At 68.4% G+C, this 56,127-nt stretch carries 52 protein-coding genes, 1 tRNA gene and 1 pseudogene (2 of these 54 cut by a window edge); 38 read left to right on the plus strand and 16 right to left on the minus strand.

The window, feature by feature from the left end; all coding sequences use genetic code 11:
- From MRBLWH11_RS08540 to MRBLWH11_RS08550, 3 genes are all read left to right on the plus strand, one after another.
- Window positions 1-316: the 3' portion of an amino-acid N-acetyltransferase gene (locus MRBLWH11_RS08540; protein WP_116635461.1), read on the plus strand. Its footprint begins 185 nt before the window's first position; 316 of the gene's 501 nt are visible here — the last part of the coding sequence; its start codon lies off the left edge, out of view; it ends in the stop codon at window positions 314-316.
- Window positions 317-479: 163 nt separating this feature from the next.
- On the plus strand, window positions 480-3,458 hold the full coding sequence (locus tag MRBLWH11_RS08545) for a DUF5107 domain-containing protein (protein ID WP_341947541.1): 2,979 nt from the start codon (window positions 480-482) through the stop codon (window positions 3,456-3,458).
- Window positions 3,455-4,387 carry an aldose 1-epimerase family protein gene (locus MRBLWH11_RS08550; protein WP_341947543.1) on the plus strand — a complete coding sequence of 311 codons (933 nt, stop codon included), beginning with the start codon at window positions 3,455-3,457 and terminating at the stop codon, window positions 4,385-4,387. The genes MRBLWH11_RS08545 and MRBLWH11_RS08550 overlap by 4 nt, the downstream gene beginning before the upstream one ends.
- A gap of 4 nt (window positions 4,388-4,391) precedes the next feature.
- Here MRBLWH11_RS08550 and MRBLWH11_RS08555 read toward each other — a convergent pair whose 3' ends face one another.
- Window positions 4,392-5,282: an AraC family transcriptional regulator gene (locus MRBLWH11_RS08555; protein ID WP_341947544.1), complete on the minus strand. Its 891-nt coding sequence runs from the start codon at window positions 5,280-5,282 to the stop codon at window positions 4,392-4,394.
- 246 nt (window positions 5,283-5,528) lie between these two features.
- On the opposite strand from MRBLWH11_RS08555, the gene MRBLWH11_RS08560 reads away from it, so the two are divergent.
- The 7 genes from MRBLWH11_RS08560 (at window position 5,529) to MRBLWH11_RS08590 (ending at window position 12,348) form a co-directional block, all read left to right on the plus strand.
- The gene (locus tag MRBLWH11_RS08560; RefSeq protein ID WP_116635465.1) at window positions 5,529-6,566 is read left to right on the plus strand and encodes a substrate-binding domain-containing protein; all 1,038 of its coding nucleotides are present in this window, start codon (window positions 5,529-5,531) and stop codon (window positions 6,564-6,566) included.
- 83 nt (window positions 6,567-6,649) lie between these two features.
- On the plus strand, window positions 6,650-8,149 hold the full coding sequence (locus tag MRBLWH11_RS08565) for a sugar ABC transporter ATP-binding protein (RefSeq protein ID WP_116635466.1): 1,500 nt from the start codon (window positions 6,650-6,652) through the stop codon (window positions 8,147-8,149).
- Window positions 8,146-9,183, plus strand: a complete 1,038-nt coding sequence (locus tag MRBLWH11_RS08570) for an ABC transporter permease (RefSeq protein WP_341947545.1) — start codon at window positions 8,146-8,148, stop codon at window positions 9,181-9,183. The genes MRBLWH11_RS08565 and MRBLWH11_RS08570 overlap by 4 nt, the downstream gene beginning before the upstream one ends.
- Before the next feature lie 53 nt (window positions 9,184-9,236).
- Window positions 9,237-9,881 carry a hypothetical protein gene (locus MRBLWH11_RS08575; protein WP_341947546.1) on the plus strand — a complete coding sequence of 215 codons (645 nt, stop codon included), beginning with the start codon at window positions 9,237-9,239 and terminating at the stop codon, window positions 9,879-9,881.
- Window positions 9,882-9,975: 94 nt separating this feature from the next.
- A complete protein-coding gene (locus MRBLWH11_RS08580; protein WP_116635469.1) occupies window positions 9,976-10,308 on the plus strand; it encodes a YciI family protein in 333 nt (110 codons plus the stop codon).
- A 4-nt stretch (window positions 10,309-10,312) separates the two neighbouring features.
- Window positions 10,313-11,617 (plus strand): sigma-70 family RNA polymerase sigma factor, encoded by a 1,305-nt coding sequence (locus MRBLWH11_RS08585; RefSeq protein ID WP_341947547.1) that lies wholly within the window; start codon window positions 10,313-10,315, stop codon window positions 11,615-11,617.
- Between the two features lie 320 nt (window positions 11,618-11,937).
- Window positions 11,938-12,348, plus strand: a complete 411-nt coding sequence (locus MRBLWH11_RS08590; RefSeq protein WP_116635471.1) for a dehydrogenase — start codon at window positions 11,938-11,940, stop codon at window positions 12,346-12,348.
- Window positions 12,349-12,567: 219 nt separating this feature from the next.
- Here MRBLWH11_RS08590 and radA read toward each other — a convergent pair whose 3' ends face one another.
- Complete coding sequence (gene radA, locus MRBLWH11_RS08595; RefSeq protein WP_116635472.1) at window positions 12,568-13,932, minus strand: DNA repair protein RadA; 1,365 nt, start codon at window positions 13,930-13,932, stop codon at window positions 12,568-12,570.
- 101 nt (window positions 13,933-14,033) lie between these two features.
- Between radA and MRBLWH11_RS08600 the strand changes: the two genes are divergently transcribed.
- Genes MRBLWH11_RS08600 through cydC form a run of 5 tightly spaced genes read left to right on the plus strand, consistent with a single transcriptional unit; the run spans window position 14,034 to window position 20,567 of the window.
- The gene (locus tag MRBLWH11_RS08600; RefSeq protein ID WP_341947548.1) at window positions 14,034-14,723 is read left to right on the plus strand and encodes a helix-turn-helix domain-containing protein; all 690 of its coding nucleotides are present in this window, start codon (window positions 14,034-14,036) and stop codon (window positions 14,721-14,723) included.
- Window positions 14,710-16,125: a cytochrome ubiquinol oxidase subunit I gene (locus MRBLWH11_RS08605; RefSeq protein ID WP_116635474.1), complete on the plus strand. Its 1,416-nt coding sequence runs from the start codon at window positions 14,710-14,712 to the stop codon at window positions 16,123-16,125. Before MRBLWH11_RS08600 ends, MRBLWH11_RS08605 begins: the two co-directional genes overlap by 14 nt.
- Window positions 16,126-16,139: 14 nt before the next feature.
- Entirely contained in the window at window positions 16,140-17,168 is a 1,029-nt protein-coding gene (gene cydB, locus MRBLWH11_RS08610; RefSeq protein WP_116635475.1) for a cytochrome d ubiquinol oxidase subunit II, read from the plus strand.
- 55 nt (window positions 17,169-17,223) lie between these two features.
- Window positions 17,224-18,903 (plus strand): thiol reductant ABC exporter subunit CydD, encoded by a 1,680-nt coding sequence (cydD, locus tag MRBLWH11_RS08615; protein WP_341947549.1) that lies wholly within the window; start codon window positions 17,224-17,226, stop codon window positions 18,901-18,903.
- Window positions 18,900-20,567, plus strand: coding sequence for a thiol reductant ABC exporter subunit CydC (cydC, locus tag MRBLWH11_RS08620; RefSeq protein WP_341947550.1), 1,668 nt, complete (start codon window positions 18,900-18,902; stop codon window positions 20,565-20,567). Before cydD ends, cydC begins: the two co-directional genes overlap by 4 nt.
- Window positions 20,568-20,580: 13 nt before the next feature.
- On the opposite strand, the gene MRBLWH11_RS08625 is transcribed toward cydC, so the two are convergent.
- Together MRBLWH11_RS08625 and MRBLWH11_RS08630 are read right to left on the minus strand one after the other, a co-directional pair.
- On the minus strand, window positions 20,581-21,357 hold the full coding sequence (locus tag MRBLWH11_RS08625) for a hypothetical protein (protein WP_341947551.1): 777 nt from the start codon (window positions 21,355-21,357) through the stop codon (window positions 20,581-20,583).
- A 99-nt stretch (window positions 21,358-21,456) separates the two neighbouring features.
- The gene (locus tag MRBLWH11_RS08630) at window positions 21,457-22,218 is read right to left on the minus strand and encodes a DeoR/GlpR family DNA-binding transcription regulator (RefSeq protein ID WP_341947552.1); all 762 of its coding nucleotides are present in this window, start codon (window positions 22,216-22,218) and stop codon (window positions 21,457-21,459) included.
- A gap of 152 nt (window positions 22,219-22,370) precedes the next feature.
- On the opposite strand from MRBLWH11_RS08630, the gene MRBLWH11_RS08635 reads away from it, so the two are divergent.
- From MRBLWH11_RS08635 to MRBLWH11_RS08670, 8 genes are all read left to right on the plus strand, one after another.
- Window positions 22,371-23,411, plus strand: a complete 1,041-nt coding sequence (locus MRBLWH11_RS08635) for an SIS domain-containing protein (RefSeq protein WP_341947553.1) — start codon at window positions 22,371-22,373, stop codon at window positions 23,409-23,411.
- A gap of 2 nt (window positions 23,412-23,413) precedes the next feature.
- Complete coding sequence (locus MRBLWH11_RS08640) at window positions 23,414-24,934, plus strand: GMC family oxidoreductase (protein ID WP_341947554.1); 1,521 nt, start codon at window positions 23,414-23,416, stop codon at window positions 24,932-24,934.
- A 54-nt stretch (window positions 24,935-24,988) separates the two neighbouring features.
- On the plus strand, window positions 24,989-26,398 hold the full coding sequence (locus MRBLWH11_RS08645) for an extracellular solute-binding protein (RefSeq protein ID WP_341947555.1): 1,410 nt from the start codon (window positions 24,989-24,991) through the stop codon (window positions 26,396-26,398).
- Window positions 26,395-27,348 (plus strand): sugar ABC transporter permease, encoded by a 954-nt coding sequence (locus MRBLWH11_RS08650; protein ID WP_341947556.1) that lies wholly within the window; start codon window positions 26,395-26,397, stop codon window positions 27,346-27,348. Before MRBLWH11_RS08645 ends, MRBLWH11_RS08650 begins: the two co-directional genes overlap by 4 nt.
- The gene (locus MRBLWH11_RS08655) at window positions 27,338-28,150 is read left to right on the plus strand and encodes a carbohydrate ABC transporter permease (RefSeq protein ID WP_341947557.1); all 813 of its coding nucleotides are present in this window, start codon (window positions 27,338-27,340) and stop codon (window positions 28,148-28,150) included. The genes MRBLWH11_RS08650 and MRBLWH11_RS08655 overlap by 11 nt, the downstream gene beginning before the upstream one ends.
- The gene (locus MRBLWH11_RS08660; protein WP_341947558.1) at window positions 28,147-28,986 is read left to right on the plus strand and encodes an ROK family protein; all 840 of its coding nucleotides are present in this window, start codon (window positions 28,147-28,149) and stop codon (window positions 28,984-28,986) included. The genes MRBLWH11_RS08655 and MRBLWH11_RS08660 overlap by 4 nt, the downstream gene beginning before the upstream one ends.
- A gap of 39 nt (window positions 28,987-29,025) precedes the next feature.
- Window positions 29,026-30,072, plus strand: coding sequence for a hypothetical protein (locus MRBLWH11_RS08665; protein ID WP_341947559.1), 1,047 nt, complete (start codon window positions 29,026-29,028; stop codon window positions 30,070-30,072).
- Between the two features lie 57 nt (window positions 30,073-30,129).
- Window positions 30,130-30,220: transfer RNA gene (locus tag MRBLWH11_RS08670), tRNA-Ser, on the plus strand.
- A gap of 434 nt (window positions 30,221-30,654) precedes the next feature.
- Here MRBLWH11_RS08670 and MRBLWH11_RS08675 read toward each other — a convergent pair.
- The 3 genes from MRBLWH11_RS08675 to MRBLWH11_RS08685 are packed head-to-tail and all read right to left on the minus strand — an operon-like array spanning window position 30,655 to window position 33,888.
- Window positions 30,655-30,936, minus strand: a complete 282-nt coding sequence (locus MRBLWH11_RS08675; protein ID WP_341947560.1) for a hypothetical protein — start codon at window positions 30,934-30,936, stop codon at window positions 30,655-30,657.
- Window positions 30,937-30,973: 37 nt separating this feature from the next.
- Window positions 30,974-32,797, minus strand: a complete 1,824-nt coding sequence (locus MRBLWH11_RS08680) for an AAA family ATPase (protein ID WP_341947561.1) — start codon at window positions 32,795-32,797, stop codon at window positions 30,974-30,976.
- Entirely contained in the window at window positions 32,794-33,888 is a 1,095-nt protein-coding gene (locus MRBLWH11_RS08685) for an ROK family transcriptional regulator (protein WP_341947562.1), read from the minus strand. The genes MRBLWH11_RS08680 and MRBLWH11_RS08685 overlap by 4 nt, the downstream gene beginning before the upstream one ends.
- Window positions 33,889-34,043: 155 nt before the next feature.
- Here MRBLWH11_RS08685 and MRBLWH11_RS08690 point away from each other — a divergent pair, with 155 nt between their 5' ends.
- The 4 genes from MRBLWH11_RS08690 (at window position 34,044) to MRBLWH11_RS08705 (ending at window position 38,839) form a co-directional block, all read left to right on the plus strand.
- Entirely contained in the window at window positions 34,044-35,345 is a 1,302-nt protein-coding gene (locus MRBLWH11_RS08690; protein WP_341947563.1) for a YbiU family protein, read from the plus strand.
- Window positions 35,346-35,587: 242 nt separating this feature from the next.
- The gene (locus tag MRBLWH11_RS08695) at window positions 35,588-36,877 is read left to right on the plus strand and encodes an ABC transporter substrate-binding protein (RefSeq protein ID WP_341947564.1); all 1,290 of its coding nucleotides are present in this window, start codon (window positions 35,588-35,590) and stop codon (window positions 36,875-36,877) included.
- A 122-nt stretch (window positions 36,878-36,999) separates the two neighbouring features.
- Entirely contained in the window at window positions 37,000-37,932 is a 933-nt protein-coding gene (locus MRBLWH11_RS08700; protein WP_341947565.1) for a sugar ABC transporter permease, read from the plus strand.
- Window position 37,933: 1 nt separating this feature from the next.
- The gene (locus MRBLWH11_RS08705; protein ID WP_341947566.1) at window positions 37,934-38,839 is read left to right on the plus strand and encodes a carbohydrate ABC transporter permease; all 906 of its coding nucleotides are present in this window, start codon (window positions 37,934-37,936) and stop codon (window positions 38,837-38,839) included.
- 70 nt (window positions 38,840-38,909) lie between these two features.
- Here the strand turns inward: MRBLWH11_RS08705 and MRBLWH11_RS08710 are convergent, their stop codons facing one another.
- Window positions 38,910-39,560, minus strand: a complete 651-nt coding sequence (locus MRBLWH11_RS08710) for a substrate-binding domain-containing protein (RefSeq protein WP_341947567.1) — start codon at window positions 39,558-39,560, stop codon at window positions 38,910-38,912.
- 34 nt (window positions 39,561-39,594) lie between these two features.
- Between MRBLWH11_RS08710 and MRBLWH11_RS08715 the strand changes: the two genes are divergently transcribed.
- On the plus strand, window positions 39,595-40,017 hold the full coding sequence (locus MRBLWH11_RS08715; protein ID WP_341947568.1) for a hypothetical protein: 423 nt from the start codon (window positions 39,595-39,597) through the stop codon (window positions 40,015-40,017).
- Window positions 40,018-40,025: 8 nt separating this feature from the next.
- Here the strand turns inward: MRBLWH11_RS08715 and MRBLWH11_RS08720 are convergent, their stop codons facing one another.
- Both MRBLWH11_RS08720 and MRBLWH11_RS08725 read right to left on the minus strand, forming a co-directional pair.
- Window positions 40,026-40,382 carry a UTRA domain-containing protein gene (locus MRBLWH11_RS08720; RefSeq protein ID WP_341947569.1) on the minus strand — a complete coding sequence of 119 codons (357 nt, stop codon included), beginning with the start codon at window positions 40,380-40,382 and terminating at the stop codon, window positions 40,026-40,028.
- A gap of 88 nt (window positions 40,383-40,470) precedes the next feature.
- Window positions 40,471-40,947, minus strand: a pseudogene (locus MRBLWH11_RS08725) (LysE family translocator); the annotation flags it as partial.
- 124 nt (window positions 40,948-41,071) lie between these two features.
- Here MRBLWH11_RS08725 and MRBLWH11_RS08730 point away from each other — a divergent pair.
- Genes MRBLWH11_RS08730 through MRBLWH11_RS08745 form a run of 4 tightly spaced genes read left to right on the plus strand, consistent with a single transcriptional unit; the run spans window position 41,072 to window position 45,134 of the window.
- Window positions 41,072-41,545, plus strand: coding sequence for an Lrp/AsnC family transcriptional regulator (locus MRBLWH11_RS08730; protein ID WP_341947570.1), 474 nt, complete (start codon window positions 41,072-41,074; stop codon window positions 41,543-41,545).
- A 60-nt stretch (window positions 41,546-41,605) separates the two neighbouring features.
- Window positions 41,606-42,340: a response regulator transcription factor gene (locus tag MRBLWH11_RS08735; protein ID WP_341947572.1), complete on the plus strand. Its 735-nt coding sequence runs from the start codon at window positions 41,606-41,608 to the stop codon at window positions 42,338-42,340.
- Window positions 42,337-43,806, plus strand: a complete 1,470-nt coding sequence (locus MRBLWH11_RS08740) for a HAMP domain-containing sensor histidine kinase (RefSeq protein ID WP_341947573.1) — start codon at window positions 42,337-42,339, stop codon at window positions 43,804-43,806. The genes MRBLWH11_RS08735 and MRBLWH11_RS08740 overlap by 4 nt, the downstream gene beginning before the upstream one ends.
- Window positions 43,807-43,862: 56 nt before the next feature.
- The gene (locus MRBLWH11_RS08745) at window positions 43,863-45,134 is read left to right on the plus strand and encodes a DUF3500 domain-containing protein (protein WP_341947574.1); all 1,272 of its coding nucleotides are present in this window, start codon (window positions 43,863-43,865) and stop codon (window positions 45,132-45,134) included.
- A gap of 707 nt (window positions 45,135-45,841) precedes the next feature.
- On the opposite strand, the gene MRBLWH11_RS08750 is transcribed toward MRBLWH11_RS08745, so the two are convergent.
- The gene (locus tag MRBLWH11_RS08750; protein WP_116635484.1) at window positions 45,842-46,783 is read right to left on the minus strand and encodes a LysR family transcriptional regulator; all 942 of its coding nucleotides are present in this window, start codon (window positions 46,781-46,783) and stop codon (window positions 45,842-45,844) included.
- 122 nt (window positions 46,784-46,905) lie between these two features.
- Between MRBLWH11_RS08750 and MRBLWH11_RS08755 the strand changes: the two genes are divergently transcribed.
- From MRBLWH11_RS08755 to MRBLWH11_RS08765, 3 genes are all read left to right on the plus strand, one after another.
- Window positions 46,906-47,898, plus strand: a complete 993-nt coding sequence (locus MRBLWH11_RS08755) for a DUF1852 domain-containing protein (protein ID WP_341947575.1) — start codon at window positions 46,906-46,908, stop codon at window positions 47,896-47,898.
- A gap of 20 nt (window positions 47,899-47,918) precedes the next feature.
- Entirely contained in the window at window positions 47,919-48,953 is a 1,035-nt protein-coding gene (locus tag MRBLWH11_RS08760; RefSeq protein ID WP_341947577.1) for a methionine synthase, read from the plus strand.
- Window positions 48,954-49,050: 97 nt separating this feature from the next.
- Window positions 49,051-49,416 carry a hypothetical protein gene (locus tag MRBLWH11_RS08765; RefSeq protein WP_116635487.1) on the plus strand — a complete coding sequence of 122 codons (366 nt, stop codon included), beginning with the start codon at window positions 49,051-49,053 and terminating at the stop codon, window positions 49,414-49,416.
- Between the two features lie 6 nt (window positions 49,417-49,422).
- On the opposite strand, the gene MRBLWH11_RS08770 is transcribed toward MRBLWH11_RS08765, so the two are convergent.
- Window positions 49,423-49,728: an NIPSNAP family protein gene (locus MRBLWH11_RS08770; RefSeq protein ID WP_116635488.1), complete on the minus strand. Its 306-nt coding sequence runs from the start codon at window positions 49,726-49,728 to the stop codon at window positions 49,423-49,425.
- 67 nt (window positions 49,729-49,795) lie between these two features.
- Here MRBLWH11_RS08770 and MRBLWH11_RS08775 point away from each other — a divergent pair, with 67 nt between their 5' ends.
- A complete protein-coding gene (locus MRBLWH11_RS08775; RefSeq protein ID WP_341947580.1) occupies window positions 49,796-50,782 on the plus strand; it encodes an aldo/keto reductase in 987 nt (328 codons plus the stop codon).
- A gap of 21 nt (window positions 50,783-50,803) precedes the next feature.
- Here the strand turns inward: MRBLWH11_RS08775 and MRBLWH11_RS08780 are convergent, their stop codons facing one another.
- Entirely contained in the window at window positions 50,804-51,136 is a 333-nt protein-coding gene (locus MRBLWH11_RS08780; RefSeq protein WP_116635490.1) for an ATP-dependent DNA ligase, read from the minus strand.
- Between the two features lie 58 nt (window positions 51,137-51,194).
- Window positions 51,195-51,911, minus strand: coding sequence for a TetR/AcrR family transcriptional regulator C-terminal domain-containing protein (locus MRBLWH11_RS08785; protein ID WP_341947582.1), 717 nt, complete (start codon window positions 51,909-51,911; stop codon window positions 51,195-51,197).
- A gap of 101 nt (window positions 51,912-52,012) precedes the next feature.
- Between MRBLWH11_RS08785 and MRBLWH11_RS08790 the strand changes: the two genes are divergently transcribed.
- Both MRBLWH11_RS08790 and MRBLWH11_RS08795 read left to right on the plus strand, forming a co-directional pair.
- The gene (locus MRBLWH11_RS08790; protein WP_116635492.1) at window positions 52,013-52,339 is read left to right on the plus strand and encodes a hypothetical protein; all 327 of its coding nucleotides are present in this window, start codon (window positions 52,013-52,015) and stop codon (window positions 52,337-52,339) included.
- A 91-nt stretch (window positions 52,340-52,430) separates the two neighbouring features.
- Entirely contained in the window at window positions 52,431-53,747 is a 1,317-nt protein-coding gene (locus MRBLWH11_RS08795; protein ID WP_341947583.1) for an MFS transporter, read from the plus strand.
- Here the strand turns inward: MRBLWH11_RS08795 and MRBLWH11_RS08800 are convergent.
- On the minus strand, window positions 53,641-54,210 hold the full coding sequence (locus MRBLWH11_RS08800; RefSeq protein ID WP_341947584.1) for a MarR family transcriptional regulator: 570 nt from the start codon (window positions 54,208-54,210) through the stop codon (window positions 53,641-53,643). The two genes, MRBLWH11_RS08795 and MRBLWH11_RS08800, sit on opposite strands and share 107 nt — an antisense overlap.
- Window positions 54,211-54,239: 29 nt before the next feature.
- Window positions 54,240-56,127, minus strand: partial view of a glycosyl hydrolase gene (locus MRBLWH11_RS08805; RefSeq protein WP_341947585.1) — the 3' portion only. Its footprint extends 1,061 nt past the window's final position; only the last 1,888 of its 2,949 coding nucleotides appear in the window; the start codon falls outside the window, past its right edge — the gene reads right to left on this strand; it ends in the stop codon at window positions 54,240-54,242.

Below are 56,127 nucleotides of genomic sequence, written 5' to 3' on the forward strand. Positions count from 1 at the left end.
GATCTGGGAGGACCTCGGCGAGGTGCGCACGCTCCTCGTACGCGAGGACTGGCTGCACCACGGCGTCGGCCGCGGGATCGTCGACCGCCTCGAGGAGACCGCCCGCGCGCTCGGCCTCTCGCGACTGTTCTGCCTCACCTTCGAGGTCTCGTTCTTCGGACGCCGCGGCTACACCCCGATCGGCGAGCAGGTCGTCGACCCCGACGTGTACTCGCAGCTGCTGCGCAGCGGTGACGCGGGTGTCGAGGAGTTCCTCGACCTCGCGCACGTGAAGCCGAACACGCTCGGCAACACGCGCATGCTCAAGGTGCTCTGACCGACGGAGTCGCCGGACCGGACGGTCCATCGAATCGTCCATGTTCTTCCCCGTTCACGCCATGGGGCTCCGTGCGGGCCGACGATAGCTTCGTCGCAGGACCACGCGTCCTGTCGTCGGCTGCAGTGTGTCGTCGGCACGCATCTGCACGGAGGTTCAACGGATGAACAACGATCGCGTCGACGTCGGATCGACCATGGGCGTCGACGCGGAGCGTCGGCAGAACGAGCGGATCGTCCTGCCCGAAGCTGCCGGGTCTCTGCGTGCCGCCCTCGATCGCGGCGATGCGATCGCCTGGAGCGAGCCGCTGAGCATCCTCACGTACGAGGCCGCGGAGCCGAGCATCCACCCGATGTACCTCGACCACCGGGTCTACCAGGGATCGAGCGGCACGGTGTATCCGATCCCGTTCACCGAGCAGATCGCCGATGAGGGCGTGGTCCGCGAATGGCAGGCCGTCCATCTCGAGAACGAATACGTGCGGCTCGTGGTCCTCCCCGAGCTCGGAGGGCGCATCCACATCGGATACGACAAGACCACCGGCTACGACTTCTTCTACCGCAACAACGTCATCAAGCCGGCGCTCGTCGGACTCGCAGGCCCGTGGATCAGCGGCGGGGTCGAGTTCAACTGGCCGCAGCATCACCGTCCGGGAACGTACCTTCCCGTCGAGACGACGATCGAGAACGACGACGACGGCTCGGTCACGGTGTGGTGCCACGACCACGACCCGTTCACCCGGATGTCGGCGCAGCACGGCATCCGGCTGCGCCCGGGCAGCTCGGTCGTCGAACTGGTGGTGCGGCTGCACAACCGCACCAGCGAGCGGCAGTCGTTCCTCTGGTGGGCGAACGTCGCCGCCCGCGTGCACGACGACTACCAATCCTTCTTCCCCGAAGACGTCCGCTATGTCGCGGACCACGCTCGTCGGGCGCTCACCGCGTTCCCGGAGGCGGATCGGCCCTACTACGGCGTCGACTACCCGGCGCTCGCGGCGGAGCACGAAGGCGCCGATCGCATCGACTTCTACCGGAACATCCCGGTGCCGACGTCGTACATGATCGTCGACTCCCAGCAGGACTTCTTCGGCGGCTACGACCACCTCGCCGGGGCAGGGTTCGTGCATTGGGCCGAGCGTCGGCTCGCGCCGGGCAAGAAGCAGTGGACGTGGGGCGATGCGCCGTTCGGCCACGCCTGGGACGACCAGCTCACCGACGGCGACGGTCCGTACGTCGAGCTGATGGCGGGGGTCTACACCGACAACCAGCCGGACTTCTCCTGGCTGCTGCCCGGCGAGACCAAGGTGTTCTCGCAGTACTGGTATCCGATCCCCGCGATCGGCGCGGCGCACCAGGCGACGACGGATGCCGCCGTGCACGTCGAGCGCGGGGAGCGGGTGTCGGCGAGCTTCGCGGTCACGAGCCGCCGCGACGGTGTGACGCTGCGGATCCTCGACGGGGGTGCCGTCGTCGCGAGCACCGCGGCCGACCTGGTCCCCGGGGTGCCGGTGACGCTCGAGTCGGATGTCGCACCGTCGGATGCGATCACCGCCGAGCTCCTCGATTCCGACGGCGGTCTTCTCGTGCGGTGGACGCCGACGGATGCCGCGGACGAAGAGCCGTGGGTCGCCGACGAGCCGCCGCTGCCGGACGAGATCGACAGCGTCGAGGAGCTCTACCTCACGGGCCTCCACCTGCAGCAGAACCGCCATCCCACCCGCTCCCCGATGCCGTACTGGCGGGCGGCGCTCGCGCGCGACGCCGGTGACGCGCGGACGAACCTCGCGCTCGCGGATCGCGCGTACCGTTCCGGGCGCTTCGACAGCGCGCTCACGCATGCGCAGACGGCGATCACCCGCCTGACGCGGCGCAACGCGAACCCGACCGATACCGAGGCGTACTACCTCGCGGGACTCGTCCTCGCCCGTCTCGGCCGTGAGGACGAGGCGCAGCAGATGTTCGGCAAGGCCGGGTGGGACGGGGCCTGGGCGGCGGCATCCGGTGTCGAGCTCGTCCGGTCGCTGCTGCGCACCGGTCAGCAGCGCGCCGCATTGCGGGTGCTCGACACGCTCGACGGCGTCGCCGGGCACGACACGCGCCGCGCCGCCCTCCGCGCGATCATTCTGCGGGCACGCGGCGACGAAGCGGGGAGCGCCGCCGTCGCACGGGCAGCGCTCGTCGCCGACCCGCTCGACGCGACGCTGCGCGTGCTCGCCGGTGAGGAGGTCGACGCGGAAGCCGGACTGCTGCTCGATGTCGCTCTCGATCTGAAGCTCGCCGGCGCCGCCGATGACGCCGTGCGCCTCCTCGACGCCGCGATCGCCGCGCCCATCCGTCGCTCCGGCAACGTGAGACCGCTCGCGCACTACCTCGCCGCCGAGATCCGGGAGAGTCGCGGCGACCGGCAGGCCGCAGCGTACGAGCGATCGCTCGCGCGAGCGGCCGAGCAGCGCTGGGCGTTCCCCTCGGGCCTCGATGCGCTGCAGGCCCTCGAGCTCGCGATCGACGCCGGACCCGACGACGCGACCGCCCTCTCGCTGCTCGGGATGCTGCTCTATGCCGTCGGGCGGCGCCGTGAGGCGGCGGCGGCCTGGAATCGCGCGATCGAGAGCGGCCACCGCGATCCGGTGCTGTTCCGCAACGCGGCCCTCGCCGCCTACAACGTCGAGCGCGACGAGGAGAAGGCCTGGCGGCTGTACGCGCAGGCCGTCGAGAGCGCTTCGACGGATGCGCGCATCCGCTACGAGCAGGATCAGCTCGCGGCCCGACTCGGGCACACGACCGCTCAGCGCCTCGCCGCTCTGCGGCCGGTCGAGGACCTGGTGCTCACCCGCGACGACTTCGCGATCGAGTACGCGCGTCTGCTCGTCGCCGAGGGGGCGGCCGCCGAGGCGCACAGCATCCTCCTCACCCGCCCGTTCCACCCGTGGGAGGGAGGGGAGGGGCAGGCGATCGCCACGTGGGATCTCACGCTCGAGGCACTCGGCCTGCCGCTGACCGACCCGCCCGCCACGCTCGGCGAGGCCCGCGCGGCGTATGTCGCGCCGGCGGCCGTGCGGGACGACGGGGTGACCGACTACTTCGCCACCAGCCATCCGGAACTGCTGCTGTTCAACCAGGAGGGCGAGGACGACGGACTGTGACGGTGCCGCTGTCGGGGAACGCGTTCGTGCTGCGCTCGGGACCGTACGAGGCGCGGATCGCGAGCGTCGGTGCCACCGTGCGATCGCTCCGGTGCGACGGCGTCGACCTCATCGTGCCGTTCGGAGCGGACGAGATCAGACCGTCGATGCGCGGCGCGCTGCTCGCACCGTGGCCGAACCGCATCGCCGACGGCGCGTACGAGTTCGACGGGGTCGTCCACCGGCTCGTGCAGAACGAGCCGGAGACCCGCACTGCGGCCCACGGACTGATCGCGTGGACCGATTTCACGGCGACGACGGTGGCCTCGGATCACCTGGTGCTCACCGGCATGATCGCCGCGCAGCCCGGGTATCCGTGGCGGGTGCGCATCGATGCGGAGTTCCGCCTCGGCCCGGACGGGCTCACGCAGGAGGTGACGGCATCGAACGAGAGCGCGACCGCCGCCCCGGTCGGCCTGGGCGGGCATCCGTACCTCGTGGTCGGGAGCCCGCGGGAGCGCGGCATCGATGATCTGACCCTCCAGCTCGACGCCCGAGAGATCCTGCTCGTCTCTCCGGACCGGATGCTGCCAGACCGCAGCGTGCCCGTGTCCGACCCGCTCGCCGGGGAGCGCGACTTCCGGGAGCCGCGGCGCATCGGGTCGACCGCGCTCAACCACGCCTTCACCGATCTCGCGCGCCGGAACGGACGGGCGCGCGCCCGGCTCCTGGATGACGCGGGCGCAGGGGTCGAGGTCGAGTGGGACGACCGCTGCCCGTGGGCGCAGATCTACACGACCGATCACGGCGACGGCGAGGAGTTCCGCAGCGGCGTCGCGATCGAGCCGATGACCTGCCCGCCGGACGCGTTCAACTCCCGGCGCGACCTCCTGATCGTCGAGGCCGGGGAGTCGGTCGGTGCGGGCTGGATGATCCGACGAGTCCGCTGATCCGTCAGCCTTTGTGCTGCGCCCGATAGGCCGTCGGGTTGAGGCCGTGCAATCGCCGGAAGTGCCGGGAGAAGTACAGCGGATCCGCGTAGCCGACAGCTGTGGCGATCTCCCGGACCGAGAGCGAGGTCGTGTCGAGCAGATTCCTCGCGTGCGTCATCCGCAGCGAGGTGTGGAAAGCGGCGGGCCCGCTGCCGGTGGCCTGGCGGAACAGCGCGCTCAGGTGCGACGGCGACATCCCGACGAGAGCGGCGAGCTCGCTGACCTGGATGTTCCCGTCGACCCGCGTCTCGAGATAGCGCATGGCGCGCTCCAGAGCCGACCCCTCGCTCGGAAGGATGCTGTCGGCCGCGATCCGGGTGAGGAGGTTCCATGCGACCCCGGAGGCGATCAGCAGCTGCGGTGGGGAGAGCCGACGCTCCAGCAGCGTGACGAGCTCGTCGAACAGGGCGACGACGCGGTCCATCGAGCGGAGCCGGGTCACGGGACTCTGGCGCCCCAGGGTCTGGGCCGCGAGCTCGGCGGCGTCCGTCCCCCGGACATGCAGCCACCAGATCGTCCAGGGATCGTCTTCCGATGCCTCGTACGAGTGCGGCGTTCCCGCACTGATCGCGATCGAGGTGGCGGCTGTGAGCGGATGGACCTCGCCGGCGATCGTCACGGTGCCGCGCCCGGCGACGCAGAGCAGCAGGACCGTCTCGGCGCAGCCGCGCGGGCGGACCCGGCGGTGACCCCGCGCCGTGGGGAAGTAGCCGGCATCGGTGACGAGCAGGCGCCGGGTACCCGCGGCGCTCAGCGCAGCCTCGACCTGCGGGCGCGGAAGCACGCACAGGCGCTGGTGCTCGAACCCCTCCATCCGATAGTGCGGTTCGAGCGGGATAGGCGTCTCGTCCATGAGGCCTCGCAGAAATGTCGCGGTTGTCGGCGGCGATGCGTGCAGACCGATCCTGCCAGGCTAGCCGCTGGCCGGTGCACCCAGTCAAACGGATGATTCCCGTCCTCTTGCGCGGAGCCGGAGAAAAGTCCATATGTTCCGTGAGATCGTCCTCAAGCGACGCGGCGCGATCGATGTACGTTCGATCTGTTCCACACAGCATCCGGTCATCACGGCCGGTCATCGCACGAAGACGAAGGAGTCTCAATGTTCGCCACACGCAGCCGCCTCTGGGCGCGCACTGCCGCGGGCGGGGTCGCCGTTCTGGCTCTCGCCGCGCTCACCGCCTGCTCGTCCGGGATGGAGACGGCGGAGCCCGCCGCCGAGGGCGGGGGCACATCCGACGGTCCGCTCACGATCGCCCTGATCCAGAAGCAGGGAGACCAGCAGTACTTCATCGACGAGGCCGACGGCGCGAAGGAGGCTGCGAAGGCCGACGGCGACGTCACGATCAACGTCGTCGACGTCAGCACCGACTCGAACAAGGCGATCTCCGAGGTCGAGGCCGCCATCGCGCAGGGCGTCGACGGGATCATCATCGTCGTGCCCGACACGCAGATCGGCCCGCAGGTGATCCAGCTCGCGACCGACGCCGGCATCCCGATCATGGCGGCCGACGATCCGATCGTCGACGCCAAGGGCGCTGCCGCGGCCTTCACCGGCTTCGACGGCACGTCGATGGGTGAGAAGGTCGGCGCCGACGCCGCCCGTCTGTACCAGGAGGCGGGATGGGATGCCGCGGACACCCGCATCCTCTCTGCCTACAAGCAGGACCAGCCCAACTGCGTCGAGCGCGTCGACGGTGCGGTCGCCGCCTTCTCCGAGGCCGTCCCCGACGGCCCTGAGGTGATCGAGGTCGGCACCGACAATTCGGCCACCGATGCGCAGGACAAGGCCGGTGCCATCATCACGGCCAACGCCGGCGTGAAGCACTGGGTGGTCTGGGGCTGCAACGACGAGAACGAGACGGGTGTCGTCACGGCGCTGCAGAACTCGGGCGTCGCGCCCGCCGACATCATCGGCGTGGGTCTCGGCGCGTACCTGACCTGCAAGGACTGGAACGCCGGCCAGGAGACGGGCAACAAGTCCGCCCTGTTCATCTCGGGTGTCGAGGTCGGCAAGGCCGCCGTCACGTCGATGGTCGACCTGCTGCGCAACGGCACGGAGCTGCCGCCGAAGACCGTGGCCAACACCGAGATCGTCGACGCCTCCAACTGGGAGGAGAAGGGCGTCGTCTGCACCTGACGCCTTCCTCGGGGGCGGCCGCGCCGGCGGTCGTCCCCCTCGGGCCGGGTCCGGCCACCGCCACCAGATCAGAAGAGGAAAGCATGACGGAGCAGGCAGCCGCACTGCGGGCGCACGCGATCACGAAGTCGTTCGGTCCCGTCCACGCCTTGCGCGGCGTGGACCTCGAGCTCCGCGCCGGAGAGGTGACCGCCCTGATGGGCGAGAACGGCGCGGGGAAGTCCACGCTCCTCAAGATCCTCGGTGGCGACTACCGCCCTGATGGCGGCGAACTGCTGCTGGCGGGCGAGGCGATGGACTTCTCCGGCCCCGCGGATGCCCGTGACGCCGGGCTGCGGGTCATCGCCCAGGAACCGGAGATCGTGCCCTGGGTCTCCGTCGCGGAGAACATCTACATCGGCGCCCTGGGCTCTGTCGGGTTCCGTCGGAGCCAGCTCGAACGCACGGCGACCGAAGAACTCCGCCGCTGGGGCTTCGACCGCGTGATCGACGCCCGCACGCTCGGAGCCGACCTCTCTCCCGCGCAGCGGCAGATCGTCGAGATCATGCGAGCGGTGATCGCGCAGCCCCGGGTCATCTGCTTCGACGAGCCCACCTCCTCCCTCGGCGACGAGGAGGTCGCGCTGCTGTTCGCGCTGATCCGCCGGCTGAAGGCCGACGGGGTCGCCATCGGCTACGTGTCGCATCGGATGGGAGAGATCTTCCAGCTCGCCGATCGCATCACGGTCCTGCGCGACGGCGCCTACGTGGGCACGAAGGCCGTCGGCGAGACCGACCACGACGAACTCGTTCGCATGATGGTGGGCCGCGACCTCACCCAGTTCTTCCATCGCGAGCCCGCGGCCCTCGGCGACGTCGTCCTCGAGCTCGAGCACGTGTCGAACGACATCGTCCACGACATCTCCCTCACCGTGCGCGCGGGTGAGGTCGTCGGTGTCGCCGGCCTCGTCGGCGCCGGGCGGAGCGAGCTCATGAAGACGATCGCCGGCGACCTGCTGGTCACCGAGGGACAGATCAAGATGCACGGCGCCGCACGGCGGTTCCGCAGCCCCCAGGACAGCATCCAGGCCGGCATCGGCTTCGCGCCGGAGGAGCGGAAGGCTGAGGCGCTGCTCCTGGACCGCAGCGTCCGCGACAACACCGCCCTCGCGGTGCTGAAGTCGCTCTCCCGATGGATCTTCGTGAAGGATGCCGCGGAGTCGGCGCTCACGAAGAGCTACATCGACTCGCTGCGCATCCGCACACCGAGTCCCGAGCAGCTGGTCGGGCGTCTCTCCGGCGGCAACCAGCAGAAGGTGGTGCTCGCGCGGTGGCTCGCCACCAAGCCGAAGCTGCTGCTGCTGGACGAGCCGACGCGAGGCATCGACGTCGGAGCGAAGGCGGAGATCTACGCGATCATCGACCGCCTCGCGCACGAGGGCGTCGCGGTCATCGTCGTCTCCAGCGAACTTCCCGAGGTGCTCGGCGTCTCGGACCGCATCTATGTCATGGCCCACGGGCGCATCACGGGAGAGCTCCCGCGTGCCGAGGCAACCGAAGAGAGCATTCTCGCGCTCGCGATGGACGAGGAGGTCGCCGCATGAGCGACAACACTGTGAAGACGGCGCCGGCACCGGTCGGAGCGGCCGCACCGGCCAAGGGGGCATCGCCCGTCGCGCGGCTGATCAGCGGGGTCGGAGCGCAGAACATCTCGCTCATCATCGCGATCGTGCTGGTGGTCGCGGTGATCGGCTTCCAGAATCCGCTGTTCTTCAGCGTCGGCAACCTCAAGGTGATCGGCACGGCCATCGCCATCATGGGGCTCCTGGCCGTCGTGCAGACGATCGTCATCATCCTCGGCGCCCTCGACATCTCCGTCGGATCGATCGCCGGTCTCACGTCGGTGACATCGGCGATGCTGTTCACCGCCGCCGGCCCCGCCGTCGGCGTCGTCGGCGCGGTGGGCATCGGCATCCTCTGCGGTCTGGTCAACGGCTGCATCATCGTCTTCGGACGGGTCAATCCCGTGATCGCGACGCTGGCGACCCTCGCCGCCTTCAAGGGCGTCGCGCAGCTGATCTCGGACGGACGGGCGCAGGGCTACACCGGAGCGGACCCGTTCTTCGTCTTCCTCGCCCGCGGCGGCGTCGCCGGCATCCCGACCCTCATCCTGGTGCTGCTGATCGTGGCGCTGCTCGCGCACATCGTGCTGCGATACACGTCGTGGGGCCGCAACATCTACGCGGTCGGCGGCAACAACATCGCCTCCCGGCTCGCGGGCATCAACATCAACCGGTACATCATCGGCGTCTACATGGTCACCGGCGCGATCGCGGCGATCGCGGGAATCCTCATCACCGCCCGCACCGGCTCGGGGCAGCCGATCTCCGGCTCGGAGGGCCTGGAGCTGCAGGCCATCACCGCCGCTGCCCTGGGTGGCGCGGCGCTGAAGGGCGGCAAGGGGACGATCTCCGGAACCATCCTCGCCGTGATCCTGCTCGGCGTGCTCACCAACGGCATGACCATCCTCGGTGTGAACACGTTCTGGCAGAACGTCGCTCAGGGAGCGCTCCTCGTGATCGCGGTCGTGATCCAGCAGCTGCGGTCCGGCGAGCGTCGTATCGGTATTCCTGGGTGATCCACGGGTCGGTCGCACGGTCGATCCCCGGGCCGATCGCTTAGCCTGGAGACATGCCACGCCACTCCGCCGCCGTCTATCGTCGTCGGCGGCTCGTGCTCCTGATCGGCCTGATCCTCGCGGTCGCCGTGATCGGCGTCTCGACCTGGCTGCTGGTCGCGCGCCCGTGGGCCGGCGGCGAGGCCGGGCCCGCCCCGACCAGCTCGGCGACGACCACTCCCTCGACGACGCCGACCGACGGCACCGGCTCACCCGTGCCGTCGCCGTCGGCCGAGCAGACGCCGGCCATCGTCGCCTGCGCGGCGAAGGACATCGAGGTGACCGCGGTCACCGACTCGGACTCGTATCAGGCCGGCGTCACGCCGCAGCTCTCCATCTCGCTCACGAACAAGGGCTCGACGGACTGCACGATCGATGTGGGCTCCACCACCCAGGTCTTCACGGTCTCGAGCGGATCCGACGTCTGGTGGCGCTCGACCGACTGCCAGGAGAATCCGAGCAGCATGATCGCGACGCTCGCGGCGGGCACGACCGTCACCAGCAAGGATCCGGTGGTATGGGACCGCACGCGATCGAGCGTCGAGACCTGCGCCGACGAGAACCGGCAGCGCGCGCCGGGCGGAGGATCCTCGTACCACGTCGAGGTGTCGATCGGCGGGTTCACGAGCGCGAGCACCACGCAGATCCTGCTCTACTGATCCCCGAACGACCGGATTTCTTCTCCGATCTGTCCTCCAGGCCTCGCCGTCTTCGTCGTCATGACGAAGAATCGACCCGAGAAGGAGAGAGCACATGGAGTATCTGCTGTTCATCGTCAGCGACCCGGCCGCCCCGGAGTACATCCCGGAAGAGGACAACATCGAGGAGTGGGCGGCGGATGTCGAGCGCCGCAACGTCTCGCGCACCGGGAATCGGCTGCGACCGCCGTCCGATGCGACCACGGTGACGGTCCGCGACGGCCGGACCATCCTCACCGACGGCCCGTTCACCGAGACGAAGGAGTGGATCGCCGGCTTCGATCTGATCGACGTCGCCGACCTCGATGAGGCGATCGAGATCGCGGCGAAGCATCCGATGGCCCGGTTCGGGCGCGTCGAGGTGCGTCCGGTCTGGCCGATGGAGTGATCGCGTGAGCGAGCGGACGGCGACCGACGCGGTGCGCGAGGCGCTCGCCGCGACGGTCGCCGCCGAGCGTCTGCGGATCGTGGCGTCGCTCATCCGTCGCACCGGAGATTGGGAGCTCGCCGAGGATGCCGTGCAGGATGCGATGACCCGCGCCCTGACCGCCTGGCCGACGCGGGGGATCCCCGACAACCCGGCCGCCTGGCTCACCACAGCCGCCCGGAATGCGGCCGTCGACATGCTCCGACGCGCGGCGTCCGAACGCAGGACCGCGGGTCGTGCGGCCATCGAGGCGGCTGTCGACCGGGAGGATCAGGCGCTCGGCTCCGCGCCGGATGTCGACGCTCTCGGGGTGGTCGACGACGATCGGCTGCGACTGATCTTCACGTGCTGCCACCCCGCGCTGCCCATGGAGGCGCGCGTCGCGCTGACCCTGCGCACCGTCGCCGGGCTCGAGGTCGGCGAGATCGCGCGGGCGTTCCTCGTGTCGGAGGCGACGATGCAGAAGCGGCTGGTGCGGGCGCGCGCCCGGATCCGCGACGCCGGGATCCCGTACCGGGTCCCGTCTGCCGAGGCGCTGCCCGAGCGCGGGCAGGGCGTGCTCGCCGTCCTGTACCTGCTCTTCACCGAGGGGTACGCGGGCGGATCCGCGCTCGTGCGGGTGCCCGTGGCCGAGGAGGCGATCCGGCTCGCGCGGCTGCTCTCGACTCTCCTCGTGGACGCGCCGCCGCAGCCGGAGGTGCTCGCCCTGCTGGCACTGATGCTGTTCCAGCACTCGCGCGCGGCGACACGTCTCGACGAGAAGGGCGACCTGGTCCTGCTGGAGGACCAGGATCGCGCGCGGTGGGACGCCGCGATGATCGGCGAGGGCGTGGCCGCGCTGGCAGCGTCGGAGTCCGCACGCCGACGCATCGACGGCGTGGCCGGGCCGTACCGGCTGCAGGCCGAGATCGCCCGGCATCACGCGACCGCCCCGTCGGCCGAATCGACCGACTTCGCGCGCGTGGCCGAGCTGTACGCCAGGCTCGCGCGCGTGGCGCCCTCGCCGGTCGTAGAGCTGAATCGGGCTGTCGCCGTCGGTCTCGCGGAGGGGCCGCTCGCCGGGATGGCCCTGCTCGACGAACTCGACGACGCGCGTCTCGACGGCTATCACCTGCTGCCGGCCGCCCGTGCCGACCTGCTGCGTCGCGCCGGATGCGCCGCTGAGGCACTTCCGCACTACGAGCGCGCGCTCGAGCTCGCGCCGTCCGATCCCGAGCGCCGCTTCCTCGTGCGGCGGATCGCCGAGGTTCGAAGCGATTCCCGCCCGTGAACTTCGAAATTGCTCGTCGATCCGGGTGGCGCATTCGGAATACCTCGACGTCAGAGGTTTTCTACACGGAGTGCAGACACGGGCTCGTCTCTGGGATACCATTAGGTGACTCTCCGCACCAGCGGCACATGCCATCCCCAGTGGCGTCGAACTACAGCGTCCCCAGCGCTTCGACATCGCCGCTTCGAGAGTCCGAGGGCCCTCTCGAGTACCCCAGTCCCCAATGTGGGACTCGAGAGGGCCCCAATCGTCTCCGCGGTCGGTCTCGGCCGGCGTCGGATGCCGCGCTCTGCGCCGTCGACCGCGAATAGGCTGGGTGCATGGCAGCGAAGAAGGCGAAGGCCTCGAAGAACAAGCCCGCACCGGAGGACTTCCGATCCGATGCGCTGGCCCAGGCCCTCGAGAAGCAGGACGTCGCCGCGGTCGCCCTGGCCCTCCGCCACGGAACCACCATCGTCCCTCTGATCAAGCCGGGCGCGAGGGACAACCCGCTCGACAGCGGCGAGGTCTGGACGTACCGCGACCCGAAGACCGGCGACCTGGCTCTGCTGCTGTTCAGCGACGCGAAGAACAAGCCGGCCAACCTGCCGCCGGGCGTGGGCATCTACACCGCGGACTGGCTGCGGAAGTTCCTCGCCGCGCACCCCATCACCACGGTGTTCCTCGACATCGCCGGGCCCCACCCCATGCAGGCCGACCCGGTCGAGCTGCTCAAGGCGCTCGACGCGTAGCTCCTCGGCTGAGGGTGGCTGAGCCTGTCGAGGCCTCGTGAGGGGGCCCTTCGACAAGCTCAGGGACCGAGGGCGCGCGAGCTCAGGGTTACTGGCGCGCGAGGTCAGGGTTACTGGGTGGCTGAGCCTGTCGAAGCCTCGTGAGGGGGCCCTTCGACAAGCTCAGGGACCCAGGGCGCGCGAGGTCAGGGGTCCCGGGAGCTCAGGGTCCCGGGTGCGTCAGAACGGCGGGATGTCGCGCTGGTCGCGCGGAGAGCGATCGCGCGCCTTGATGTCTTTCAGCGCGCCGACCAGGGTCTTCGAGCGATCGTCGACCACCTGCTCGTAGCCGAGTCGCGCAGCCTCGGAGCGGCGCTGGGCGGCCTGCGTGACGGGGCGGATCTCGCCCGCGAGGCTCAACTCGCCGACGGCGGCGACCGTGCGCGGCACCGACGTGCGCTGCACGGACCCGGCGACCGCGACGGCGATGGCGAGATCGGCGGCGGGCTCGGTGAACCGCACGCCGCCGACGGTCGACACGTACACGTCGAGGTCGCTCGTCTTGATGTTCGCGCGCCGCTCGAGGATCGCGAGCACCATCGCCACACGCGAGGAGTCGACGCCGTGCACGATGCGCCGCGGATTCGGCGCGTTCGACGGCACCGTCAGCGCCTGCACCTCGACGGGGAGCGCTCGACGCCCTTCGAGCGAGATCGCGACGCACGTGCCCTCGGCCGTCGACTGCGACAGGAACAGCCCGGACGGATCGGGCACCTCGGCGATGCCGGCACCGGTCATCTCGAAGCAGCCGACCTCGTCGGTCGGGCCGAAGCGGTTCTTGAGTGCGCGGATGAAGCGGAGCGCGGTCTGCCGGTCGCCCTCGAAGTGGCAGACGACGTCGACCAGGTGCTCGAGCACCCGGGGGCCGGCGACCTGGCCGTCTTTCGTGACGTGGCCGACGATGATGATCGGCAGGTCGCGGTCCTTCGCGACCCGGATGAGCGTGGAGGCGACCTCGCGCACCTGGCTCGGCTGGCCGGCCGCACCGTCGGTCAGCGACGACGAGACCGTCTGCACCGAATCGACGATCACGAGCTCGGGCTTGACCTCGTCGATGTGGCCGAGGATCGTCGCGAGGTCGGTCTCGCTCGCGAGGTAGAGCTCGTCGTGCAGGGCGCCGGTGCGCTCGGCGCGCAGTCGCACCTGGCCCGGCGACTCCTCGGCGCTCGCGTAGAGCACGCGGCGTCCTGACCGCGCGGCCTGCGCCGCCACCTCGAGCAGCAGCGTGGACTTGCCGACGCCCGGCTCTCCGCTGAGCAGGATCGCGGCACCCGGGACGATGCCGCCCCCGAGCACGCGGTCGAATTCGCCGACGCCGCTCGTGCGACGAGGAGCATCCTGCGTGGTGATCTGCGTGATAGGTCGCGCGGTGCGCTCTGCCGTCGGCGCGAGCGCGGTCACCCGGCGCAGGATGCCGGTGGGCGCGGCCTGCTCCTGCACGGTGCCCCACTGCTGGCACTCGCCGCAGCGGCCCACCCACTTCGCGGTCGTCCACCCGCATTCCGTGCAGACGTACGCCGGGGGAGCGGGTTTTCGGGTGGCCATGCAGCCAGGCTATCGCCGGCATCCGACATCCCTATCGGAACCGGGCATTATTCACGGCCGAACCACTCGATCGGGACGGACGCCGCTGGGATGATGGAGGCATGCGCAACGGCGGGCCCGTCTGCGGGCCGATCTCGACCTACTCGCGGGTGCAGCTCCTGCACCTGCTCTTCGAGGCCGGTCGCGCGCACGGACCGGCCGAGCTCACGATCGGCGAGCTGTGCGAAGCCACCGGGCTCCACGCCAACACGGTGCGCGAGCACCTGCAGCGTCTCATCGAAGGCGGGTACGTGATCCCGACGATCGAGCACCGGACCGTCCGCGGTCGTCCGCGCACGCTCTACCGGGCCGCGACCGGAGCGCCGGGCGCGTCCAGCCCGGTCGCCCGCGACAAGGCGCAGGCCGCCGCGCGCCGCGGAGATCTGATGCGACGGATGCTGCCCGCCCCGGCATCCGATCTGGGCAGGGAGGCCACCTACCAGCTCGACGCGCTCGTCGAGCACCTGGAGGAGAGCGGCTTCGAGCCCGTGGTCGACGACGTACGGCTCACGGTCGACCTCAGCCCGTGCCCGCACGCGACCGGCCGTCCCGAGGCCCGCCCGATGCTCTGCCAGGTGCACCTGGGGCTGATGCAGGGCGTGCTCAACGAAGCAGGCGGACCGCTGGTCGCCGACTGCGTGCGCGCGGCCGACGGACCGACGGACTGCACGGTGCAGTTGACCGAAAGAGTGCCGCCGACCGACAGAGCGCCGCTGACCGACACGACAGGAGTCGCGCATGGAATGGCTTGATCCGCTCGTCCTCTCCCGATGGCAGTTCGGGCTGACGACCGTCTACCACTACCTGTTCGTCCCCCTCACGATCGGCATGGCGCTGGTCGCCGCGATCTTCCAGACCGTGTGGGTGCGCACCGGCAAGGTCCAGTACCTGCACCTGACCCGCTTCTTCGGCAAGATCTTCCTGATCAACTTCGCGATGGGCGTCGTCACCGGCATCGTGCAGGAGTTCCAGTTCGGCATGAACTGGTCGGACTACTCCCGCTTCGTCGGCGACGTGTTCGGAGCTCCGCTCGCCTTCGAGGGCCTGCTCGCCTTCTTCTTCGAGGCCACCTTCATCGGCCTGTGGATCTTCGGATGGGACAAGCTCCCGCAGAAGCTGCACCTCGCCACCATCTGGTGCGTGTCGATCGGCAGCATCCTCTCCGCGTACTTCATCATCGCCGCCAACGCTTTCATGCAGAACCCGGTCGGCTACGTCTTCAACCCCGAGACGAACCGCGCAGAGCTGACCGACTTCTGGGCGCTGCTCACGAACCCCGTCGCGCTCGCGGCCTTCCCGCACACGATCTTCGGTGCGCTCATGTTCGCCGCCGGCGTCGTGATCTCGGTCTCGGCCTGGCACCTCGCCCGCGGCCAGCATTTCGACACCATGCGCATCTCGCTGAAGTTCGGGCTGTGGGCGATGATCTTCTCGACCGCGGGCGTCGTGCTCACGGGCGACCAGCTCGGACTCGCGATGTACGCGGCGCAGCCGATGAAGATGGCGGCGGCCGAGGCGACCTTCAACACGGTCTGCGGCTACGACGCCTCGTTCAGCCTGTTCACGCTCGGCACGCCGGACGGGAGCTCCGAGCTGTTCTCGATCCGCGTGCCGTACCTGCTCTCCCTGCTGTCGACCCACTCGTTCGACGAATGCGTGCACGGCATCAACGACCTGAACGCCGAGTACTCCCAGACCTTCGCCGACACCGGGCTGACCGAGTTCGCCCCCATCCTGTGGGTCACGTACTGGGCGTTCCGCTGGATGATCGGCCTGGGCATGGCCGCCGGTCTCGTCGCCGTCATCGGCCTGTGGCTCACCCGCAAGAGCGCGAAGAAGCCTCCGACGCAGTGGATGTGGAAGCTCGCGATCTGGTCGTTCCCGCTCGCTCTCGCCGCCAACATCATGGGCTGGGTCTTCACCGAGATGGGCCGGCAGCCCTGGATCGTGTTCGGTCTGATGACCACGCAGGACGGCGTCTCGCCGGGCGTCAGCGGCGTCGAGGTGCTGATCTCGCTCATCGCCTTCACCGCGATCTACGCCGCCCTCGCCGTGGTCGAGATCCGCCTCATCATCCGGGCCGCGCAGAAGGGGCCTGACACCGAAGAGCAACCCCACGACGAGACGGCCCAGCTGCCGTCGGTCGTCTACTGAGAGGAAGGAGCATCATGGATCTCGCAACGCTCTGGTTCTTCATCGTCGCCTTCCTCTTCGTCGGCTACTTCGTGCTCGACGGCTTCGACTTCGGCGTCGGGATGTCGCTGCCCTTCCTCGGGCGGAACGACGTGTCGCGCCGACAGGTCATCAACACGATCGGCCCGATCTGGGACCTCAACGAGACCTGGGTCATCGTCGCCGGCGCCTGCCTGTTCGCGTCGTTCCCGGAGTGGTACGCGACCCTGTTCAGCGGCTTCTATCTGCCGCTGCTGCTGATCCTGCTCGCGCTCATCCTGCGCGGGGTCTCGTTCGAGTACCGGCACCAGCGCGAGAGCGCGGCGTGGAAGCGCGGCTTCGACCGGATGATCGTGATCGGCTCGGCCGTGCCCGCCTTCCTCTGGGGCGTCGCCTTCGGCAACATCGTGCAGGGAGTCGCGATCGACGCGGACCACATCTACGTCGGCGGGTTCTTCGCCCTGCTCAACCCGTACTCCCTGCTCGTGGGCCTCACGACGCTGCTGGTGTTCTTCCTGCACGGCGTGCTGTTCGTGGCGCTGAAGACCGACGGACAGGTGCACGACGACGCGCGGCGCCTGGCGAAGATCGCGGCCGTGCCGACGATCCTCGTGGCAGCAGGCACCGTGCTCTGGACGATCGGGATCGCCGCGGGACGCGAGGCGCCGCTGCTCTGGCTGGTCGTCGTCGCGGGCGCGCTCGCCGCGGTCTCGCTGATCGCCGCTGTGTTGTTCTCGCTGCGCGGGCGCGACGGCCGGGCCTTCACCGCGGGAGCTGCGACCGTGCTGTTCGCCGTCGTCATGCTGTTCTTCGCCCTCTTCCCGTTCGTCATGCCCTCGACGATCGACCCCGCGTACAGCCTGACGATCGCCAACGCCTCGAGCACGCCGTATACGCTGCAGATCATGAGCTGGACCGCGCTGATCGCCCTTCCCCTGGTCATCGCGTACCAGACCTGGACGTACTGGATCTTCCGCAAGCGCGTCACGCGCTCGTCGATCGAGGCGGCTCCGGCACACGCATGAGCAAGTCCTCCGTGCGGGGCGTTTCGTCTCGCTTCGCTCGCTCAACGACCGAGCCATGAAACCCGTCGATCCGCGACTGCTGCGGTACGCGGGTGCCGCGAGGGGGTTCCTCGCGGCATCCGCGCTGATCGGCGTGGTGCAGACGGCCGTGACGGTCGCGTTCGCGTGGCTGCTGACGGATGCCGTCACCGGCGCGCTCGCGGGGCGGGATGTCTCGTCGTCGCTGTTCTGGCTGCTCGCGGCCGCGCTGCTGCGCGGCATCCTCATCGCCGCGTCGGATGCCGCCGGGACGCGCGCCGCCGCGAAGACGGGGATGCAGTTGCGGTCGGCGCTCATCGCGGCGGTCGGCCGGCTCGGACCGGGGTGGCTGGCGCAGCGGAACCAGACAGCACTGGCGGTGACCGCGGGGCACGGGCTGGAAGCCCTCGACGCATACTTCGCCCGGTACATCCCGCAGCTGGTGCTCACGGTGATCGCGACGCCCGTGATCGTCGCGGTGATGTGGTGGCAGGACTGGCCGAGCGGGCTGACAGCGATCATCACCCTTCCGCTGATCCCGCTGTTCCTGATCCTCATCGGCATCGCGACGCGCACCGTGCAGAAGAAGCAGTGGCAGACGCTGCAGCGGCTCGCGGCGCGGTTCGCCGACACGGTGCAGGGCCTCTCGACGCTGCGGCTGTTCGGACGCGACCGGCGTGCGGCCGACCGCATCGAGGTCACCGCCGACGAGTACCGGCGCGAGACGATGAAGGTGCTGCGGTTCTCGTTCCTCTCGGGCTTCGCGATGGAGCTGCTCGCCTCGCTCGCGGTGGCGCTGATCGCAGTGGCCGTCGGGTTCCGGCTGCTGTCCGGTGACCTCTCGCTCGAGGTCGGGCTGTTCGTGCTGCTGCTCGCGCCCGAGGCGTTCCTGCCGATCCGCCAGGTCGGGGTGCAGTTCCACGCCGCGGCCGAGGGGGTGGCGGCGACGGAAGACGTGTTCGACGTGCTCGACCAGGCCGGGGCGCGGACCCGGGACCGCGTCACTTTGCAGGTCCAGATCACGGATGCAGGTCGAAACGCCGCGGATGCTGCCTGCATCCGTGAATTCGACCTGCAAACCGCCGGCGGGGTCCCTCCGGCGGCTGAGGCTCTCGTGGTCTCCGACCTCCGCGTCCGTGACCTGCCGCCGGTCTCCTTCACGGCCGAACCGGGCACCATCACTCTGATCGAAGGGCCCAGTGGCGCGGGAAAGTCGAGCCTGCTCGCGGCCCTGCGGGGTGCGGCGGAGTACGAGGGCAGCGCCGGTTTCGCGGGGAGGGATGTGCGCGACCTCTCACCCGCTGTATGGCTGGCCTGGGCCGGGCAGAAGCCGGGTCTGCTGCAGGGGACCGTCGCCGAGAACGTGGCTCTCGGCGACCCGGAGCCCGATGCCGGCGGCATCCGCTCTGCGCTGGACGCCGCCTGCGCGGACGCGCTCGATGCGGAGCGGATGCTCGGCGTGCAGGGCAGCGGGCTGTCGGGCGGACAGGCGCAGCGCGTCGCCGTCGCCCGCGCGCTGTACCGGCATGCAGCGGATCCCACCCGGGTGCTCGCGCTCGACGAACCCTCGAGCGCGCTCGACCCCGACACGGAGGAGCGGCTGTGGCGGTCTCTCCGGGACCGGGCGGATGCCGGGGCGACGATCCTGCTCGTCTCGCACCGCCGATCGGCGCGGGACATCGCCGATCAGGTCGTCGCCCTGGGGGTGAGCGCATGACCTCTCTCACGCGCGCCGAGCGTGTGCGCGGCATCCTCCGTCTCGCGCAGCCGCCGATCGGACGGTTCCTCCCGGGCCTGATCTGGGGTGTGCTCTCGGCGGGCGCCGCCGTCAGCCTGCTGGCGGTGAGCGGCTGGCTCATCGTGAGCGCGTCGATCGTCGACTCGCTCGTGCCGCTGTCGATCGCCGTGGTCGGGGTGCGGTTCTTCGCCGTGTCCCGCGCCGTGACCCGGTACCTCGAGCGGCTGAGCGGGCACGACGCCGCCCTGCGGCAGCTCGCGACCACGCGCGCCGACATGGTGCGCCGGCTCATCCCGCTGTCGCCGGCGGGGCTCGGATCGACCGACCGCGGACGGGTGCTCGCGGCCCTCGTCGACGACGTGGAGAACCTGCAGAACCTGCCGCTCCGCGTGGTGCAGCCGCTCGCGGTCGCAGGCCTCGTCGCGGTCGGGGCCGTCGGCTTCCTCGCGTTCGTCTCCCCGCCGGCCGCGCTGACCCTTGCCGCCTGCCTGATGGTCGCCGCTGCCGCATCGGTCGGCCTGGGCTGGGTTTTCGGCTCGCGTGCCGAGGCGCTCGTGTCCGCCCGACGGGCCGACCTCTCCGCCGCGCTCGTCGACTACTTCGGCAGCCTCGATGTGCTCCTGGCCTACGGGGCCGAGGAGCAGGCACGTGCGCGGATCGCCGAGGCGGACGCCGCCCTCCGCCGGCTGGTCGCCCGCGCCTCGCTCGCGCAGGCGATCGCTGCCGGGGTGGTGTCGGCCGTCGCCGGCGCGGCGTCGGTGTGGGCGCTCGCCGCAGCTGCCCCCGGTCTCGCGAGCGGAGTCATCGACGGGCCGTGGCTGGCGGTCGCGGTGCTGGTGCCGATGGTCGTGTTCGAGATCTTCGGAGCGGTGCCGATCGCCGCGGCATCCTGGCGGAGCGTGCGGTCGAGCGCTGAACGCATCGTCGACGTGCTCCCGGAGCGGATGCCGGATGAGTTGCGGGCGGACGACGGCGACGATGCCGAGGTCGTCGAGGCTCCGACGCTGCGGCTGCGGGGCGTGCGCGCGAACTGGCCGGGTGGCGCGGCGGCGCTGCGTGGCGTCGACCTCGACCTGCGGCCTGGCGAGCGCGTGCTGGTCGCGGGCCCGAGCGGAGCGGGAAAGAGCTCTCTCGCCGCGGTGCTCGTGGGTTTCCTCCGCGCCGAGGGCGAGTACCTGATCGATGATCGGGATGCCGCGGCGATGTCGGGTCCGGCGCTGCGCCGGACCATCGGCCTGTGTGAGCAGAGTCCGCAGCTGTTCGACGAGGACATCCGCCAGAACCTCCTGTTCGCGCGCGACACCGCGACCGACGAGGAGCTGCTCGACGTGCTGGAACGGGTCGGCCTGGGGGAGTGGATGCAGGAGCGCGGCGGTCTCGACGCCAGAGTCGGCGACCGCGGCGCTCTCGTGTCGGGCGGGCAGGCCCAGCGCATCGCTCTCGCGCGGGCGCTGCTCCGCGGCTTCCCGGTGCTCGTGCTCGACGAGCCGACAGCGGGCGTCGATCCGGATGCCTCCGACGCTCTGCTGCGCGACCTGCTGGGTGCGGCGGGCGAGCAGTCCGTGCTGCTGATCTCGCACGTCGCGCCGCCGGCGGGGACGGTCGATCGCGTCATCCGGCTCGAGGGCGGCCGGACGATCTGAGACCTCGAATCGCTCAGCGGTGCAGCGGCGTCGGAGGCTCCATCACGATGCCCTGCGCCTCGAAGGCCTTGCGGCGTTCCTCGATGCGGCGGTGCAGCTCGACCTGGGCGTCGTCGACGAACTGCGGGTCGAGCTCGACGGTCGCGGGGCGCGGGTCGCCGTGGTGCGCCGCGATGTACGCGTCGAGCTCGGGGCCGCTCGTCCATGAGGTGATCAGCGCGTAGCGCGGTGCGGTTCCGCGATGCCAGACCGCGTGCCAGAACCGCTGCGTGTCGACGATGATGCGCGAACCGGCTCGCAGGGGCAGCCGCACCTCGGTGGCCGGATCGAACCGGTCGGAGCGGAGGATCAGCATCGATTCCGTGTCGTCGGTGAGGTTGAAGAACCCGCGCACGACCCAGCCGGTTCCGTCGTCGTTGAGGCGGTTGTTGTCGTCCTGGTGCAGGTTGTAGATCGCGTCGGCGTACTCGTTGGGCTGCAATTCGATCACCCGGCACCGCCCGATGCCGGCCCCCGGCTCGAGCGCCCGCTGCTGCAGCGTCGGCGCCGTCGCGACCTGGGATGCGATCCAGACGCCGTCCTTGTCGGTGCGGGGCGGCGTGTGGTTCCAGAAGCCGTTGCAGTCGACGTCGCCGGCGTAGCTGGTGAGCGGAGCGAAGCGCGTGATGCCCGAGGAGCGCCAGCGCACGTACTCGAGATCGCGCCACTCGGCGGAGTCGATGTCGGCGGGGTGATCGTCGAGGACGACGTAGCCGGTCTCGGCCAACGCGTCGGACGTGATGAAGCCCATCGGTCGCATCCTTCCCTCGGGGTGCTTAGGACATCCTAACTCGGGAGGGGCCCTGGCGTCGGAGGGTGCGCCGGGGAAAACCGGCGGGGGATCCCGTTCTCAGGCGATCACGACATCGCGCGCTGCGGCGGTGAGAGTCGCGAGGTCGGCAGGCGGCAGCTCTGAGGTGACGACGACGTCCGGCGCATCGATCGCGCAGAGCGAGACGAAGCAGGTCGTCCCGAACTTGCTGGCGTCGATCGCCGCGATCGTCCGCTGCGACGACGCCCTGGCGGTGCGTTTCACGGCGGCGTCCTCGACGTTCCACTCCGAGAAGCCGTGGTCGAGCGAGAACCCGCTGGCTGTCATCACGTAGAGGTCGAACCGGTGCGCCAGCAGGTATTCCACGCTCTCCGAGCCGCTGATGCTGAGCTCGCCCGCGCGTACCACGCCCGGCGGCATCAGCAACCTCACGGACGTGGAGGAGGCGAACTCCCACGCGACGCGGAGCGAGAGCGGGCACACGGTCACCTGCCGATCCGTCAGGGCCTGCGCGATGGCGATGCCGGTCGTGCCGCCGTCGAGCACGATCGTGGTCCCGTCGTCGATCAGGCTCGCCACCCGTGCGGCGATCGCCTTCTTGTCGGCGGCGTGCGTCTGCTCGCGCACCGCGATCGGGGGCTCGTAGCTGCTGCCGATCGCAAGCTGGGCGCCCCCGTGGTAGCGCTTGACCGCCCCCGCGTTCTCCAGCGCCTCGAGGTCGCGCCGGATCGTGATCTCCGTGACGCCGATGCGCGAGCCGAGATCCGCGACCGAGAGGGAACCCGTCTCCTTGAGCATCGCGATGATCTCCTGATGGCGGAGGTCCTTTGCGTTCACCATGCCCCCATTCTCGTCCACGGACGTCTCGAAAAGTTCGAACGAAAGTTGTGTGCCCCTCTTGACGATCGAAACGATCACAACTTATGATCATTCAAACATTACAAGTGTTTGAACGCGAGACGTTCACACAGTTCGAGCGAAAAGAGTTCCCCATGGCGGATCGCACGCCCTTCGAAGACGACATCCAGGAACAGCCCGAGGCGCTGCGTCGTCTTGCCGCCTCCGCGGCGCTGCCGGCCCAGGTGCTCGGTGCCGTCGAGCGCCCCGAGCAGCGCATCGTCCTCACGGGCATGGGATCGTCCCACTTCGCCGGCATCCCCACGTGGCGTCGGCTCGTCGCCGCCGGTCGCCCGGCGTGGAACGTCGACGCCGGGCAGCTGCTCGATGCTCCCGGCCTCCTCGGCGTCGGAACCACCCTCGTCGCCACCTCGCAGTCGGGCGCCAGCGGCGAGGTCGCCGAGCTGCTCGATCGTCGGGCCTCGGGTGCCGTGAGCTTCGATCAGGCGATCGGGATCGCGGACGCCGCCGACAGCGTGCTCGCGCAGAGCTCCGACACCTTCCTCCCGCTGCACAGCGGACCAGAGGCCACCGTGAGCACCAAGAGCTACCTGAACACCCTCGGCGTGCACCGCCTGTTCTCGGCGGCAGCGCTCGGCGAGGATCAGCTCGCCGTGCGCGCGGAGCTGCTCCTTGCCGCCGAGCTCGTCGCCGCGGCGATCTCCCGCGTCGACACGGCCGAGCTGGCGGCATCCGTCGCCGGTCACCCCCGACGTCGTCTCGCCTTCGTCGGCTGGGGCGACCACGCGGCCACGGCCCTCTACTCCGCGCTGATCACGAAGGAATCATCCAAGGTCGCCGCCGAGGGATACATCGGCGGGCAGTTCCGCCACGGGCCGTTCGAGCTCGCCGGCGATGGGCTTACCGTCGTGCTGTTCGGCTCGAGCGCCGCCGAGCCGGACGCGAGCCTGCGCCGACTCGCGGAAGACCTCGTGGCGAGCGGGTCGCGCGTCGTCTTGGTCGGCGACGACTCCGTTCCGGGCGCCGTGACCATCGAGGTCGAGCGCGGCGACGGGCTCACGGCCCTCATGGTCGACTCGGTCGTCGTGCAGCTCCTCGCGGTGGATCTGGCCAGGGCCAACGGCGTCGTCCCGGGAGAGTTCCTGTTCGGCAGCAAGATCACGACGGTGGTGTGACGATGGCTTCCCGCATCCTCCCCACGACCGTCGACACCCTCGTGATCGGCGGAGGCACCGGCGGCACGGCGTTCACCGGAGTTCTCGCCCAGCACTCCGATGAGTCGATCCTCCTCGTCGAGGCAGGGCCGGACTACGGCGCCTTCGCCGATGAGCGGTGGCCCGCCGACATGCTGGACGCACTGATCATCCCGCTGTCCCACGACTACGACCTCCACACCGCATCGACCGACGGTCGACCGGCCATCGACCTGCCGCGCGCCCGCATCCTCGGCGGCTGCTCCGCCCACAACGGATGCACCGCTTCGATCGGAGCCGCGTTCGAGTACGACGAGTGGGCTCGGCTCGCCGATGACACGCGCTGGAGCGCCGATGAGGTCGTGCCGCTGCTCGAGTGGGTGCGCGATCGCTTCCGGGTGAGCCACACCACGATGGAGGAGCTGACCCCTCCACAGCGGGCGTTCGTCGAGGCGGGCATCGCCGCGGGGCTCCCGCTCGACTACGACCTCGACGACATCGCCGCGGGCGAGGGGATCGGCCCGATGCCGGTCAACATCGTCGACGGCGTCCGGTGGAACGGCGCCTTCGCCTTCCTCGACGCGGTGAGGTCGCGCCCCCGCCTGCAGATCGCGGATGGCGTGCAGGCCGAGCAGATCGTGGTCGAGGACGGCGCGGTCACCGGTGCGTGGCTCGTCGTCGACGGAGAGCGGATGCTGGTCACCGCGAAGCGCGTCGTGCTCGCCGCCGGCGCGTACCATTCGCCGGCGCTGCTCCTCCGCTCCGGGATCGGGCCGCGCGAGGAGCTCGCCGACCTCGGCATCGAGACCGTCGTCGACCTCCCCGGCGTCGGCAAGCACCTGCTGGACCACTCGTGCGTGCAGCTGAACTTCGCCGGACGCGAGGGGCTCGTCGACGAACTGCGCGCGCTGCCGTTCCACCCGGACGAGCAGACCGTCGGTCGCTTCCGGTCGAGCGTCTGCGATGACGGCCCCTACGACATCCACGTCTTCATGGTCGCCGGCGAGAACAGCGGCCACCCTGGTCTGCCGCCCATCTCGCTGTACGGAGGAGCGATGCGCGCCAGATCCGAGGGCGTGGTCACCCTCGGGGCCGACCTCGACGTCGTCAACCCGGTCATCGACCACCGCTACGGCACCGATCCCGACGGCTACGACCGGAAGGTGCTCGCCGAGGCGCGCGACCTGCTGCGCGCGATGGCGGAGCACGAGGGGCTCGCCGATGTGCTGGGCGAGGAAGTGACCGACGGCACCGATCCGCTCGACCGCATCGTCAACTACTGCCACCCGGCAGGCAGCTGCAAGATGGGCGCGGCATCCGACCCTCAGGCCGTCGTCGACGGCGCGGGTCAGGTGCACGGCGTCTCGGGGCTCCTCGTCGCCGACGCCTCGGTCATGCCGACGATCACGCGCGGCAACATCAACCTCCCCACCGCGATGATCGGCGCCCGCGTCGCTGCCGCGGCACTGGGCATCTCCCCGGCTGCCGTCGCGCACGCTGACTGATCCACTCCGCACCGACCCGACCCGACCCGACCCGACCCGAACAGGAGTTCACCGATGAACGCACGCACCAGGCTGTATCCAGCCAACAGGCGACGGGCACTGCAGGCCGTCGCAGCCCTCACCGGACTCGCTCTCGCCGCCACCGGCTGCAGCGCGGGGATGGGAGGGGGTTCCGGATCCGACGATGTCGCCGATGCCTCCGGAGAGTTCGACTGGAAGCGCTACGACGGCCAGGAGATCTCGGTGATGCTGAACGAGCATCCCTGGACCACCGGCATCAAGGAGCACCTCGCGGAGTTCGAGGAGCTGACCGGGATCGAGGTCTCCCTCAACACCTACTCCGAGGATCTCTACACCGCCAAGGTCGAGCAGGCAGTCCGGTCCGGCTCGGCCCCGGGCGTCTACATGCTGCCGATGGACGACTTCGCCGCCACGCAGTACGACGCCGACCTGATCGAGCCGCTGACGCCGTACCTCGAGAACTCGTCGCTGACGAGCGAGGAATACGACTTCGACGACTTCCCCTCGGGCCTCGTGGATCCGGGGCGATTCCCGGCCGGTGACGCGGATGCGCAGGTCTACGAGGTTCCGATCGCGACCGAGTCGTACATCCTCTTCTACAACAAGCAGATCGTCGACGAGTACCTCGGCGGAGTGGTTCCGGAGACGATGGACGACCTCATCGCCGCGGCGGAGAAGATCACCGCGGAAGGCGACGGCGAAGTCTTCGGCTCCGTGGTCCGCGGCGTGCGCTCGGACGGGCTTCGCGACACGATCACCGGCATGGTGCTGAACCAGTGGCCGCTCGATCGCGAGATCGAGGCGCCGTTCAACGTCTGGTTCGACGGGTCGTGGGACGACCCGCGGCTCACGGATCCCTCGATCGTGAAGGGGCTCTCGGACTACGCCTCCCTCATCGCCGCCGGCCCGAGCAACCGCTTCAACCTCGACTGGCCGGACGCCACCAGCCTCTTCGCGCAGGGGAAGGCCGCCTTCTTCATCGACGCGAGCGTGTTCGGTCCCGGGTTCGAAGACCCGGAGACCTCGACCGTGAGCGGCGAGGTCGGCTACGCGGCGATTCCTGCCGGCGATGTCGAGGGAAGTGCCGGCGTGTGGTCCTGGGGGCTCGCGATGGCGAAGAACGCCGAGAACAAGGGCGCCAGCTGGATGTTCCTGCAGTGGGCGACGAACAAGGAGATGACCGCGAAGCTCGGTGCGTACACGGGTGGTGCGCCGCGTCAGTCCTCGGCATCCGACGCCGCGTATCTGGAATCCCTGAATCCGGAGTTCATCGACGTGACGACGGATGTCGCCGCGACCGCCCGAACGACGGCGGTGCTCCGTGCCAACTGGAAGCCGGGCATGCTGGTGATCGTCGACGGCATCCTGGCGGTCGCGAACGGCGACGATCCGGAGCAGACCTTCGAGCGCGCGAACGAGCAGATGAAATCGGCGCTCGAATGACCTCCACCGAGCTCCTCGTCACGGCCGACAGCACCCGGGGCGGCTTGCGCCCCGGGGCTGCGCCCCGACGCGAGGCACCCCGACGGCCGGCATCCGGCAGGGGAGCGTCGCTCTACCTGGTACCGATGATCGTCCTGCTGGGAATGACCTCGATCGTGCCGATCGTCTACTCGCTCTCCCTCAGCCTGTTCAACTGGAACTGGGGATCGCGCTTCGACTTCGTGGGGCTCGACAACTACATCGCCCTGCTGGGTGACGGGGAGTTCTGGGCGTCGCTGTTCCGCACCGCGCTCTTCACCCTGCTCGCGGTGGCGTTCGAGATCGTGCTCGGATTGGCGATCGCGATGGCCGTGCAGTCGATGACGCGCGGCCTGGGCTGGCTGCGCACGGTCTTCATCCTCCCGCTGATGGTCTCGGGCATGGTCGTCGCACTCGTCTGGAAGGTGATGCTGGACCCGACGCTCGGCGTCATCCCGTTCCTGCTCGGAAAGGTCGGACTCCCGGGTGTCGACCTTCTGGGCTCGGCGACCACCGCGCTGCCGGCGCTGGCGGGGATCGACACCTGGTGGCAGACCGGATTCGTCTTCATCATCCTGAGCGCCGGGCTCGCCGGGTTGCCGAAGGAGCCGTTCGAGGCATCGCACGTCGACGGCGCGAATGCGATCCAGCGCTTCCGGTTCCTCACGCTGCCGATGATGGTGCCGATCATCCTCACGGTCGCGGCCATCCGCACCGTCGACTGCCTCAAGGTCTTCGCCCTCGCGTTCGGCACCACGAACGGGGGCCCTGCCCAGTCCACCGACTTCACCCAGATGCTCGCCTACCGCACCGCGTTCCGCGAGTTCAAGATGAGCGAGAGCATGACCATGATGATCACGTACACGCTGCTGATCGTCGTGGTGCTCGCGGTCGTCGGTCTCATCCGAAAGGCAGGACGCCGTGCGCTCTAGTCTCTCCGGCAGGATCATGCGCGGCGTCTTCGTCGCCATGGCCGTGATCGCCACGATCTTCCCCTTCGTCTGGACGCTCAATCTCGCGACGCAGAACACCGCGTCCGGGAGCGGACCGACCTTCTTCGCCGCTCCCTCGTTCGAGGCATTCGCCGCCGTGTGGGAGAACAGCGACTTCGTCGGCTCGATGGTGATGAGCGTGATCGTCGTCGCGCTCACCGTCGTGCTCTCGCTGCTCGTGACGGTACCCGCGGCCTACGCACTGGTGAGGTTCCGCGTGCGGAGGAAGTCGGGACTCGTGGTCTGGTTGCTGCTGGCCTACCTGCTGCCCGACTTCCTGATCGCGATCCCGATGTTCGCGCTGCTGCAGAACATCGGTCTCTACGACACCGCGTTCGGTCTGGCGCTCGCGTACCAGGTGTTCATGGTGCCGCTCGCGATGTGGCTGCTGCTGCGCTTCTTCGAAGAGGTGCCCGCCGAACTCGCCGAGGCCGCCAGCATCGACGGCGCGTCCCGGTTCGTCACCCTCACGCGGGTGTACCTTCCGATCGTGCGTCCGGGGATCGCGACGACCGCGGTGCTCATCGCCGTGACGGTCTGGAACGAGGTCACCCTCGCCCTCTCGCTGACGCTGAACAACCCGACCGTGCCCATCGCGATCGCCGCATACAAGGGCTACGCTTCGATCCAATGGGACCAGCTGGCCGCGGCGTCGCTGCTGGCCATGGCTCCGGTGATCATCTTCGCGATCTTCGCGCAGAAGCACATCGTCAGCGGATTGACGGCAGGAACGGGGAAGTGAGAGTCATCGGCGTCGACGTCGGCGGGACGAACATCCGCGCCGCGCTGTTCGACGATGCTGCGGAGGTCCGCACGGTCGTGCGTCCTGCAACGCTGGGTCCGGGCGAGCGGCCGGCCGAGGCGATGCTCGCGTTGATCCGTGAGGTGGCGATGGATGAGGATGTCGCCGCTGTCGGAATGGCGATCACAGGCCCGGTCGACGTGCGGACGCGGATCGTGCACAACTCCCACACCTTGCCGGACTGGTCAGGAACATCGTGGGTCGACGAGGTCGAGACCGCACTCGGCCGACCCGTCGTGGTGGAGAACGACGCGATGGGCGCGGCGTTCGGGGAGTTCGCCCACGGCGCGGGCCGCGAGGCCGAGGTCATGGCCATGGTCACGCTCGGCACCGGGATCGGGGTCGCCGTGGTGTCGCGGGCGACCGGTGCGCTGCGGGGAGCCGCGGCCTTCCATCCCGAAGGTGGCCACTTGCTGATCGGCAACGGCTCGCTGGAAAGAGTCGACCGCTGCTACTGCGGCCAGGTCGGATGCTGGGAGGAGCTGTGCAGCGGCAGCAGCATCCCGAAGTACTGGATCACCGAAGGTCGCATCCGCTGGGACGACTACGGTCAGGTGCTCGCCCGTGGAGTTCGCAACGTCACGCGCGCATACGCGCCCGACACGATCGTGTTCGGCGGCGGCGTCAGCGCCAACTTCGACGACTTCGCGCCAGCGCTGCGGGAGGCCTTCGCGGAACCCGATCCGATGGGCGCGCCCGTGGTCTTCGTGCAGGCAGAGCTGGATCAACCCGGATGCGTCGGCGCTGCTCACCTGGCGGCGACGCTCGCCGAGTGATCACTACGCTCGCCGACTGCACGCCGATATTCTGGAGGGATGACTCAGCCGCAGGGAGCGCTCCTCGTGGGCAGCGTGAACTACGACGACGCCGAGACGACGATGCGCACGGCGGCTGCGATGCTCGGATCGCACCTGCGACGCCTTCCCGACGGCGAGGTCGGGAAGCGGTTCCACTGGATCATGTTCCAGCCCGACGTGATCGGACAGGCCGACGGCATCGAGCGCGTCGGCGACCAGCCGATCCCCTTCCCTGCCGGCATCGACGCCCGGGGTCTGCGCATCGCGGAGGGAGCGGATGCCGCCGCGATCGAGCTTCCGCCGCTCGGCTACGCCTCGGCCGCGATCGAGTCGTACGCGACCTTCGTGCGGCTGCGCGAGGACGGCGCCGTGCCCGCCGGCATCCGCTTCCAGGTCTCGCTCCCGACGCCGCTCGCCGTGATCTCGTCGTTCTTCCACGGCGACGACCGCGCGGCGATCGAGCCGGTGTACACGGCAGCGATCCTGCGCGAGCTCGACGAGATCCTCGCCGCCATCCCGCACGACGACCTCGCTGTGCAGTGGGACGTCGCGAGCGAGATGGGCATCATCGAGCGGGCGTCCGGATACGGAGCGCTCATGGAGGCGTGGTGGCCGGGAGACCCGTTCGACGGACTCGTGTCGAGACTGGCCGCGCTGATCGACGCCGTGCCGGCAGGCGTCGAGGTGGGCGTGCACCTCTGCTACGGCGACGCGGGGGAGAAGCACTTCGTGGAGCCGACGGATGCCGCGAACCTCGTCCGCTATGCGAGCGCCGTGGTGGCGGCATCCGCTCGGGAGATCACGTGGCTGCACCTGCCCGTGCCGATCGCCCGTGACGACGAGGGGTACTTCGCGCCGCTCGCGTCTTTGGTCCCGGTCTCGGAGCTGTACCTGGGGCTCGTGCACCGAGAGGACGGGGCCGAGGGGGCGGCGCGGCGGATCGCCGCGGCTCTGCGCTTCGCGCCCGAGTTCGGCGTCGCGACCGAGTGCGGCATCGGGCGGGCTCCGGCCGGTTCGACCGAGGGCATCCTGCGGACCCACGCCGAGGTCGCCGCGGCCTGGTGAGCATCCGGTCGACTCGCGGATTCGCGCGGCGGGCCGGTCTCGCGTAAGCTATTCCGCGGTGACGTGTCCGAGCGGCCGAAGGTGCAACTCTCGAAAAGTTGTGTAGGGTAACCCCCTACCGTGGGTTCAAATCCCACCGTCACCGCCACCACGAAGGCCCCGACTCCCTTGGAAACACTGGGAAGCGGGGCCTTCGTCATTCCGGCACCGCGCACAACGGTAACGCAGCGGTAACGCGAGCCGAATCGTGGTTGTAGTCGATGATCCACTCGGCGGCAGTTGGGGCCATCGCAACGTCTGCCGCTAGTGACACCGCGTGCTTCAAGTCAAAGGCCGTAGTGCGTCACCGGACGGTCACGGCTGAAATCTCACGATTTTCGGGAAGGGGCCATCAGGAGTTGTTGCGGGATGCCAGCGTCGGTCAATCCGCTTGTTCAGATGCGCTTTCTGATGTCTCTAGTCGTGTTTTCGCGGAGTTGATGCGGGGTGTTTGGCAGTCGAGGTTGCGCGTCTCTGACGGCGGTCGGAGACCTGAAGAAAACATCCTGATGAGAACGGATGCGTTATCGTCCTGAAACGCGACTAGATCTCGCCGCCGTCATTCCATCCGCACTCGGAGCAACGTGCTCCCGCATAGGTGTCGTCTCGAACCTCGTCCACCTGGCTCCGCCCTTTGAGTTTGTCGACGGGTGCACCGCAACGCGGGCACGCTAGCAAGACTCCATAGCCGGGGAAGTACTCCATCTGAATGCCCATCTCGTCCAGGGTGGTCTGCATCGCCAGCAGGCGGTCGTTGCCTCGCATCCCCATGAGCGCATTCGCGACCCCGTCGACGTCTCCATTGCGCGCGTCGATCCATTTCATGTCTTTAATTAGCTGCGGCAGGCGTCGCCGGTCGGACCTAGCGCCGTGAGATCCGGACGGTGAGCTGCCATCCGTCGTTCGACATCGTGGCATTCGAGACCCGGACGACCTCTCCCCGCGCGACATCCGCGAGTGAGCGCGCGAGCGGATTCACCAGGGCCGTCTCGATGGCGTTCCCGATCCCGCGACCGCCGAAGGCCAGCTTCGTCAGCGCGTACTGCTCGAGGGTCTGCCGCACGCTCTCGCCGATCTCGAGATGCGCGCCCAGCCGGATCTGCACCGTCTCGGCGACGGCGTCGATGTACTTGCCGACGAGCTCGAGCCCCACCTCGGGGGTGATCGAGTCGAACACGATGATGTTGTCGCCCATGCGGCTGAGGAGTTCGGGTCGCTCGAGCTCGTCGGTGAAGTGGCGTTGGATGGTCTCGAGGATCTTCGCCGCCGCCGTGGATCCGCTCTCCGTCTGCTCGGAGGCGACGGCGTCGTGCAGCGCGGCGCTGGCCCCGAGATTGGATGTGAAGATGATCACGGATTCGCTGAAGTAGACGGTCTCGCCGCTGCCGTCGGTGAGGCGCCCGTCATCGAGGATCTGCAGGAACTTGTCGAGGATCCGCGGGTGCGCCTTCTCGATCTCATCGAACAGGAGCACCGCGAACGGGCGCTCGCGCACGGCGTTCGTCAGTTCGCCGCCGTCACGGTGCCCGATGTAGCCGGGAGGTGCCCCGATGAGTCGAGCTTCGCTGTGCTCTGCCGAGAACTCGCTCATGTCGAAGCGGATGTACGCATCCTCCGCGCCGAAGAGCACCTCGGCCAGCGTCTTCGCGAGCTCGGTCTTCCCGACTCCGGTCGGCCCGGCGAAGAAGAGGATGCCCTGAGGTCGGGCTCGTCCGCCTCCCTGGTGCGCACCGGTCAGGCCGAGCGCAGACCGGAGCAGGATGTCCAATGCTCGCCTCACGGCGCGCGGCTGGCCGAGCACCCGACGCCCGATGATCGTGTCTGCGTGTCGGATGCGCTCCAGGAGCTGCGGGTCCTGCCAGGGGCTGTCGACGACACCGGCGAGGTAGCTGCGCACGGCCTCCTCGATGCGGTCGAGTCCGGTCGCCTGATCGTGTGCGAGCACCGCGATGCTGCGCATCGCCCGGATCGTGAGGCCCTGCGTCGTCTCCGCGAACGACGAGATCGCGCTGTCGAGCGCGGTCGTGCCGTCGGGGGCCATGGGGGTGAGGAGTCGTGCAGAAGCCGAGCGGCGGGCGCCGAGAGAGGGAACGGGAATGCGGAGGATCCGGGTGCTGTCGGAATGCCTCAGCCACTCCGGTGCGTCGCTCTCGGCATCGGCGATCCAGATGATCGTGTTCCCTCCCGGGACGGTGCGTTCGCCTCCGGGAACCCTGTTGACGTCGTGGATCGCGAGTCGTCGGCTGGCGAGCATGAGACGGCTCGCTTCCACGTTGTCGCGGTCGTTCCAGATCGTGGAACCCGATTCGACGACCAGTGCGACGCGCTGATGGGTCTGCCCGGCCGATCGCAGCAGGAGGTCGGCGAGTTTCGAGACGGCGCCGACGGTCGCGCGGTTCAGGTGCGAGTCGGGGAAGAAGTCGTTGCTCACGACGCCGTCGGCCGCGTGGTCCAGCCAGATGCCCTCGAGCGAGTCGAAGCGATAGACGAGGTCGTAGTCGTTCGCGACGAGGATCTCGCGGACCAGGTCGATGGCGTCGACGAAACCCTCGGACGTCGGGGCCGGGTGCACGTCGTGCACGTTGCCGGTGATCAGGTACTGAGCGGTGATGGGAAGCGAGAGATCGAGTTCCTGCACCCAGGCGGGGGATTCGTCCAGAATGCGCGGAAGCGAGTGGCGTGTCATTGTTCGGCCCTCCGTTGGGCTGGGGGTATGCCGGCCTCGTCGAGTGCCAGCCGATGGGCTTCGAGGCTCGCGCCGAGAAGAGGCGTCGCTTCGCTGGTGACGAATCGCGGTGGGTCGATGCTGAGTGCGGCGAGGCGCTCTTCGAGGACCGCGGTGAAGGCGGGGAATACGCTCAGGGGACCGCCGAACGCGATGGCGCGGGGGTTGACCACGATCGACAGATTCGCGATCGCGAGAGCCAGCACGTCCGCGCTCTCGCGGGCGGCGGCGACGAGCGGGGCTCGGGACAGCACGTCGTGCGCTCGCTCGAGGTCGATTCCGTACACGTCGGCGGTGCCGAGGCCGAGCGCGGCGAGCTGTTCGGTGATGTCGCCTCCCGTGACGGTGCCGTCACGCAGGTAGCCGATCTCTCCGGCGAGACCGCGGTGCCCGCGGAAGAGGTGGCCGTTGAGCAGGAGCCCGGCACCGAGGCCCTGCCCGAAGTACACGTAGACGAAGTTCTCGTATCCGCGGAGCTCGCCCTCGCGGAACTCGCCGAGCGTGGCCCAGTTCACGTCGTTGTCGACGACCACACTGGCCGCGTCTCCGATGGCGAGCTCGGAAGCGGGCTGGATCGCTGCAGCGGGGAAGACCGACCGCGACAGCACCACCGGATCGCCGGAGTTCTTGTCGACGGGGTCGGCGATGGAGACCGCCGCCGCGAGCAGGGGGGCGTCGAAGATCTCGGTCGCGTCGTCGATGAGCTGATTCGTCGTGGACACGATGCTGCGGGAGTCGGTTCCCGGGGTGACGGCGGCCTCGGTGCGGGCACGGATCCGGCCACGGAGATCGCGCGCCTGAACCGTGATCCGGTCGTTCTGGATGACGACGGCGAGAGAGCGGCCATGGTCCGGATTCAGCTCGAACAGCGTGGCGACGCCACCACGCCGGCCCTCGCGCACTCCCACCTCGTGGAGCACGCCGCGCTCGCTGAGCCTGGCCGCGGCGGCCGAGACGGCCGGCTTCGACAGGCCCGTCGCTTCGGCGACCTCAGCGCGCGACATCGGAGACTCGGCGTCACCGAGGAGTGCGAGCACATGCTGATCGGTCATCGATGCGAGCACCTCGGGGCGAGGCGGCGTGAGGCGAGGTCGGCGAGTGCTCCGATTGCCGCTTGACTCCGACACAAACCTCTCCTATCGTATCCAGCATGATTCAGTAATCGTAGTTTACTGAATACCTCGACCACTAGTAGGAAGAGCATTTCATGACTGAGCAGACAAGTTGGGCGACACCGCCGGAAGACTTCCCTTCCGCGGTTCGCGCAGTGAAGAAGATGCTTCGGGAGCAGATCGGCGACGTCGCCGGCCTCTTCGCCCGCATCGAGGCGGCGATCGAACCCCGAGTCATCGAGATCGAGCAGACGCGCGAGCGGGGCGAGGATGTATGGCCCATCGTGCAGTACGCCGACATCGAGGCCGGCACCGTGCCGCAGGAGACTATCGACCTCATCCACCGTCGTGGCTGTGCGGTGGTTCGCGGACAGGTCTCGCCCGAGCAGGCCACCGAGTGGGACCGGTCGCTGGTCGAGTACGTCGACAGCAACGACTTCATGTCGAAGTATCGCGGCCCCGGAGACGACTTCTTCGGCAATCTCGACGCGTCCAAACCTGAGATCTATCCGATCTACTGGTCGACGGCGCAGATGGAGGCTCGCCAGCACGAGCACACCGCGAAGGTGCAGAGCTTCCTCAACAGGATGTGGAAGAGCGAGTCCCGTGGCGTGACGTGGTTCGATCCCGACCAGGATTCCATGTATCCCGACCGGATCCGTCGTCGTCCTCCGGGAACGAGCTCGAACGGACTCGGCGCCCACACCGACTCGGGATCGGTCGAGCGCTGGCTGACGCCGGCATATCAGCAGGTCTTCGAATCGATCTTCCACGGGGACTTCGATTCGTACGACCCGTGGGACGCCGCGTTCCGCACCGAGGTCGACGAATACCCGTCGTCCACCATGTGCAGCGTCTTCCGGAGCTTCCAGGGCTGGCTCGCCATGTCGGAGATGGCACACGACCAGGGCGTGCTCTGGGTCGTGCCGATCCCTGAGGCGATGGCGTACATCCTCGTCCGCGCCCTCCTCGACGATGTGCCCGAAGACGAGCTGGCCGGCGCCCAGAACGGCAAGGCGCTCGCCATCAGCGATCAGTGGCATCCGCTGCTGATGCGTGCCCGCGCGGGAATCCCCACCGTCCAGCCCGGCGACTCGGTGTGGTGGCACTCGGACATGATCCACGGCGTCGCAGCGGTCGAGAACCAGGAGGGCTGGGGCAACGTCATCTACATCCCGGCAGCCCCGATGTGCGCGAAGAACGCCGCCTACGCGAAGGACGTCGCGGAGCGGTTCCGTCGCGGCGAGAGCCCGGCGGACTTCCCCAAGGAGGACTACGAGGTCGAGTGGGCCAACCGATTCCAGGAGGACCACCTGAATCAGATCGGCGCCAGAGGCCTCGGAATCACGAGGAAAGCTCGCCCGGTCGAGCGGTCGGCCGCGCTGCCTCGTCCGTGAGGCCTCGACCTCGACGACCTCTTCACCCACCGGCCACCCATCCGTTCGTGCACCCTCGGGTGCACCCGAGATCCGAGGGCCGACCGACTCCCCGACCGGGAGCGGTCGGTCCCGGGACCTGTACCACGCACGAGCAGCACCACCCTCACGCACCACACTCACGCACCACCCTCAGCGTCATCGTGGACGCCGCCCTCGGGCGTATACGCGCTGACGTCAAGCGATCAACTCAAGGAAGAGCCATGAACACAGCACGCTTGTCTCGCACCGTCGCCGCCCTGGGCGTCGGTTCCCTCGCCGTGGCCGCACTGGCCGGTTGCGGCGCCAACGACACCTCCGGCGGATCCAGCGGGTCCGACAACGCCCTCGAGGTCACTTCGTGGTGGACCTCGGGTTCGGAAGCCGACGCCCTCGACGTCCTCGTGAAGGCCGTCGAGGAGGCGGATTCCAGCCTCACCGTCGAGAATGCCGCGGTCTCGGGCGGCGGAGGGGCGAACGCCAAGCAGGCGCTCGCCGCTCGCCTCCAGGCGAACGACCCGCCGGACGCTTGGCAGCTGCACCCGGACGGCGAGCTGAAGAGCTACGTCGACGGAGGGCAGGTCGCCGACATCAGCGATCTGTGGGAGGAGAACGGGTGGGCGGACGACCTTCCGGCGGATGTCGCCGAGGTGCAGTCCGTCGACGGCAAGTACTATACGGTCCCGGTCGGAGTCCACCGTGGCAACGTGCTGTGGACGAGTCCGAGCGTCCTCGAGTCGGCGGGGGTGACACTCGACGACTCGACCACGGTCGACGACTTCCTCGCCGACATGCAGAAGGTGGCCGACAGCGGGAAGACCGCAATCTGTCTCGGAGACAAGGACGTGTTCGCCTCCGCCCAGCTGCTCGAGTCGTTCATCATGGCGCGCGTCGGAGCGGACAACTGGAAGAAGCTCTTCACGAACGAGTACTCGTTCGATTCGCCCGAGGTGCAGCAGGCGCTGGAGGACTATAAGACGGCACTGTCTCTCGCGAACAGCGATCACTCGGCACTGACGTGGGACGAGGCTGCCAAGAAGGTCGCGGCCGGCGACTGCGCCGTCAGCCTGATGGGCGACTGGGCCTACGGTGAGCTCGTCAACGGCGGTTTCGAGCCGGGCACCGACTTCGGCTGGGCGTCGTTCCCCGATTCGGCCGACATCTTCGACTACGTCGGCGACGGGTTCTCGATCCCTGCGAACAACATCCCGAACGCCGAGGCCGCGAAGCTGTGGCTGACCACGCTCATGGATCCTGAGGTCCAGACGGAGTTCGCCGCGAAGAAGGGGTCGATCCCGGCACTCACCACGGCGGACACCTCCTCGCTCTCCGAGTACCAGCAGGAGACGGCGGCGACCTTCACCACGGCCGCAGTGATCTCGAGCCTGGCACACGGACAGGTGACCACCGCCGAGTTCGCCCGGGTATACGCGGACGCCGTCACGGCGTTCAACGGAGACCAGAACATCGACTCGTTCCTCGCCACGCTGACGTCGGCGCAGGCCGGACTCTAGATCCGATGGTCGACCTGCAACGCTCCACCGACGCGGCTGCCTCGAGCAGCCGCGTCGGCGGCGCGATCCACGCACAATCGCCTCCGCCGAAGACTCCGCGGAGGCGAACCCGCCACCACGGAGTGCGAACGCAGCGACGTGCTGCGCTCGCGTTCGCGCCCACCATGCTCGTGAGCCTGATCTTCGTCTACGTCTTCATCGGGACGACGATCTACATCTCGCTGTCGAACTGGAAGGTCGGCACGTCGCGCGACCTCTCGGTCCGCGAGCCGTTGGGAGGCACTTACCTCGAACTCGTCAACGAGCAGCGATTCCAGGCGAGCATCCGCAACCTGATCGTGTTCACGGTGTTCTTCCTCCTTCTCGCCGTGCTCGGCGGACTGATCTGGGCGCTGCTCATCCATCATGTAGTCGTCGCGCGCGGCCTTTTCCGCACCGTGTTCCTCCTGCCCTACGCGCTCTCGTTCATCGTCACCGGCGTGGCGTGGCGGTGGATCTTCGCACCGTCGACGGGCATCAATCAGGTTCTGACGTTCTTCGGCGTCGAGAATCCACCGGGGTGGATGACCGACACGACGATCCTCGGAGCGGTCAACACGCCTGACGGTTCGGACTGGTTGAAGGTGCAGCTCGGTGTGCCCGTGGCGATGCTCCCGATCATCTTCGCGGCGGCCTGGCAGCTGCTCGGGTTCGCGATGGCCATGTACCTGGCCGGACTCGCCGCGATCCCCGAGGAGCAGCTCGAAGCGGCGTCGGTCGACGGTGCGAACGCATGGAAGCGCATCCGATTCATCACGCTCCCGCAGCTGTGGCCGGCCACGGTGACGTGCTTCGTGCTGCTGCTGCACGTCGCCCTGAAGATCTTCGATCTCGTCGTCTCGATGTCCGGTTCCGGACCCGGATTCGTCACGGACGTGCCAGGCATCTACATCTACAACTACCTCGCGAGCCGCTACGACAAGGCCTCGGCGATGGCGATCGTCCTGCTCATCCTCACGCTCTGCGTGATCGTGCCCTATCTCGTCCGGGGCTACCGCAAAGAACGGAGGCCGTGAGATGTCGGTCACGACGCCCACAGGCACGCTCGACACGCGTGCGATCAGCGTTCCGCGCAAGCGGCGGCGCCTCGACACCGGAGAAGCGGGCCGCCGTCCGCGAACGGCGGGGGAGTGGGTGGTTCTCGCCATCTGCACCCTCGGTCTGCTGGGGATGCTCGTCCCGGTCTACGTGATCATCGCCACCGCGCTCGCCGGATCGACGGGTGCACCGCAGTTCTTCCTCGCGTTCGCGGATCAGCCGAGCTTCGAGGCGTTCACGGGCGCATGGGACAAGCTGCATGGTTCGCTGCTGAACTCCTTGCAGATCACGATCCCGGCCGCGGCGCTGTCGTGCCTGATCGGGTCCTTCAACGGGTTCATCCTCTCGAAGTTCCCGTTCCGGTACTCGACGGCGCTGTTCACGATCCTCCTCGTCGGGATGTTCATCCCGTTCCAGTCCGTGATCATCCCCCTGTTCCAGTTCCTCAGCGCGCTGCACCTCCAGGGAACCATCGTCGGCCTGATCATCGTCCACGTCATCTACGGCCTGCCCATCACCACGCTGATCTTCCGCAACTACTACGAGGGCATCCCGAGTGCCCTGGTCGAAGCCGCGGCGGTCGACGGCGCCGGCATCTGGCGGACGTACACCCGTGTGTTCCTGCCGCTGTCCATCCCGGGATTCGTGGTGGCGGGGATCTTCCAGGTGACGAACATCTGGAACGACTTCCTCTTCGCGTTCATCCTGTCGTCGCCCGCGGTCTGGCCCGCCACCGTCACCCTCAACAACATGATCGGCACGACGACCGTCGACTATTCGGAGCTGATGGCCGGCGCGATCCTCGTGGCGGCGCCCACGGTGATCCTGTATCTCGCTCTCGGCAAGTACTTCGTCCGCGGGCTCACCGCCGGATCGGTGAAGTAGACGCGGAGTGAGACCGGTCGCGCGTCCGGCGCGACCGGTCTCACGCGCACGTCCGACCGTGAGGTCGGTCTCAGGTGGAGTCGCGCTCGACGATCGTGAAGGTGTGCGGAGGGATGAGCGGAGGCTTCTGACCGTTCAGCGCGCAGACGACCGCACGCGTGAGCTGCGCCGCGCCGGCGGTCGCATCGGAGCGGAGGGTCGTCATCGCCGGGATCGAGTACTGGGCGCTCGGAGCGTCATCGGTCCCGATGACCGCGATCTCGCGCGGAACCGCGATCGCGTTGTCGGAGAGTGCGGCGAGGATGGCGAGTCCCACATGGTCGTTGAAACAGACGACAGCGGTCACCTGCGGGTTCTCGGACCGCCAGCGCTTCACCCGTCGTGCCGTGTCGCTGCGGTCCTGTCCGACCGTCACCGTGCTCGTCAGCGTCAGCCCGAGCTGCTGAGCCCGTGCACTCGTGATCTCGCGTTTCCGCTCGGCCAACTCGCGGAGTCCCGCTGACGCCGGGTGCGCGAACGCGACCGGGTGATGCCGACGGTCTTTCAGATGGGTCAGCTGCAGTTCGGCCGCATCCGACATCCAATCGCTGTCGATACGGATCGCCTCGAAGTCGATGCCCTGGATGAGCTGCACGCCGGCGGCGCGCAGCGCCGCCTCGCTGCTGCTGAGGTTCGCGAACGAGACGTCGGCGAACGGCTGGATCACCCGTGCGAGGCCCACCAGTGTCGCCCCGTCGCCGTCATCAGGACCGTGGATGATGGCCGGTCATACCCTGGAGCACGGTCTCGCGAAGCTCGAGGCCGTGTGCGGCTACTGGGTCGGGTTGGTCGTGAAGCACGGAGGCGCGATGGTCCACACGCGTTCCGAGCAGGGGTATCTCGAGCGTCTGCGCGCATCGACGCAGTACCTCACGGTGCAGGGTGACGCGCTGCTGCCCGCCATCGCCGAGGCATCCGAAGAGCTCGGAGTGGATGACCCGGCCGACGAGGGCCTCTTCCTCTGGAACATCATGTTCGACCCGCGTGAGATCTTCGATCTCCTGAACACGGTCGGTCTCACCGAGGAGCAGGTGGGCCGCCGTCTCTACTCCGCTTTCTGCGGTGCTCTCGTCGGATGGGCCGCGGACAAGTCCGGTGAGTCGATCGCTCAGCGGGTCGGACGGATCCCGGCAGACTGACGCGCGGCCTACTTGTCGACGAGCGTGATCTCGAACGTGTAGAGGTCGGGAGCGTAGGCGTGGTGGCCGTACTCGACCGCCCGACCTGAGTTGTCGAAGGCCGTGCGCGACATCGTCAGCAGTGCCGCGTGCTTCGGCAGCTTCAGCAGCTCGCTCTCACGGGCCGTCGCGGCGCGTGCGCCGATGCGCTGCTTGGCGACGCGCATCGTGACACCGCGCATGCGCAGCAGCTGGTACAGCCCCTGCTTCTCGAAGTCTTCGGCGGTGAGGTCGGTGAACTCTCCGGGCAGGGTGTTCTCGAGGATGGAGATCGGGACTCCGTCGGCCAGCCGCAGACGGACGATGTTGAGTACGGGGGCGCCCACCGCGACGCCCAGGATCTCGGCGACCGTCGCGTCGGCCTCGCCGAGCTCGCAGCAGCCGGTGCGAACCGAAACCGACGACGAGGTACATCACGGCGCAGCTCGCCACATGGACGAGTCCGAGGACGATGATCTGCACTGCGAGCGGCCAGGGCGAGGTGGGGTCGGTGAAAGGAGGCAGCACCGCCAGGAAGAGCAGGAACACCTTCGGATTCAGGCCGCTCACGCCGAATCCCTTCGCCCACCAGCGCCAGGCCGACCCGGATGCCCGACCGTCGTCGGCGCGCACTACGGACGGGTGCCGGAGCGTCGATACCCCGAGCCAGACCAGGTACAGAGAGCCCGCGAGCGTGAGCACGGTCAGCGCACCGGGGATGCTCATGATCAGCGTGCCGACACCCGCGGCGACGATCAGGGTGGCGACGAGGTGCCCGGTGAGGAGCCCGAGGACCGCGGGCAGTACCTTCCGTTGCAGACCGGCTGAGATCGCGTAGGCCCAGTCCGCACCCGGCGTGATCACGAAGAGCGCCGAGACTCCCCAGAAGGCGAGGATCGCGAGGGGGTTCACGATCCGCTCCTCGGTGCCCCGCTGCGATGTCCGGTCTCAGTCATGGAGCAAGACTATTCGCGATCCTCGGCAATAGGATTCCAACTTCTGCGGATATATGCGGAAGACGTGGAAGAATTAGGACATGGATGCCATCGACAGGAAGATCCTTTCCGAACTGCAGCGCGACGGTCGCCAGACGCTGACCGAACTCGCGGATCGAGTGCAGCTGACGGTGTCGCCGTGCCATCGGCGACTCAGGGAACTCGAACGAGGCGGTGTGATCACCGGCTACCGAGCGATCATCGACCCCGCGACGGTCGGGCTCGGCTTCCAGGCACTCGTCTTCGTGATCATGCGCGAGGCGACGCGAGAGGTCATCGCGGCGTTCGAAGCGGCCGTCGGGTCGATCCCGCAGGTCGTCGAGGCGGACCGGCTGTTCGGGGAGCCGGACTACCTGCTGCGGGTCTTGGCGCGCGATCTCGAGCACTTCCAGGCTGTGTACGACGAGCAGCTCAGTACGCTCCCGGGGGTTCAACGGCTCAACACCACCCTCGTCATGCGTCCTGTGGTCGCCGACCGACCGCTCGCGGTCGGGACGGAGGTGCCGGCGTCGTGACCGGACGCCCATGACGACACGAGGCTGGCGCTCTCTCGCCGAACCCGCGAAGCTTGCGTCATGAGCGATTCCGCATCGAGGCCCGCGCGTCTCACCCGTCCCGACGGGGCCCCGATCCGCGCCCTCGTCGTCGACGACGAAGCCAATCTCAGCGAGCTGCTCCGGATGGCGATGGGAAACGAAGGTTGGGATGCCCGCACGGCCGCGAACGGGCAGGAGGCCCTGAACGTCATCCGCACGTTCGAACCGGATCTCATCGTCCTCGATGTGATGATGCCCGGACTCGACGGCATGCAGGTGCTTTCGCGGGTGCGCGATTCCGGCAATGACGTGCCCGTGCTTTTCCTGACCGCGAAGGACGCGGTCGAAGACAAGATCGCCGGGATCTCCGCCGGGGGTGATGACTATGTGACCAAGCCGTTCAACCTCGAGGAGGTGATCGTGCGCCTTCGAGGGATGGCTCGTCGCCACGTCGCGGTGAGCATCGACTCCGACTCGCGCCTGCGCGTCGGGGACCTGACACTCGACGAGGACACATACGAGGTCGAGCGCGCCGGTACGGCGGTCAAACTCACCGCCAAGGAGTTCGAACTGCTCCGTTACCTGATGCAGAATCCACGCCGCGTGCTGAGCAAGACGCAGATCCTCGAGCAGGTGTGGAGCTACGACTTCGGCGGCAACGGCAGTGTCGTGGAGATCTACATCTCCTACCTCCGTAAGAAGATCGACACGATCGGCGCCCCCATGATCCACACGGTTCGCGGAGTCGGATACGCGATCAAGCCGTCGACATGACGCGCCGACGGTGGACTCTTCGGCGAAAGCTCGTGATCGGCATCAGCATGCTGATGGCCGCGGCCTTCGTCATCACGAGTGTCGCCACGATCATCTCGCTGCGGTCGTTCGTGTTTGAACGTGTCGATCAGCAGGTCGCCGAGGCGTTGACTCTCGTCATAGGGCCGGACGGAGATCCCGATGCACAGGGGCCGGATCTTCCACCCGGGGCCGTCGCGCCCGACGAAGGACCCGCGCCACGCGTCGGCTCTCTTCAGGCCGTGCTCGACAGCAGCGGCGCGGCGCTGAGTTCCGGCTACACCGGGGCGGACGGCACCGAAGTCGAGTTGACCGACGCGCAGATCGCGATCCTCGCGGATGCGTTCGCGAACGGTGAAGGCCCGTACACGGTGGATCTGAAGGATGGCCTCGGTTCGTTCCGTGTGGCGGCGCAGGTCGTCGGTGGTGAGACGGTGGTCGCGGGCCTCCCGCTGGATGACGCCACCGCGACGACGACCGCGCTCACGAGCATCCTGGCCATCGTCGCCGGGCTGACGCTTGTGGCTGCCGTGGTCGGTCTTTCGATTCTCGTGCGGCGGAATCTGCGCCCGCTCGATCGCGTCGCGGCGGTCGCACAGCGCGCCTCCGCCCGCAGGATGGCCGAGGGCGCCGTCGACATCCCGGAACGCGTGGGGGTCACCGACACCGATCCCGACACCGAGGTCGGGCGCGTCGGATCATCTCTGAACGATCTCCTGGCGAGCATCGAGTCGGCCCTGGCGGCCAGGCAGCGCAGCGAGGAACGGCTGCGGCTCTTCATCGCGGACGCCAGTCATGAGCTCCGGACCCCGCTCGCCAGCATCCGGGGCTATGCGCAGCTCTCGCTGCGCGAGCAGGCGCCCATGACGCCCACCCAGGAGCGATCGTTCGATCGCATCGAATCGGAGGCCGAACGCATGGGTGCGCTCGTCGACGATCTGCTACTTCTGGCGAGACTCGATTCCGGACAGACGCTGAGGGACGAACGCGTGGAGTTGACGATGCTCGCGGTCGACGCGGTGAGTGACGCCCACGCCGCTGACGCCACGCATGACTGGCTCCTCGATGTCTCCGATGAGCTGATCGAGGTTCCTGGAGACGCGAACCGCATCCGTCAGGTTCTCGCGAACCTCCTGCGCAACGCGTTCGTGCACACTCCGGCCGGGACAGAGGTGACCACCACGCTCATCCGCGACGAGACGGATGCGGTGATCCGCGTGGCCGACGACGGGCCCGGCATCGATCCGACAGTGCGCGACCGACTCTTCGACCGGTTCGCGCGGGGTGACCACTCCCGAAGTCGCAGCGCCGGGAGCACCGGCCTCGGACTGTCGATCGCGCAGGCGATCGTCACTGCGCACAGCGGCGACATCTCGGTGGACACCGACGAGCGCGGCACCGTGTTCACAGTGCGATTGCCGCTGCGGCGTCCGGATCCGGTCTCATAGGAACCGCCAAGGTTCGACATAGGGGCGACTTGGGATCGCTCGGCACACTCGTGTACATGCACAAGATCACCTCGCTCTCCACCGCCCGCCGCACGGCGAACGACGGCACCGCGCGCCGCCGTGCGAACCCCTTCCTCTCGGTCGGCGCCGGCATCGTCCTGATGTCGATCGCCCTGACCGGATGCGCCACGACCGTGGCGTCGACCGACACCGGGACGTCGTCCTCGTCGTCCGCGTCGTCCAGCACGTCGTCGTCGACGTCCACGACGACCACGACCGAGGACGCCACCACCACCGCCGAGACGATCTCGTCGACCGCCGCGGCCGCCGAGGCGTTCCTCGCCACACTCACCGACGAGCAGCGCGACGCAGTGCTCTATGACTTCGACGACGAGTCGAAGACGACCAGTTGGTCGAACTTCCCCGTCACCTTCGTCGAACGCGCCGGCCTGAACCTCACCGATCTCACCGAAGAGCAGCAGGCTGCGGCGATGAAGGTCCTCGAGGCGTTGCTCAGCGACGAAGGCTATGAGACGGTCACCGCCATCATGGGCGGTGACGAGTATCTGCTCGAGAACAGCAGCAGCACCGAGACCTCACTCGGCCAGTACTACATCGCATTTTTCGGCGACCCGTCGGACACGTCCGCATGGGAGGTGCAGTTCGGCGGTCACCACCTCGGCATCAACGCGACGCTCGACGGTACCGCTGACGCGATCACGTTCGCGCCCACCCACCTCGGTGTGCAGCCGGCGGTCTACACGAACGAGGACGGTGAAGAGGTGCAGCCGTTCGACGGCATCTACACCGACGCCTTCGCGTTCTTCGACAGTCTCACCGCCGATCAGCAGGCGACCCTGACCTCCGGCGATGTCAGCATGTGCGCCCCGGGCGACACCTGCGACTTCGCCACGGGGGCAGGTCTCACCGGAGCGGATCTGACCGACGAGCAGAAGCAGCTGCTGCTCGAGGTGATCGCCAACTGGGTCGGGATCGCCGATGAGGAGACGACCACCGAGGCTCTCGCCGAGATCGAGGCGACTCTCGATGACACCGTCATCGCATGGTCGGGTGAGACGACGTACGACATGAGCACGGGCGATGGCATCTCGTTCTCGATCTCGGGTCCGAACGTGTACGTCGCCTTCCAGGCGCAGCAGGGGTCGGCCGGCGCCGACGTCGACGGAGTCAGCACATCAGGATGGGGACACGTTCACACCATCTATCGGGATCCCACCAACGACTACGCGAACAGCGTGACGCAGCAGGCGGCATCCGGTGGCATGGGCGGCGGACCGAGCGGCGGCGGAACCCCGCCTTCCAACTGATGCAGGGATGATAAGGACGTGGGGCCGTCACTCAGGTGGCGACCCCACGTCTTCGTCTCTCGGGTCGTCGAACATTCGTCAACCACCTGACTAGGTCGGGAGTTCGCCGATGAGGACTCCGCTCAGTGCCGGCGATCTTCCGGGTCTCGTCGTTGTGGTGTCCTGCTGTGGTGGGACGCGGTTGCCGGCGGATAACCGTCTGCGGGAGCTGGGTCTGCGACGGATAACTGCGATAAGTGGTCTTATCGTCGGTAAACGGCCAGACAGGGAAGAAAGAAGGGGCTCACCAAGCGATCACGGGCTCGCTCGGAGTCGAACCGGTCCGAGGGCGACGGCATCTGACGCAGAGTACCCTCGACCCATGGTGGGATCGATCGATCAGCGGGGGATACGGTTCCATCGCGTCATGCTCGGGGTCTGCGCCGTCTTGTTCGGGTACATGATCGGCTTGCTGACGAGGGCGGTCCAGGTGAGCGCCGACTACTCGGCACCCCAATGGATCCTCGTCGGGTCGTTGGTGTTGGGCTCAGCAGTGCTGCTCACGTATCAGGTCGGGCAGGTCCGGCGCCGCGGCGGTGGCCGTGCACGCGGCTCGAGGCACGGGCGGCGCGACGGTCAGTAGGCTCGCTGCAGCGCGCAGGCGCGACACTCTCTCATCGAGCGTCCGGGCGGGTCCCGGGCTCGGGATCGAGTCAACCCGAACGACCTCACCCGAGCAGTTCCACCCCGAAACCGGAGACGACCGTCCGCAGCTCGGCGAGGTAGCGCTGCGCCTGCTCGGTGAGGGGGATCGCGGAGTGGCCGATCCAGCCGATCTCGATGTGCTCGTCGACCTCGAGCGGGATGGCGACGATCTCGGGGTCGAGGTCGTCGCTGATGATGCCTGTCGAGATGGTGTAGCCGTCGAGCCCGATCATGAGGTTGAAGATGGTCGCGCGGTCGGAGACGCGGATGTCCCGCGAACTCGAGAGGGTGGACAGGATCTCCTCGGCGAAGTAGAACGAGTTGTTCGCACCCTGGTCGAAGGTGAGCCTCGGCACGTCGGCGAGATCGGCGAGCGTCACGTGATCTCGGGCGGCGAGGGGGTTCTTGCGGGAGATGAAGATGTGCGGCTCCGCGACGAAGAGCGGATGAAACGCGAGCCCGGAGTCGCGGAGGAGCTTGTCGATCACGCTGCGGTTGAAGTCGTTCCGGTAGAGGATCCCCAACTCGCTGCGGAGCGTGCGGACGTCTTCGATGATGTCCCACGTCCGCGTCTCGCGCAGCGAGAACTCGTACTCGTCCGCCGAGGTCGCCTTCACCATCCGCACGAGCGCGTCGACCGCGAACGAGTAGTGCTGGGTCGACACCCCGAGCAGGCGTCGTGACGGCGGCCGACCGAGGTATCGCTGTTCGAGGAGCGCCACCTGCTCGACGACCTGCCTCGCGTATCCGAGGAACTCCACGCCGTCGGTGGTGAGCGTCACGCCGCGGGCCGAGCGGAGGAGGAGCGCGCGCCCCACCCTGCTCTCGAGGTCTTTCATCGCCGCGGACATGGTGGGCTGGGCGACGTAGAGCAGGTCGGCGGCAGCGCTGATCGAGCCCTCCGCGGCGACCTCGATGTAGTACGTGAGTTGCTGCAGAGTGATGCCGCTCGAGCGCCGTGCCATAGCGACAGCCTATGGCACGGCATAGTCACCGCGCATTACTCGATGGGGGCACTCTGGGCGCACGATGGAGGGACACCTTTCCGTGAGGCCGAGCCCGGCCGACCACCCCCGATTGGCCCCTCATGGCAGACGACTTCACGTTCCGCATCACGACGACCCGCTTCGACGAGGACTACACGCCATCGGAGAACTCGCGGATCACCACGAACTTCGCCAACCTGGCGCGGGGGGAGCATCGTCAGCAGAATCTGCGCAACGCCCTGACGATGATCGACCGCCGGTTCAACGATCTGGCGCACTGGGACAACCTGAACGCGGACCGCTACACCCTCGAACTCGAGATCGTCTCGGTGGCGGTGCAGTTCGCCGCCGACGGTGAGGACCAGGACTTCCCGCTGCTCGAGGTCCTCGACATCCAGATCGTCGACCGTCTCACCGGACGGCGCAGTCACGGGATCGTGGGGAACAACTTCTCGTCCTACGTCCGCGACTTCGACTTCAGCGTGCGGCTGCCGGCGGCCAGCGCGGCTGCAGGAGGGTTCAGCGTTCCGGATGACTTCGGCGACCTGCACGGCAAGCTCTTCCAGCACTTCCTCGACTCGGACACCTATCGGGAGCATTTCACGGTGTCGCCCGTGATCTGCATCAGCGTCTCGACGAGCAAGGTCTACCGTCGCACCGAGAACCATCACCCGATCCTCGGCGTGGAGTACGAGCAGAAGGACCCCTCTCTGACCGATGCCTACTTCGGCAAGATGGGGCTCTCGGTCCGGTACTTCATGCCGCGCGGCAGCGTCGCGCCGCTGGCTTTCTACTTCCGCGGCGATCTGCTCGGCGACTACACGAACCTCCAGCTCATCGGCACGATCAGCACGATGGAGACCTTCCAGAAGATCTACCGGCCGGAGATCTACAACGCGAACTCGGCAGCGGCGAGCGTCTATCAGCCGACCCTCGAGCAGCAGGACTACTCGGTGACGAAGATCGCCTACGACCGCGACGAGCGCAGCCGGCTCGCGACCGAGCAGGGGAAGTATGCGGACGAGCACCTCATGAAGCCGCACGGCGACCTGCTCGAGCGGTGGGCCGCCGGCTCCCTCGTTCCTGTCGGATGACTGACGGAGAATCGCCGACCATGAACACGCTTCTTCCCACCTCGATCGTCGGCAGCCTGCCGAAGCCGTCCTGGCTGGCCGCGCCGGAAACGCTCTGGTCTCCCTGGAAACTGCAGGGCGACGCCTTGGCCGAGGGCGCACAGGATGCGCTTCGCATCACCGTCCAGGAGCAGCGCCAGGCCGGCCTCGACATCATCAGCGACGGGGAGCAGACCCGCCAGCACTTCGTCACGACGTTCATCGAGCATCTCTCCGGCGTCGACTTCGACCAGCGGGAGACGGTCCGGATCCGCGACCGCTACGACGCCAGCGTGCCGACGGTCGTCGGCGCCGTGAGCCGCGAGAAGCCCGTGTTCGTGGAGGATGCGAAGTTCCTCCGCCAGCAGACAGATCAGCCCATCAAATGGGCGCTGCCCGGTCCGATGACGATGATCGACACGCTCTACGATCGCCACTACAAGAGCCGCGAGAAGCTGGCGTGGGAGTTCGCGACGATCCTCAATCAGGAGGCGAAGGAGCTCGAGGCGGCCGGGGTGGACGTCATCCAGTTCGACGAGCCGGCGTTCAACGTCTTCTTCGACGACGTGCAGGACTGGGGCGTGGCGGCGCTCGAGAGGGCGGCCGAAGGGCTGCGCGCCGAGACCGTGGTGCACATCTGCTACGGGTACGGGATCAAGGCCAACACGGACTGGAAGGCGACCCTCGGGGCGGAGTGGCGCCAGTACGAGAAGTCCTTCCCGCTGCTCCAGAGCTCGAGCATCGACACCATCTCGCTGGAGAGCCACCACTCGCACGTCCCCCTGGATCTCATCGAGCTCATCCGCGGCAAGAAGGTCATGCTCGGAGCCATCGATGTCGCCAGCGACGCGATCGAGACCCCGGAGGAGGTCGCCGACACCCTCCGGAACGCGCTCCGCTTCGTCGACGCGGACAAGCTCATCCCGAGCACGAACTGCGGCCTTGCACCGCTGTCTCGTGACGTCGCACGCGGGAAGCTGCGCGCGCTCAGCGCCGGCGCCGCCCTGCTTCGTGACGAACTCGCCGCGAAGGACTGACCCGCCGGTTCCGGGACTCTGGGTCAGCTGCCGCTCACGCGCGCTCCGCGGGCGAGCCAGGACATGGCATCCTGAAGTGACACCGAAAGGCACGGCCATGGACCCGATGTTCCCGAGCCAGGGCGATGCGCCTGCTCCCATGCTGCAGGACGTGCGCGGCTCAGCCAAGCGTGCCATCAACTACTTCCGCGTGATGGTCGGTGAGCCCGCCCATCCCGGTGCCCCCGCTCGGCACCCCATGCAGTTGATCGGTGCCGCCGATGCCGAGTCGCTTCGCGCACCCCTCTCCTACGACGCGTTCGAGGTCGAGATCGACGACATCTTCACCGAGAACGGCACCGTGCGGGTGCAGAGGATGATCACCGAAGTCGTCGCCCGTTTCGGTCTTCACCTCGACGCTTCCTCCTGGTCCAGCCTGGAAGGCGGCGAGGAGATGGTGGTAGCGGTCAGGCGCGGCGCCTAGGGCGCTTCAGTCGAAGACCGGGCTGAGGAATCGACGCTCGTAGCGGCGGATGCACTGCGTCCTGCGCGCGAAGTCGAACGCCTCCACGCACTCGGGATCGGTCTTCGACGCCGTGCGATAGACCTCGTACTCGGCGAGCGAGGGGAAGGTGAACAGCGCGAAGGCCTCATCGCTGTCGCCTTCGCTCGGCAGGAAGTAGCCGTGGTGGGTGCCGCCGTGCTTCGCGACCAGTCGGATCCACGTGCGGCCGTACTCGGTGAAGTCGTCGAGCTTGTCGGGGTCGATCTCATAGCGCAGGTGAACGGTGATCATCCGATCATCCTCGCAGAGCGGTGCAGGGGGGCGCGCGCAGCCCCGATTCTCAATAGGCTCGGGAACCATGGACTACACGCAGCTGGGTCGCACGGGTACGTCGGTCTCACGGATCGTGCTGGGCACGATGAACTTCGGCGACCGCACCTCGGAGGAGGAGTCGTTCGCGATCATGGATCGCGCCCTCGAGCTGGGGGTGAACTTCTTCGACACGGCGAACGCCTACGGCGGGTCGGCGGGTCGAGGTGCGACCGAGGAGATCATCGGTCGGTGGTTCGCGGCGCGCCCCGGGGTGCGCGACGACATCGTCCTGGCGACCAAGGTGCATTCCCCGATGGTCGCCCCTGATGCGAGCGGCGACCGGCCCAACGCGCGCGGTGCGTCCGCCTGGCAGGTGCGGCGGGAGGCGATCGGCTCGCTGCGCCGACTGCAGACCGACCGGATCGACCTGTACCAGTTCCACCACATCGACCGCCACATCTCCTGGCCGGAGCTGTGGCAGGCGATGGAGGTGCTCGTGGCCCGAGGCGAGGTCGTCTACACCGGCAGCTCGAACTTCGCGGCGTGGAACATCGCGCAGGCGAACGAGATCGCGCAGCAGCGCCACTTCCTCGGGCTCGTGAGCGAGCAGTCGCTGTACAACCTCGCCCAGCGCTCCATCGAACTCGAGGTCATCCCCGCGGCGCAGAACTACGGCCTCGGCATCCTGCCGTGGTCGCCGCTGTCCGGAGGTCTGCTGAGCGGCGGATCATCGGATGCCAACGCCCGATCGAACACGGGGAGGGCGGCCGAGATGCGTGCCGCTCACCGCGACAAGGTCGATGCGTACGAGCTGTTCGCGAAGGAGCGGGGCTGGGCACCCTCCGCGCTCGGCCTCGCCTGGCTGCTGCACCAGCCTGCCGTCACCGGTCCGATCATCGGGCCGCGCACGGTCGCGCAGCTCGAGTCCGCCGTGTCCGCGTTGGAGATCACGCTGACCGCAGAGGACCTCGGCCGACTCGAAGAGATCTTCCCCGGCCCCGGCGGCCAGGCTCCGGAGGCCTACGCCTGGTAGGCCGTCGCGAGCGATCGCCGCTCAGGTCGGGACGTCGACCCGTTCGGCCGGATTCTGCTCCGCGGGCTCCGGCACGAGATACAGACCGCTCGGCGCGTTCGCGGTGAAGGCGAGAGCCTCGATCCACTCGCGGTTGATCGCCGGCTGTCGGCTGCCGCTGTACTTGAAGACGAGCGAGCTCCGCGCGTGCACCCAGACGGTCGTGCGGCCGCCGCCGACGCTGAGATCCTCGCGCCACGTGAAGTTGAACGGCTCCGCGCGGCGGAGCTTCGCGGTCATGACCAGCTGAAGGTGGGTCAGCGCGCGGTCTTCGATCTCGGTCTTGACGCTGCCCTCATAGATGAATCGCCCCATCGTGCGTGTTGACTCCTGCTCTGCGGACTTACATCGTAAGTGAGATTACAGTGTAAGCCTATTGCGAGAGCTCACCGCTGAGACGATCGAGCAGGCTCTCGAGAGACGCCTCGAATTCCTCGTCGCTGCGGTCCTCGCTCAGCAGCGGGCGGAGTCGGACGATCTGCGCGTCGTCGTCGACCTGCTCCTGTCCGTCTTTCTCCGGGATGTCCGCGCCGCCCTCGTCGAGGGTCTCCTCGAGAGGACTGATCTCCGCACCGCGCACGGCGGACTCCAGGAGCAGCTGCCCGAGGAGGAAGCTGCTGAAGGAGCGGTACGTGTCGACCGCCTGCCGGTCGGAGAATCCCTGCTCGATGAGCGTGCGGAGGAACATCTCGACGACCTCGACGCTCCGGAGCGGCGGGCGCAGCCAGGGCGCGGCCGGATGACGGGTGGCGATCAACGGGAACGCCCGCGGGTGATCGATCGCGATCCGCCGCACGCGATGGGCCAGCGTCTGCAGGAAGCCCTGCCAGTGCTCGGTCAGCTCGTCATCGAGACTCATCGTCAGGTCGTCCATGAGGAGCGCGACGACGCCCTCCAGCAGATCCTCTCTGCCGTGCACATAGCGGTACAGCGACATCGCCTCGACACCGAGCTCCTGTGCGAGCGATCGCATCGACAGGATCGACGCGCCGTCACGGTCGATCTGCCCGAGGGCCGTCGTGACGATCAGCTCTCGACTGAGTCGACCGGCCGACGAGACCCGCTGCTTCTCCCGCGAACGTTCCGGCATGCGCCAACGCTACTCGCATCGCGCCGCTGCCGCCGCTAGCAGCAGCGCGGCCCCCGGGCAAGGGGTGCGGGGTTCGGGCGGCGATGACGTAGAACGGGATCATGCAGTTGATCATGTACGGCGGCGAGGAATTCCTGACGGGCGACGAGATCGCGGATGCCCTGCTGGCGTACGGCCGCGCGCTGGGTGACGAGGTGCGCGCGGAGATCGTCGAGATCCCGGTTCGCGAGGACGACGGCTCGGTCGTCACGGCCAAGTTCCTGATCGGACCAGCGAGCCAGATCGTGTCGAAGAGCGTGGCCGGTCGTGGCGCCGAGCTGGAGGACGGCGACCTCGTGCGGCACCTCCAGGACCTGACGCGCGGTGTCGAGTCGCCCACCGGTCCGCTCCTCGAGTCTCCCGCGGGCGGCGAGTCCGAGCTCGACTGAGGTTGCGGCCAGCAGAGTCCACTGCAAGCCCACATTGATACCATTCGGAGTACTCTGTTCTCCCACTCCGTGAAGTCAAGGACGGTCCTGCGTGACGGCCCAGCAGTCTCCTGCCATAGGTTCGACCGGCCACCCGGTCTCGGCGACGCGATACATCCTCCGCTCCCGGCTTCTTCGGGGATCCTTCGTCAGCCTCGTCATCTCGGGCATCGGCATCTCCCTCACCATCCCGCAGATCACCCTGTTCCTCGTCGGAGAGCTGCACCTCACGGAGGCGCAGGCGGGCCTCTATTTCCTGACCAACCTGACGGCTCCGATCGTCGGATACGTGGTGGGGACGCTGTCCGATCGCGCGGGCTCCCGGCTGCTGGTCTTCCGGCTCTCGGTGCTTGCGGGGTTCGTCGGCTGGACGCTGATGGCCGTCGCGATGCAGGCGTGGATGCCGTTCGTCATCAACGCGATCCTCCTCAGCGCGGCCGGAGCCGGAGCCGCGCAGCTGCAGGCAGCGGTCCGCGACGAGTTGAATCGGTCGCCCACCCCGGCCGACAACGAGGTCGTCGCGGTGATCCGGATGGCGATGGCATTCGGCTGGATCATCGGTCCGGTGCTCGGTGCCGTCCTCGGCGCGGTGCTGGGGCTGCGCCCCCTGCTCTTCGTGACCGGGATCTGCGTGCTGCTGTCCCTCGTCCCCCTGATCGGTGTGAAGAAGAGTCCTCCGTTCGTCGGAGAGCCGGCGCGCACGCCGACGTCCGCCACGCCTCGGCAGCACTCGATCGTTCCCCTCGTGATCTTCACCGGCATCTACATCCTCATCATGTGCGGTGAGACGGTGAAGCTCGCCTACCTGCCTCTCTACATGGACGGGGAGCTTCGCGTCGACGCCGGCGTGCGCGGCGCGATCATCGGCCTGCAGCCCCTCCTCGAGCTGCTGCTGATGCCGCTCGCCGCGCGATTGGCGAGCAGGTTCGGCATCGCGCGCGTGCTCGTCGTCGGAGCCGCCCTCGCCATCGGCGCGCACGTCTCCTATGCGTCGGCCTCTCTGGTCGACGCGCCCCTCGTGCCGCTGGTCGTCGGGCAGCTGCTGATGTCCGGCGTGATCGCGACGTTCGGGGTGCTCGGGATCACGGTGGCGCAGCGCCTGGTCCCGACGCGGGTCGGCATGGCCTCCAGCGTCTTCCTCAGCGCCTACGCGATCAACGCGGCGGTCGGCGGATTCGCGGGGAGCGTGGGGGCGACGTGGCTCGGCATCCCGCAGCTGTTCTGGATCCCCGCCGTGATCGCCGCCGTGGGAGCCGTCGCGCTCATCGTGCTGAACGCGAGGGTGCCGCTGGACTCTCGTGATCGGGTTCGGGCCCGCTCCACGCCGACGGAGTCGGCTGAGGCAGCTGCAGCAGAGCGCTTCGACTGAACTGGGCGAGCAGCCGCCGGAAGGCCTCGACGTCGTCGGCCGACCAGGTGGCGAGGCTGTCGGTGAGCTTCTCGGCTGCGCGCGACACGATGCGCACACCGATCTCCCGGCCAGCCGGCGTCAGCGCGACCAGCACGCTGCGCTCGTCGTAGGGGGAGTCGACCCGCGCGACATGGCCGCTGGCCTCGAGTCGGCGCACGATCTTGCTGATGTTCGCCTTGGTCGTGCCGAGCACGGAGGCCAGATCGGTCGGACGCAGCGCCCCGCGATAGGCGAGCTGGTTGACGACGAGGAACATCGGGATGTCGTCGAAGGGGAATCCGATCGCCTCCATCACCTCCAGGCGCACTTCGCGACTGTCGGCCCAGTGCACGATCGAGGTCACCGAGCGACGCAGGTCGAGCGGATCCGGAGGCAGCAGCGACGCCAGCTCGACATCGGATGCCGGTGCTCTCTCGCTCATGGAACCTCCTCGGTCTTCATCATCCCAGGTCACACCTGGCGAGGAAGCGACACCAGGCGGACCGGCCCGACCAGGCCGTGCTCGCGCACGCGCGTGGTCTGGTAACCCTCCAGGCCGAGTGCGCGCAGGGCGATGTCCGCGAGCTGGTCGTAGTACCCGCGGGCGATGAGGCGGTTGTTCAACGAGCTGGACACGCGCACCACGACCGTGTTCTCACCGACGACGAGGTCACCGGTGATGTCGACGACAGGACGGGAGGTGTCGAAGCCGCGCGCGACCCCGCCGCCGACGACGACGGAGCCGAGTCCGCCGTTCGTCGAGCCCAGATCGAGCAGGTACCGCCGGCTCGCGGCATCCACTTCCTCCACCCGCACCGTCGTCGTGTAGGTCGCGATCCCCGAGACCGCGGCGCCGACGCCCTCCAGCCGGGTCCAGGGTTGCAGGGCGGATCCGGGGACCGGCAGGCGCGTCACGGCTGTGTGCGGAAGCACCTCCCGCGTCTCGTAGCCGAGTCCGCGGTCCTCCACGATGAGCTCGTTCTCGCCGGCATCCCAGCTCTCCACCACGATGGACCAGTTCGCGAGCTCGGCCACCTCGGTGGGCTCGACCGGAGCGCTCCCGGATGCGGGGGCGGATCGGTCGATCGTGAACAGGGCCGTCTCGCCGGGGGCGAGGGAGAGCGAGATCCGCGTGCGGCCGTCGACGTGCGCGACGCCGGAGTGCGGATGGATGTCGCCCGACCAGGCGTCGATCCGGTGCACGACTCCCTCGCCGGGTACCCGGAGTTCGACCTCGGTCGTCGTGCCGGTCTCGTAGAGGAAGTGGTAGACGTACAGGTGCAGCAGATCGCCGTCCTCGCGGAGGTAGGTGAGGATGTTCGGATCGTCCTCGGCGAACTCGGCACGACCGATGACGCCCAGCTCTCGCAGTGCCCCGATGGTGCCCGAGGGCTCCGAGACCTCTGCGACGTTCGGCAGCGCGCGCAGCTCGGCGAGGGTGGTGGCCAGCTCGGCATCGCGGCCGTCGAGACCGGGGGTGCGCACGGCCGCACGCTCGGTGACGGTGAAGGTGCGCTCCATCTGCACCTTCACCTCGCGCGTGGCGTTCACGATGAGCAGCTTCAGTCCGTTCCGGGCCCACTCCCGAAGGAGCCGGGCGACATCGGGGTCGAGCGCCTCCTGGTAGATGATGAGCGCCTGGTACCCCGGGCCCTCGGGCTGCACGACCTCGCCGTCGAAGCGGACCTCCGGATGCGCGAGCAGCGAGCCGTCGAAGAACTCGTAGGTCCATCCGGCATCCTGCATCCCGAGGTCCTGCCACCACTGGTTCTCGCGGTTGCGCATCCAGAGTCGGCCGTAGGCATCCTCGTCGACGACACGGTTGCCGTCGGCATCGACGGCCGCGATGCCGAGCAGATTGTCGATGAAGTGGTCGGTGCGGAGGATGCCGACGTCGATGCGCGGCCGGCCCTGCCGCAGCAGGTACTGGAAGCGCCCGATCGCCTCGTTCCACTGGGGGTAGAACTCGCTGCCTGGCTGACGCGTGTCGAAGCGCTCCGAGAACAGCGGCCACATGCCCTCGTGGCCCGGCCACTCCGTGACGTGCTCGCCGCCCGCGCGACTCGCCCATCCGTGCAGCACGGTCTTGGTGATACCCGCGGCGAGCTGCGTGTTGATGATCTGATCGTAGAACCGGTGGTCGAGCATGTGGTTGCGGGTGGTGGCGCCGGTCTCGGACGAGTACTGCTTGCCGAACAGGTGCGCGGGGCCGGCCAGCATCCGGTACGCGTCGATCTGCGAGGCGAACTCGAGCGACTCGGTCTCGATGCCGTCCACCGCGACGCCGGGTCGCGTGAGCTCGAACGGCAGCCCGTAGCTGATCTCGGCGCGCAGCAGCAGTCCGTTCTCGTGCAGGAAG

The sequence above is a fragment of the Microbacterium sp. LWH11-1.2 genome, assembly GCF_038397745.1.
Classification (GTDB): Bacteria; Actinomycetota; Actinomycetes; order Actinomycetales; family Microbacteriaceae; genus Microbacterium.

Bases quoted from the DNA above. Each gene is read 5' to 3' on its own strand.
- MRBLWH11_RS08545 (WP_341947541.1), top strand. From the start codon at position 480: ATGAACAACGATCGCGTCGACGTCGGATCGACCATGGGCGTCGACGCG.
- MRBLWH11_RS08555 (WP_341947544.1), bottom strand. From the start codon at position 5,282: ATGGACGAGACGCCTATCCCGCTCGAACCGCACTATCGGATGGAGGGG.
- MRBLWH11_RS08560 (WP_116635465.1), top strand. From the start codon at position 5,529: ATGTTCGCCACACGCAGCCGCCTCTGGGCGCGCACTGCCGCGGGCGGG.
- MRBLWH11_RS08565 (WP_116635466.1), top strand. From the start codon at position 6,650: ATGACGGAGCAGGCAGCCGCACTGCGGGCGCACGCGATCACGAAGTCG.
- MRBLWH11_RS08570 (WP_341947545.1), top strand. From the start codon at position 8,146: ATGAGCGACAACACTGTGAAGACGGCGCCGGCACCGGTCGGAGCGGCC.
- MRBLWH11_RS08575 (WP_341947546.1), top strand. From the start codon at position 9,237: ATGCCACGCCACTCCGCCGCCGTCTATCGTCGTCGGCGGCTCGTGCTC.
- MRBLWH11_RS08580 (WP_116635469.1), top strand. From the start codon at position 9,976: ATGGAGTATCTGCTGTTCATCGTCAGCGACCCGGCCGCCCCGGAGTAC.
- MRBLWH11_RS08590 (WP_116635471.1), top strand. From the start codon at position 11,938: ATGGCAGCGAAGAAGGCGAAGGCCTCGAAGAACAAGCCCGCACCGGAG.
- radA (WP_116635472.1), bottom strand. From the start codon at position 13,932: ATGGCCACCCGAAAACCCGCTCCCCCGGCGTACGTCTGCACGGAATGC.
- MRBLWH11_RS08600 (WP_341947548.1), top strand. From the start codon at position 14,034: ATGCGCAACGGCGGGCCCGTCTGCGGGCCGATCTCGACCTACTCGCGG.
- MRBLWH11_RS08605 (WP_116635474.1), top strand. From the start codon at position 14,710: ATGGAATGGCTTGATCCGCTCGTCCTCTCCCGATGGCAGTTCGGGCTG.
- cydB (WP_116635475.1), top strand. From the start codon at position 16,140: ATGGATCTCGCAACGCTCTGGTTCTTCATCGTCGCCTTCCTCTTCGTC.
- cydD (WP_341947549.1), top strand. From the start codon at position 17,224: ATGAAACCCGTCGATCCGCGACTGCTGCGGTACGCGGGTGCCGCGAGG.
- cydC (WP_341947550.1), top strand. From the start codon at position 18,900: ATGACCTCTCTCACGCGCGCCGAGCGTGTGCGCGGCATCCTCCGTCTC.
- MRBLWH11_RS08625 (WP_341947551.1), bottom strand. From the start codon at position 21,357: ATGGGCTTCATCACGTCCGACGCGTTGGCCGAGACCGGCTACGTCGTC.
- MRBLWH11_RS08630 (WP_341947552.1), bottom strand. From the start codon at position 22,218: ATGGTGAACGCAAAGGACCTCCGCCATCAGGAGATCATCGCGATGCTC.
- MRBLWH11_RS08635 (WP_341947553.1), top strand. From the start codon at position 22,371: ATGGCGGATCGCACGCCCTTCGAAGACGACATCCAGGAACAGCCCGAG.
- MRBLWH11_RS08640 (WP_341947554.1), top strand. From the start codon at position 23,414: ATGGCTTCCCGCATCCTCCCCACGACCGTCGACACCCTCGTGATCGGC.
- MRBLWH11_RS08645 (WP_341947555.1), top strand. From the start codon at position 24,989: ATGAACGCACGCACCAGGCTGTATCCAGCCAACAGGCGACGGGCACTG.
- MRBLWH11_RS08650 (WP_341947556.1), top strand. From the start codon at position 26,395: ATGACCTCCACCGAGCTCCTCGTCACGGCCGACAGCACCCGGGGCGGC.
- MRBLWH11_RS08665 (WP_341947559.1), top strand. From the start codon at position 29,026: ATGACTCAGCCGCAGGGAGCGCTCCTCGTGGGCAGCGTGAACTACGAC.
- MRBLWH11_RS08675 (WP_341947560.1), bottom strand. From the start codon at position 30,936: ATGAAATGGATCGACGCGCGCAATGGAGACGTCGACGGGGTCGCGAAT.
- MRBLWH11_RS08680 (WP_341947561.1), bottom strand. From the start codon at position 32,797: ATGACACGCCACTCGCTTCCGCGCATTCTGGACGAATCCCCCGCCTGG.
- MRBLWH11_RS08685 (WP_341947562.1), bottom strand. From the start codon at position 33,888: ATGACCGATCAGCATGTGCTCGCACTCCTCGGTGACGCCGAGTCTCCG.
- MRBLWH11_RS08690 (WP_341947563.1), top strand. From the start codon at position 34,044: ATGACTGAGCAGACAAGTTGGGCGACACCGCCGGAAGACTTCCCTTCC.
- MRBLWH11_RS08695 (WP_341947564.1), top strand. From the start codon at position 35,588: ATGAACACAGCACGCTTGTCTCGCACCGTCGCCGCCCTGGGCGTCGGT.
- MRBLWH11_RS08705 (WP_341947566.1), top strand. From the start codon at position 37,934: ATGTCGGTCACGACGCCCACAGGCACGCTCGACACGCGTGCGATCAGC.
- MRBLWH11_RS08715 (WP_341947568.1), top strand. From the start codon at position 39,595: ATGATGGCCGGTCATACCCTGGAGCACGGTCTCGCGAAGCTCGAGGCC.
- MRBLWH11_RS08730 (WP_341947570.1), top strand. From the start codon at position 41,072: ATGGATGCCATCGACAGGAAGATCCTTTCCGAACTGCAGCGCGACGGT.
- MRBLWH11_RS08735 (WP_341947572.1), top strand. From the start codon at position 41,606: ATGAGCGATTCCGCATCGAGGCCCGCGCGTCTCACCCGTCCCGACGGG.
- MRBLWH11_RS08740 (WP_341947573.1), top strand. From the start codon at position 42,337: ATGACGCGCCGACGGTGGACTCTTCGGCGAAAGCTCGTGATCGGCATC.
- MRBLWH11_RS08745 (WP_341947574.1), top strand. From the start codon at position 43,863: ATGCACAAGATCACCTCGCTCTCCACCGCCCGCCGCACGGCGAACGAC.
- MRBLWH11_RS08750 (WP_116635484.1), bottom strand. From the start codon at position 46,783: ATGGCACGGCGCTCGAGCGGCATCACTCTGCAGCAACTCACGTACTAC.
- MRBLWH11_RS08755 (WP_341947575.1), top strand. From the start codon at position 46,906: ATGGCAGACGACTTCACGTTCCGCATCACGACGACCCGCTTCGACGAG.
- MRBLWH11_RS08760 (WP_341947577.1), top strand. From the start codon at position 47,919: ATGAACACGCTTCTTCCCACCTCGATCGTCGGCAGCCTGCCGAAGCCG.
- MRBLWH11_RS08765 (WP_116635487.1), top strand. From the start codon at position 49,051: ATGGACCCGATGTTCCCGAGCCAGGGCGATGCGCCTGCTCCCATGCTG.
- MRBLWH11_RS08770 (WP_116635488.1), bottom strand. From the start codon at position 49,728: ATGATCACCGTTCACCTGCGCTATGAGATCGACCCCGACAAGCTCGAC.
- MRBLWH11_RS08775 (WP_341947580.1), top strand. From the start codon at position 49,796: ATGGACTACACGCAGCTGGGTCGCACGGGTACGTCGGTCTCACGGATC.
- MRBLWH11_RS08780 (WP_116635490.1), bottom strand. From the start codon at position 51,136: ATGGGGCGATTCATCTATGAGGGCAGCGTCAAGACCGAGATCGAAGAC.
- MRBLWH11_RS08785 (WP_341947582.1), bottom strand. From the start codon at position 51,911: ATGCCGGAACGTTCGCGGGAGAAGCAGCGGGTCTCGTCGGCCGGTCGA.
- MRBLWH11_RS08790 (WP_116635492.1), top strand. From the start codon at position 52,013: ATGCAGTTGATCATGTACGGCGGCGAGGAATTCCTGACGGGCGACGAG.
- MRBLWH11_RS08800 (WP_341947584.1), bottom strand. From the start codon at position 54,210: ATGAGCGAGAGAGCACCGGCATCCGATGTCGAGCTGGCGTCGCTGCTG.